The organism is Alphaproteobacteria bacterium, from assembly GCA_030740435.1.
Taxonomy (GTDB): domain Bacteria; phylum Pseudomonadota; class Alphaproteobacteria; order UBA2966; family UBA2966.
In genome coordinates this window covers 1-55,741 of the sequence record JASLXG010000031.1, presented here as the reverse complement: position 1 = coordinate 55,741, position 55,741 = coordinate 1, and the positions used below count along the sequence as shown (strand labels likewise).

Annotated in this window: 56 protein-coding genes and 2 pseudogenes (1 of these 58 cut by a window edge); 26 read left to right on the top strand and 32 right to left on the bottom strand. The window is 66.1% G+C overall.

Features of this window, described 5'->3' with window-relative positions; genetic code table 11:
- The 4 genes and pseudogenes from QGG75_03685 to QGG75_03670 form a co-directional block, all read right to left on the bottom strand.
- A protein-coding gene (locus QGG75_03685; protein MDP6066342.1) for an ABC transporter permease crosses the window boundary here: on the bottom strand, positions 1-200 show its start. It extends 493 nt beyond the left edge of the window; 200 of the gene's 693 nt are visible here — the first part of the coding sequence; it begins with the start codon at positions 198-200; its stop codon lies beyond the left edge, outside the window.
- 9 nt (positions 201-209) lie between these two features.
- Complete coding sequence (locus QGG75_03680) at positions 210-896, bottom strand: ABC transporter permease (GenBank protein MDP6066341.1); 687 nt, start codon at positions 894-896, stop codon at positions 210-212.
- Between the two features lie 109 nt (positions 897-1,005).
- Positions 1,006-1,779 (bottom strand): annotated as a pseudogene (locus QGG75_03675) (ABC transporter substrate-binding protein).
- Between the two features lie 78 nt (positions 1,780-1,857).
- The gene (locus QGG75_03670; protein MDP6066340.1) at positions 1,858-2,634 is read right to left on the bottom strand and encodes an ATP-binding cassette domain-containing protein; all 777 of its coding nucleotides are present in this window, start codon (positions 2,632-2,634) and stop codon (positions 1,858-1,860) included.
- Between the two features lie 183 nt (positions 2,635-2,817).
- Here QGG75_03670 and QGG75_03665 point away from each other — a divergent pair, with 183 nt between their 5' ends.
- The 3 genes from QGG75_03665 (at position 2,818) to QGG75_03655 (ending at position 6,037) form a co-directional block, all read left to right on the top strand.
- The gene (locus QGG75_03665; GenBank protein MDP6066339.1) at positions 2,818-3,873 is read left to right on the top strand and encodes a tetratricopeptide repeat protein; all 1,056 of its coding nucleotides are present in this window, start codon (positions 2,818-2,820) and stop codon (positions 3,871-3,873) included.
- 106 nt (positions 3,874-3,979) lie between these two features.
- Positions 3,980-4,822 (top strand): MoxR family ATPase, encoded by an 843-nt coding sequence (locus tag QGG75_03660; protein MDP6066338.1) that lies wholly within the window; start codon positions 3,980-3,982, stop codon positions 4,820-4,822.
- Between the two features lie 36 nt (positions 4,823-4,858).
- Positions 4,859-6,037: a VWA domain-containing protein gene (locus QGG75_03655; GenBank protein ID MDP6066337.1), complete on the top strand. Its 1,179-nt coding sequence runs from the start codon at positions 4,859-4,861 to the stop codon at positions 6,035-6,037.
- A 6-nt stretch (positions 6,038-6,043) separates the two neighbouring features.
- Here the strand turns inward: QGG75_03655 and QGG75_03650 are convergent, their stop codons facing one another.
- Complete coding sequence (locus tag QGG75_03650; protein MDP6066336.1) at positions 6,044-8,203, bottom strand: tetratricopeptide repeat protein; 2,160 nt, start codon at positions 8,201-8,203, stop codon at positions 6,044-6,046.
- Between the two features lie 60 nt (positions 8,204-8,263).
- Complete coding sequence (locus QGG75_03645; protein MDP6066335.1) at positions 8,264-11,458, bottom strand: error-prone DNA polymerase; 3,195 nt, start codon at positions 11,456-11,458, stop codon at positions 8,264-8,266.
- 128 nt (positions 11,459-11,586) lie between these two features.
- Here QGG75_03645 and QGG75_03640 point away from each other — a divergent pair, with 128 nt between their 5' ends.
- Positions 11,587-11,805, top strand: a complete 219-nt coding sequence (locus tag QGG75_03640) for a type II toxin-antitoxin system RelE/ParE family toxin (GenBank protein MDP6066334.1) — start codon at positions 11,587-11,589, stop codon at positions 11,803-11,805.
- 9 nt (positions 11,806-11,814) lie between these two features.
- A complete protein-coding gene (locus QGG75_03635) occupies positions 11,815-12,393 on the top strand; it encodes a helix-turn-helix transcriptional regulator (GenBank protein ID MDP6066333.1) in 579 nt (192 codons plus the stop codon).
- Positions 12,394-12,443: 50 nt separating this feature from the next.
- Here the strand turns inward: QGG75_03635 and QGG75_03630 are convergent, their stop codons facing one another.
- The 3 genes from QGG75_03630 to QGG75_03620 are packed head-to-tail and all read right to left on the bottom strand — an operon-like array spanning position 12,444 to position 15,083.
- Positions 12,444-12,677 (bottom strand): hypothetical protein, encoded by a 234-nt coding sequence (locus QGG75_03630; GenBank protein MDP6066332.1) that lies wholly within the window; start codon positions 12,675-12,677, stop codon positions 12,444-12,446.
- 26 nt (positions 12,678-12,703) lie between these two features.
- Positions 12,704-14,242, bottom strand: coding sequence for a DNA polymerase Y family protein (locus tag QGG75_03625; protein ID MDP6066331.1), 1,539 nt, complete (start codon positions 14,240-14,242; stop codon positions 12,704-12,706).
- A 16-nt stretch (positions 14,243-14,258) separates the two neighbouring features.
- Positions 14,259-15,083: a hypothetical protein gene (locus QGG75_03620; GenBank protein MDP6066330.1), complete on the bottom strand. Its 825-nt coding sequence runs from the start codon at positions 15,081-15,083 to the stop codon at positions 14,259-14,261.
- Between the two features lie 171 nt (positions 15,084-15,254).
- Here QGG75_03620 and QGG75_03615 point away from each other — a divergent pair, with 171 nt between their 5' ends.
- The 3 genes from QGG75_03615 to QGG75_03605 all read left to right on the top strand — a co-directional run bounded on the left by QGG75_03615 (position 15,255) and on the right by QGG75_03605 (position 17,561).
- On the top strand, positions 15,255-16,841 hold the full coding sequence (locus QGG75_03615; protein MDP6066329.1) for an AMP-binding protein: 1,587 nt from the start codon (positions 15,255-15,257) through the stop codon (positions 16,839-16,841).
- Positions 16,842-16,944: 103 nt separating this feature from the next.
- Positions 16,945-17,181: a type II toxin-antitoxin system prevent-host-death family antitoxin gene (locus tag QGG75_03610; GenBank protein ID MDP6066328.1), complete on the top strand. Its 237-nt coding sequence runs from the start codon at positions 16,945-16,947 to the stop codon at positions 17,179-17,181.
- Entirely contained in the window at positions 17,181-17,561 is a 381-nt protein-coding gene (locus tag QGG75_03605) for a type II toxin-antitoxin system VapC family toxin (GenBank protein ID MDP6066327.1), read from the top strand. The genes QGG75_03610 and QGG75_03605 overlap by 1 nt, the downstream gene beginning before the upstream one ends.
- Positions 17,562-17,567: 6 nt before the next feature.
- Here QGG75_03605 and QGG75_03600 read toward each other — a convergent pair whose 3' ends face one another.
- The 6 genes from QGG75_03600 to QGG75_03575 all read right to left on the bottom strand — a co-directional run bounded on the left by QGG75_03600 (position 17,568) and on the right by QGG75_03575 (position 21,388).
- Positions 17,568-18,569 carry a tetratricopeptide repeat protein gene (locus QGG75_03600; GenBank protein ID MDP6066326.1) on the bottom strand — a complete coding sequence of 334 codons (1,002 nt, stop codon included), beginning with the start codon at positions 18,567-18,569 and terminating at the stop codon, positions 17,568-17,570.
- A gap of 17 nt (positions 18,570-18,586) precedes the next feature.
- Positions 18,587-19,483 carry a tetratricopeptide repeat protein gene (locus QGG75_03595; protein ID MDP6066325.1) on the bottom strand — a complete coding sequence of 299 codons (897 nt, stop codon included), beginning with the start codon at positions 19,481-19,483 and terminating at the stop codon, positions 18,587-18,589.
- A 106-nt stretch (positions 19,484-19,589) separates the two neighbouring features.
- Positions 19,590-19,973 (bottom strand): HEPN domain-containing protein, encoded by a 384-nt coding sequence (locus tag QGG75_03590; GenBank protein ID MDP6066324.1) that lies wholly within the window; start codon positions 19,971-19,973, stop codon positions 19,590-19,592.
- Positions 19,970-20,752, bottom strand: a complete 783-nt coding sequence (locus tag QGG75_03585) for a hypothetical protein (GenBank protein MDP6066323.1) — start codon at positions 20,750-20,752, stop codon at positions 19,970-19,972. The genes QGG75_03590 and QGG75_03585 overlap by 4 nt, the downstream gene beginning before the upstream one ends.
- A gap of 198 nt (positions 20,753-20,950) precedes the next feature.
- A complete protein-coding gene (locus tag QGG75_03580; protein ID MDP6066322.1) occupies positions 20,951-21,151 on the bottom strand; it encodes a type II toxin-antitoxin system HicA family toxin in 201 nt (66 codons plus the stop codon).
- A gap of 3 nt (positions 21,152-21,154) precedes the next feature.
- Positions 21,155-21,388, bottom strand: a complete 234-nt coding sequence (locus QGG75_03575) for a DUF1902 domain-containing protein (GenBank protein MDP6066321.1) — start codon at positions 21,386-21,388, stop codon at positions 21,155-21,157.
- Positions 21,389-21,624: 236 nt separating this feature from the next.
- On the opposite strand from QGG75_03575, the gene boxC reads away from it, so the two are divergent.
- The 3 genes from boxC to QGG75_03560 are packed head-to-tail and all read left to right on the top strand — an operon-like array spanning position 21,625 to position 25,687.
- Entirely contained in the window at positions 21,625-23,274 is a 1,650-nt protein-coding gene (boxC, locus tag QGG75_03570) for a 2,3-epoxybenzoyl-CoA dihydrolase (protein MDP6066320.1), read from the top strand.
- 3 nt (positions 23,275-23,277) lie between these two features.
- A complete protein-coding gene (gene boxB, locus QGG75_03565) occupies positions 23,278-24,693 on the top strand; it encodes a benzoyl-CoA 2,3-epoxidase subunit BoxB (GenBank protein ID MDP6066319.1) in 1,416 nt (471 codons plus the stop codon).
- A gap of 31 nt (positions 24,694-24,724) precedes the next feature.
- Positions 24,725-25,687, top strand: a complete 963-nt coding sequence (locus QGG75_03560) for a PDR/VanB family oxidoreductase (GenBank protein ID MDP6066318.1) — start codon at positions 24,725-24,727, stop codon at positions 25,685-25,687.
- Here the strand turns inward: QGG75_03560 and QGG75_03555 are convergent.
- Genes QGG75_03555 through QGG75_03530 form a run of 6 tightly spaced genes read right to left on the bottom strand, consistent with a single transcriptional unit; the run spans position 25,684 to position 30,796 of the window.
- Positions 25,684-26,499, bottom strand: coding sequence for a class I SAM-dependent methyltransferase (locus tag QGG75_03555; GenBank protein ID MDP6066317.1), 816 nt, complete (start codon positions 26,497-26,499; stop codon positions 25,684-25,686). The genes QGG75_03560 and QGG75_03555 overlap by 4 nt on opposite strands.
- Positions 26,475-27,089, bottom strand: a complete 615-nt coding sequence (locus QGG75_03550) for an ABC-type transport auxiliary lipoprotein family protein (GenBank protein MDP6066316.1) — start codon at positions 27,087-27,089, stop codon at positions 26,475-26,477. The genes QGG75_03555 and QGG75_03550 overlap by 25 nt, the downstream gene beginning before the upstream one ends.
- Before the next feature lie 14 nt (positions 27,090-27,103).
- Positions 27,104-28,123: an MlaD family protein gene (locus QGG75_03545; GenBank protein MDP6066315.1), complete on the bottom strand. Its 1,020-nt coding sequence runs from the start codon at positions 28,121-28,123 to the stop codon at positions 27,104-27,106.
- Positions 28,124-28,137: 14 nt separating this feature from the next.
- Entirely contained in the window at positions 28,138-28,923 is a 786-nt protein-coding gene (locus tag QGG75_03540; protein MDP6066314.1) for an ABC transporter ATP-binding protein, read from the bottom strand.
- 4 nt (positions 28,924-28,927) lie between these two features.
- The gene (locus tag QGG75_03535; GenBank protein MDP6066313.1) at positions 28,928-30,094 is read right to left on the bottom strand and encodes an MlaE family lipid ABC transporter permease subunit; all 1,167 of its coding nucleotides are present in this window, start codon (positions 30,092-30,094) and stop codon (positions 28,928-28,930) included.
- A gap of 3 nt (positions 30,095-30,097) precedes the next feature.
- Positions 30,098-30,796, bottom strand: coding sequence for a hypothetical protein (locus tag QGG75_03530; GenBank protein ID MDP6066312.1), 699 nt, complete (start codon positions 30,794-30,796; stop codon positions 30,098-30,100).
- A gap of 294 nt (positions 30,797-31,090) precedes the next feature.
- Between QGG75_03530 and QGG75_03525 the strand changes: the two genes are divergently transcribed.
- The 4 genes from QGG75_03525 to QGG75_03510 all read left to right on the top strand — a co-directional run bounded on the left by QGG75_03525 (position 31,091) and on the right by QGG75_03510 (position 34,972).
- The gene (locus QGG75_03525; GenBank protein MDP6066311.1) at positions 31,091-32,152 is read left to right on the top strand and encodes a TRAP transporter substrate-binding protein; all 1,062 of its coding nucleotides are present in this window, start codon (positions 31,091-31,093) and stop codon (positions 32,150-32,152) included.
- 190 nt (positions 32,153-32,342) lie between these two features.
- On the top strand, positions 32,343-33,773 hold the full coding sequence (locus QGG75_03520) for a TRAP transporter large permease subunit (GenBank protein MDP6066310.1): 1,431 nt from the start codon (positions 32,343-32,345) through the stop codon (positions 33,771-33,773).
- A gap of 28 nt (positions 33,774-33,801) precedes the next feature.
- Entirely contained in the window at positions 33,802-34,461 is a 660-nt protein-coding gene (locus QGG75_03515) for a TRAP transporter small permease subunit (GenBank protein MDP6066309.1), read from the top strand.
- A 28-nt stretch (positions 34,462-34,489) separates the two neighbouring features.
- On the top strand, positions 34,490-34,972 hold the full coding sequence (locus QGG75_03510; GenBank protein MDP6066308.1) for a hypothetical protein: 483 nt from the start codon (positions 34,490-34,492) through the stop codon (positions 34,970-34,972).
- Between the two features lie 91 nt (positions 34,973-35,063).
- Here the strand turns inward: QGG75_03510 and QGG75_03505 are convergent, their stop codons facing one another.
- From QGG75_03505 to QGG75_03495, 3 genes are all read right to left on the bottom strand, one after another.
- On the bottom strand, positions 35,064-35,387 hold the full coding sequence (locus tag QGG75_03505; protein ID MDP6066307.1) for a hypothetical protein: 324 nt from the start codon (positions 35,385-35,387) through the stop codon (positions 35,064-35,066).
- A 50-nt stretch (positions 35,388-35,437) separates the two neighbouring features.
- Positions 35,438-36,298 (bottom strand): SUMF1/EgtB/PvdO family nonheme iron enzyme, encoded by an 861-nt coding sequence (locus tag QGG75_03500; protein MDP6066306.1) that lies wholly within the window; start codon positions 36,296-36,298, stop codon positions 35,438-35,440.
- A gap of 177 nt (positions 36,299-36,475) precedes the next feature.
- Positions 36,476-36,763, bottom strand: coding sequence for a hypothetical protein (locus QGG75_03495; protein MDP6066305.1), 288 nt, complete (start codon positions 36,761-36,763; stop codon positions 36,476-36,478).
- Between QGG75_03495 and QGG75_03490 the strand changes: the two genes are divergently transcribed.
- Both QGG75_03490 and QGG75_03485 read left to right on the top strand, forming a co-directional pair.
- The gene (locus tag QGG75_03490; protein ID MDP6066304.1) at positions 36,747-37,349 is read left to right on the top strand and encodes a cytochrome P460 family protein; all 603 of its coding nucleotides are present in this window, start codon (positions 36,747-36,749) and stop codon (positions 37,347-37,349) included. The genes QGG75_03495 and QGG75_03490 overlap by 17 nt on opposite strands.
- 214 nt (positions 37,350-37,563) lie before the next feature.
- Entirely contained in the window at positions 37,564-37,950 is a 387-nt protein-coding gene (locus QGG75_03485; GenBank protein ID MDP6066303.1) for a cytochrome c family protein, read from the top strand.
- A gap of 73 nt (positions 37,951-38,023) precedes the next feature.
- On the opposite strand, the gene QGG75_03480 is transcribed toward QGG75_03485, so the two are convergent.
- The 6 genes and pseudogenes from QGG75_03480 to QGG75_03455 form a co-directional block, all read right to left on the bottom strand.
- Positions 38,024-38,452, bottom strand: a complete 429-nt coding sequence (locus QGG75_03480) for a universal stress protein (protein ID MDP6066302.1) — start codon at positions 38,450-38,452, stop codon at positions 38,024-38,026.
- 14 nt (positions 38,453-38,466) lie between these two features.
- Entirely contained in the window at positions 38,467-39,060 is a 594-nt protein-coding gene (locus QGG75_03475; GenBank protein ID MDP6066301.1) for a DUF3394 domain-containing protein, read from the bottom strand.
- A 66-nt stretch (positions 39,061-39,126) separates the two neighbouring features.
- A pseudogene (locus tag QGG75_03470) lies at positions 39,127-39,930 on the bottom strand (TAXI family TRAP transporter solute-binding subunit).
- On the bottom strand, positions 39,927-40,088 hold the full coding sequence (locus QGG75_03465) for a hypothetical protein (protein ID MDP6066300.1): 162 nt from the start codon (positions 40,086-40,088) through the stop codon (positions 39,927-39,929). Before QGG75_03465 ends, QGG75_03470 begins: the two are co-directional and overlap by 4 nt.
- On the bottom strand, positions 40,088-41,437 hold the full coding sequence (locus QGG75_03460; protein MDP6066299.1) for an aspartate aminotransferase family protein: 1,350 nt from the start codon (positions 41,435-41,437) through the stop codon (positions 40,088-40,090). Before QGG75_03460 ends, QGG75_03465 begins: the two co-directional genes overlap by 1 nt.
- Positions 41,437-42,339 (bottom strand): MurR/RpiR family transcriptional regulator, encoded by a 903-nt coding sequence (locus tag QGG75_03455; protein MDP6066298.1) that lies wholly within the window; start codon positions 42,337-42,339, stop codon positions 41,437-41,439. Before QGG75_03455 ends, QGG75_03460 begins: the two co-directional genes overlap by 1 nt.
- Before the next feature lie 304 nt (positions 42,340-42,643).
- Between QGG75_03455 and QGG75_03450 the strand changes: the two genes are divergently transcribed.
- The 4 genes from QGG75_03450 (at position 42,644) to QGG75_03435 (ending at position 49,978) form a co-directional block, all read left to right on the top strand.
- Positions 42,644-44,872, top strand: a complete 2,229-nt coding sequence (locus tag QGG75_03450) for an adenylate/guanylate cyclase domain-containing protein (GenBank protein ID MDP6066297.1) — start codon at positions 42,644-42,646, stop codon at positions 44,870-44,872.
- 293 nt (positions 44,873-45,165) lie between these two features.
- Entirely contained in the window at positions 45,166-46,899 is a 1,734-nt protein-coding gene (locus QGG75_03445) for an EAL domain-containing protein (protein ID MDP6066296.1), read from the top strand.
- Positions 46,900-47,025: 126 nt separating this feature from the next.
- A complete protein-coding gene (locus QGG75_03440; protein ID MDP6066295.1) occupies positions 47,026-48,540 on the top strand; it encodes a long-chain fatty acid--CoA ligase in 1,515 nt (504 codons plus the stop codon).
- A gap of 49 nt (positions 48,541-48,589) precedes the next feature.
- Positions 48,590-49,978, top strand: coding sequence for an FAD-binding oxidoreductase (locus QGG75_03435; GenBank protein ID MDP6066294.1), 1,389 nt, complete (start codon positions 48,590-48,592; stop codon positions 49,976-49,978).
- A 142-nt stretch (positions 49,979-50,120) separates the two neighbouring features.
- Here QGG75_03435 and QGG75_03430 read toward each other — a convergent pair whose 3' ends face one another.
- Complete coding sequence (locus QGG75_03430) at positions 50,121-51,467, bottom strand: MFS transporter (protein MDP6066293.1); 1,347 nt, start codon at positions 51,465-51,467, stop codon at positions 50,121-50,123.
- Between QGG75_03430 and QGG75_03425 the strand changes: the two genes are divergently transcribed.
- The 5 genes from QGG75_03425 (at position 51,466) to QGG75_03405 (ending at position 55,580) form a co-directional block, all read left to right on the top strand.
- Complete coding sequence (locus tag QGG75_03425; GenBank protein ID MDP6066292.1) at positions 51,466-51,894, top strand: DUF2267 domain-containing protein; 429 nt, start codon at positions 51,466-51,468, stop codon at positions 51,892-51,894. The two genes, QGG75_03430 and QGG75_03425, sit on opposite strands and share 2 nt — an antisense overlap.
- A gap of 1,050 nt (positions 51,895-52,944) precedes the next feature.
- Entirely contained in the window at positions 52,945-53,610 is a 666-nt protein-coding gene (locus QGG75_03420) for an ABC transporter substrate-binding protein (GenBank protein ID MDP6066291.1), read from the top strand.
- Between the two features lie 16 nt (positions 53,611-53,626).
- A complete protein-coding gene (locus QGG75_03415; protein ID MDP6066290.1) occupies positions 53,627-54,460 on the top strand; it encodes a tetratricopeptide repeat protein in 834 nt (277 codons plus the stop codon).
- Positions 54,460-55,245, top strand: a complete 786-nt coding sequence (locus QGG75_03410) for an MlaA family lipoprotein (GenBank protein ID MDP6066289.1) — start codon at positions 54,460-54,462, stop codon at positions 55,243-55,245. The genes QGG75_03415 and QGG75_03410 overlap by 1 nt, the downstream gene beginning before the upstream one ends.
- Positions 55,224-55,580, top strand: coding sequence for an MlaA family lipoprotein (locus QGG75_03405; GenBank protein MDP6066288.1), 357 nt, complete (start codon positions 55,224-55,226; stop codon positions 55,578-55,580). The genes QGG75_03410 and QGG75_03405 overlap by 22 nt, the downstream gene beginning before the upstream one ends.
- Here QGG75_03405 and QGG75_03400 read toward each other — a convergent pair.
- A partial coding sequence (locus QGG75_03400; GenBank protein MDP6066287.1) for an IS5/IS1182 family transposase occupies positions 55,577-55,741 on the bottom strand: 165 nt, incomplete at its 5' end. The genes QGG75_03405 and QGG75_03400 overlap by 4 nt on opposite strands.

The window sequence follows — 55,741 nt, the reverse complement described above, 5'->3', positions numbered from 1 at the left end:
ACCAACAGCGGCGTGCCGCGAAAATAAAAGATATAGCCGTAGACCGGCATCCACAGCGCAGGATGGCGCGACACCCGACAGAGCGCCAGGGGCAAAGCCAGCATGATGCCCAGGATCAACGACAGTGACACCAGTTGCAGCGTCAGCACGGCGCCTTCCAGCAGCCTGGGAATGCTTGTCACCATGAGCTCGAAATCCACCGCCACCCCCTAAAGCTTGCCGAAGCCGCGGCCGGCGCGGTTCTCGGAGTATTGCAGGGCGGCCATCGAGACCACGGTCAGGCCGAGAAAGATCAGCGCCGCCGCGGCGTAAAAGGTAAACGGCTCGCGCGTCGCCCCGGCGGCGATGCTGGCCTTGCGCATGATCTCGTCGAGCCCGACTACCGAGATCAGGGCCGTGTCCTTGAGCAGCACCATCCACAGGTTGCCCAGCCCCGGCAGCGCGTAGCGCCAGACCTGGGGCAAGAGGATGCGCCGAAACTGCAGCACCCGCCCCATGCCGACGGCCCGGGCGGCGTCGATCTGGCCCGGCGGCACGGCCAGGATGGCACCGCGGAAGACCTCGGTGGCATAAGCGCCGAAGACGAAGCCCAGCGTCGCCACCCCGGCCCCGAAGGCGCTGACCTCGACATATTCGTCATGGCCCAGGAGCTCGAAGATCCTCTGCAAGGCCATGGTGCCGCCAAAGAACAAGATCAGCAGCAGCAAAAGCTCGGGCACGCCGCGGATGATGGTGGTGTAGCCGCCGGCCACGGCCCGCGCCGTGCGCGAGCCCGATAGCTTCATGGCGGCACCAATGAGGCCCAGCACCAGGCCCACCGCGACCGAGGCCAGCGCCACCCGGATGGTCATCCAAAGCCCGACGCCGAGCATCCAGCCGAAGCCGTGAAGATCCATCACCCGGGACCGGCGGGGTTCATACCAAGGCGCGGGCCAAGGCGCGGGCCAAGGCGCGGGCGCCACCGACCGCGAAAACGATCAGTGGCGCCCAACAACGAACCTAGGTTCACTTACCGTAAACGTCGAACTTGAAGTACTTGCCGTTGATCTTCTGGTAGGTGCCGTTGGCGCGGATGGCGGCGATGGCCTTGGTGAAGGCGGCGGCCAGGTCGCCGTCACCCTTGCGCACGGCGATGCCGGCACCGTCGCCGAACCACTTGGGATCGGTGAAGTCGGGCCCTATGTACTCTGCGTTCTTGCCGGCTGGGGTATTCAACAGCCCCTCCAGCAGGGCCACGCTGTCGGCCAGCAGCAGGTCGACGCGACCGGCGCTGAAGTCCAGGTTGGCGTTCTCCTGGGTGTCGTAGGACTTGATCTCGACGATCTTGCCGTAGTTGTCGCGCAGGAAGTTCTCGTGGATGGTGGCGCGCTGCACACCGACCGTCTTGCCCTTGAGGCTGGCGGCGTTGATCTCGATGCCCGAGCCCTACTTGCGCACGAACTTGGCCGGCGTGGTGTAGTACTTCTTGCTGAAGGAGACCTTCTTCTTGCGTTCCTCGGTGATCGACATGGAGGCGATGATGGCGTCGTACTTCTTGGCCATCAGGGCGGGAATGATGCCATCCCAGTCTTGCGCCACGAAGGTGCATTGGGCCTTCATCTGGGCGCACAGCGCCTTGGCGATATCGACGTCGAAGCCCTGCAGCTTGCCGCTCTTGTCGATGAAGTTGAACGGCGGGTAGGCGCCTTCGGTGCCGATGCGGATTTTCGACCAGTCCTTGGCGGCGGTCGGCCCGGCGGCGATGGCCAGGACGGCGGCAGCGGCGATGGCGACGAGCAGTTTCTTCACGGGGGTTCCTCCCTTGGCTTGAGGCGTGCCGGATATTTCCCGCTACGTTCCTCCCTCCGCCCCCGGGCGTCAACTGATATGTGCGGCCAGGAACTGGCGGCAGCGTTCGGAGCGTGGCTGGCCGAAGACCTGGGCCGGCGGGCCCTGCTCCTCGACCCGGCCCTGGTGCAGGAAAATCACCTCGCTGGAGACCTCGCGGGCAAAGCCCATCTCGTGGGTCACCAGGATCATGGTACGGCCCTCGTCGGCCAGGTCGCGGATGACCTTCAGCACCTCGCCCACCAGCTCCGGATCGAGGGCCGAGGTGGCCTCGTCGAACAACATGACGTCGGGTTCCATGGCCAGGGCCCGGGCGATGGCGGCGCGCTGCTGCTGGCCGCCCGAAAGATGCGCCGGGTAGTGGCCCTGCTTGTCGCTGATGCCTACCTTGTCGAGCAGCGCCAGCGCCCGCTCTTCGGCCTCCGCCTTGGCCACCTTGAGCACGTGGACGGGCGCCTCGACGACGTTTTCCAGCACCGTCATGTGGGACCAGAGATTAAAGCTCTGGAAGACCATGCCCAGCTTGGTGCGCAGGCGGTCGACCTGGCGCGGATCGGCGGGCTCGGCCATGCCGTCCCGGCGTTCTTTCATGGCGATCAACTCGCCGGCCACCCAGACGCGGCCGGAATCCGGGATTTCGAGAAGATTGATGCAACGCAGCAGCGTGCTCTTGCCCGAACCCGAGGCGCCGATGATGGAGAGCACGCCACCTTCCCGGGCCGCCAGCGAGACGCCCTTCAGCACCTCCAGCGCGGCGAAACTCTTGTGCAGGTCCTCGACCACCAGGGCGGCATTTTGTTCGGCCACGATGTCCTCCCGTCCGCCGAAGCGGCATCCGCGGGCGACGTTAGAAGGCTTTCCCCAGCGCTGCAAGCCGCCGCGCCGCTGGCCGCCCGATATGCCGCCGCGATTGACAGGCCGCCACTTTCCGTCTAGGGCACCGCAAGTCGTTTCGTGCCGATCCGCCATGGGGGCTTTGTCGACACGGCCATGGGGTTGCGTGTTTTCCTGTTCGTCGCCTTTTGCGTGCTGCTGTTGCAGCCGTCGGGCACGCACGCCCAATCGCCCGAGCTCGGCCAAGCCTATCAGCGCTTCAGCGGGCATTTCGCCGCCCACCGCATCGCCGCCGCCACGCCCTTCGCCGAAAGGGCGCTGGAGTTGGCGCAAAGCGAGTTCGGCGCCGATCACGACAGTACCGTCAACATGCTCTTCAACCTGAGCGCCGTTTACGGCCTCCTGGGCCGGCTCGAAGAAGGCATTGGCTTGGGCCGGCGCGCCCTGGCGGCGCTGGAAAAGAAGCATGGCAAAGGTCCCGAGTTGATGCCGGTTCTCGACAGCCTGGCCGATATGCAGCGCTCGGCCGGCAGGGCCGATCAGGCGGAACTCCTGTTGCACCGCCTGCAAACCATCGCCCAGGCTGCGAAGCTCGATCAGGCCGAGGCGGCGGCCCTGGAGAAACTGGCCGAGATCGATCTCGAGGCCGGCCGCCACGAAGAAGCCAAGACACGTTTTCACCAGGCCTTGACGCTTTATGAGCGTGACCAAGCCAGCACCGGCCCGGCCGCTGCCCGGGCCCTGGCCGGCATCGCCACCGCGCTTTCGCGCCTGGGCCGGCGGCGCCAGGCCGCCGATCATTTCCGCATCGCCCTCAAGCGGGCCGGCGACGATGCAGTGTTGCGGGCCGAGATCCTGGACCGTAGCGCCGAGGCCGAGGCCCGGGCCGGGCGCTATGTCGCGGCCGCCAGGCAGTTGAGGGAATCCCTGGCGCTGGTGGAATATGCCTTGGGGGCCGAGCATCCCTCGCTGATCGAGCCGCTCGGCCGACTGGGCCAGGTCGAGCGCGCGGCCGGCCGTCTGAGCCACGCCGAGCCGCCCTTGCGGCGGGCGCTGGCGCTTATCGAGCAGGCCTACGGCGGTGCCAACGGCCGCCTGGCCAGCGCGCTTTTCCAGCTCGCCGAGGTGCTCAGGGCCCAGGAGCGCTACGACCAAGCCAAGCCGCTGTTGGTCCGGGCCCGGGCCATCATGGCGGCCGGCGGCAGGAGCTGATTCCGCCATCAAGGCTTGATCGCGGTCGGGGTCCACCTTATTGTCCGCTGGCCCCCCTGGGGGCACTCCCCGACACCCTTCCCAAGAACTCCTTTGGTGTGAAGTAATGAAATTCGAAGGTACCGATACCTATGTCGCCACCGACGACCTGATGGTCGCCGTGAATGCCTCGATCACCCTGGAAAGGCCGCTGCTGATCAAGGGCGAGCCCGGCACCGGCAAGACCATGTTGGCCATCGAGGTGGCCAGGGCGCTGGACCGGCCGCTGATTGAATGGCACATCAAGTCGACCACCAAGGCCCAGCAGGGGCTCTATGAATACGACGCCGTCTCCAGGCTCAGGGATTCCCAGCTCGGCGACGAGCGCGTGCACCATATCCAGAACTACATCGTCCGCGGCAAGCTCTGGGATGCCTTCGAATCGGATCAGCGCCCGGTGCTGCTGATCGACGAGGTCGACAAGGCCGACATCGAATTTCCCAACGACCTGCTGCTCGAGCTCGATCGCATGGAGTTCTTCGTCTACGAGACCAAGAAGGTGATCAAGGCGGCCCACCGGCCCATCGTCATGATCACGTCGAACAACGAAAAGGAGCTGCCCGACGCCTTCCTCCGGCGCTGCTTCTTCCATTACATCCGCTTCCCCGACCGCGAGACCATGGAGCAGATCGTCGACGTCCACCACCCCGACCTCAAGCGCGATCTGCTGACCGAGGCGCTGAATGTCTTCTTCGAGATCCGCGAAGTGCCGGGCCTGAAGAAAAAGCCCTCGACGTCCGAGCTCATCGACTGGCTCAGGCTGCTGATGGTGGAAGACGTCGAGCCCGACCTGCTGCGCACCCGCGACATGAAAAAGTTGATCCCGCCGCTGCATGGTGCTTTGCTCAAGAACGAGCAGGACGTTCACCTTTTCGAGCGCCTGGCCTTCATGACCAAGCGCGGCCAGTAGGCGCGGAGCAGAGAGCCGGCCCGCCCGGAGCACGCCATGTTCACGGAATTCTTCTACGAACTTCGCAAGGCCAAGGTGCCCGTCAGCTTCAAGGAATACATGACGCTGATGGACGCCATGCGGGCCGGCTGCGCGGCCTACAACATCGACCATTTCTACTACCTCTCGCGCTCGACGCTGGTCAAGGACGAGCGCAATCTCGATAAGTTCGACGTCGTCTTCGGCCATTGCTTCAAGGGCCTGGAGCCGCCCGAGGACGGCATCGTCGCCGAGATCCCCGAGGAGTGGCTGCGCAAGCTGGCCGAGCTCACCATGACCGAGGAGGAGAGGGCCGAGATCGAGGCCATGGGCGGCTGGGAAAAGCTCATGGAGGAGTTCAAGAAACGCCTCGAGGAACAGGAAAGCCGCCACCAGGGCGGCAGCAAGTGGATCGGCACCGCCGGCACGTCTCCATTTGGTGCCTACGGCTACAACCCGGAAGGCATCCGCATCGGCCAGGACGGCTCGCGCCACCGCCGCGCCGTCAAGGTCTGGGACAAGCGCGAATACCGCAACCTCGACGATTCGGTAATACTGGGCACGCGCAACATAAAAATTGCGCTACGGCGCCTGCGCCGCTTCGCCCGCGAGGGCGCCGAACTCGAGCTCGACATGCCCGACACCATCCGCTCGACGGCCAACAACGGCGGCTACCTCGACATCAAGATGGTGCCCGAGCGCCACAACAAGATCAAAGTGCTGCTGTTCCTCGACAACGGCGGCTCGATGGACGACTTCACGCGCACCGTCACCGAGCTCTTCTCGGCCGCCCGGGCCGAGTTCAAGCACATGGAATACTTCTACTTCCACAACTTCCTCTACGAGAGCGTCTGGAAGGACAATTTCCGCCGCCATTCCGAGCGCTTCCCGACCTACGACGTGCTGCACACCTACGGCCCCGACTACAAAGTCGTCTTCGTCGGCGACGCCACCATGAGCCCCTACGAGATCGTCTACCCCGGCGGCTCCGTCGAGCACTGGAACGAAGAACCCGGCCAGCTCTGGCTGCAGCGCGTGCTCGACCACTTCCCCAACGTGGTCTGGTTCAACCCGGTGCCCGAGCGCCACTGGGAATACACGCCATCGCTACAGATGACCCAGCAGTTGATGGCCGAGCGCATGTTCCCGCTGACCCTCGAGGGGTTGGACCGCGGCATGCGCGAACTCAATCGCTGACGGGGGCTACTCGGTCGGCGTTTCCCGTTTCTGACACCACAGCCTGAGAACGGGGCCGAAGAGTTCCGGCTGTTCGGCTTCCAGGGCGGCCCAGTTGGCCAGATTGTCGAGCCGCTCGTCGTCGGCGAAACGCTCCTGGTAGGTGGCTGCCAGGTGGGGATCGTCGATGTCCGGGCCCAGCGCTTGCAGGCCGGCGGCCCCCGCGGCGGCGGCCAATTGGGCCAGATCAAACGCGCTGCCGCCCGAGCCGTACAGGAGTTCCGTGGCCCCGGCCTGGGCGTAAAACGCCGGCCAGGCGGCCAGCGGCGATGGTGCCTCGCCGGCGAGCAGGCTGTGCCGCGCCTTGCGCAAGCGCTCAAGCGGCGGCTCCGCAACAATATTCGCGGCCGCCTCGCGGCCCGCCGCCAGGGCCGCCCGGGCCGGCCCGCTGTAGACGCCGGCCAGCAACACGCCCTCGGGCTCCAGCAATCCGGCCAGCAGCGCCAGAGTCTCGGCATCCGTGCCTGCCCCTGGGCCCAAGAGCAACTCGCCGCTGTCGATCAGATGAAACCGTTTGCCCAGCGCCGCCAGGTCGGCAGCGCCAGCCTGCACGAAGGAGAGGTTTTCCAGCCCGTAGCGTTCCGCCTTGCGGGCCGCATAAGCCAAATTGTCGATTCTCGCATCGGCCGCCACGACCTCGCTCTCGGGCAGGCCGGCCGCCAGCTCGATGGCGCCCTGGCCGCTGCCCGCCCCGGCCAGCAGCACGCGCATGGGCTGGAATGCGAATTCCGGCGGCGCCCGCTCGGGAAAGCGGCCGGCCAGGCGCAGCCCCAGCGGCACCGCCTCGGGCAGACTGCAGGAGGCCCAGCGTGGTACGGGGCCGGACATGGCCGTGTCCCCGACCTCGCCGTCGCCAGCGCGGCCGATGGTGTCCGCCAGCGTGGCCTCGCGGGCCGGCTCGAATAGCTGCTGCACCAGCAGCCGGCGCAGGTAGGGCGGCTGGCTGGCGACGTCGATGCCGAGCAGGCGGTCGGCGTTCTCGATCTCGCTGAGCGGCCGATAGCAGGCGGCGATGATGAGCTGGTGCCAGAGCGAGGGGTCGGGCATGGCGGCAACGCCTCCCTGGCCCAACTCGCCCAGGCGGCGGGCGACGCCCTTGGTCACCACGCCGGCCATGGCGCCCTCGTCACCGCTTTCCGGCCACAGGTAGTCGGCGCGGTGGGCCTGCATGGCCAGAGCCGAGACGAAATGGGCCTTGCGTTCGGCCACGAAGTCCTCGCTGGGGAGCTGCGACCGGCCCTCCTCGAGGACGACCTGGCGCAGCCGGGTGTGCAGGCCCTCGAGCTCGGGATCCATGATCAGGCTGTGGCGCAGGAGGCCGGCCCACAGCGGGCTCTCGAACTCCTCGTCGAAGCTGGCGCCGGCCACGGCGGCGGGCAGCATCTCGATGTGCTCGCTGGCGGCCAGGGCCAGCAGGCCCTGGAAGCTGGGCGAGAGCTTGAGCAGCGCGGCGGCGGCCGGGGCCAGGGCCTGGTGATCGACGTCCTCGCGGGCAAAAGCGGCCTCCAACTCGCGCCGCGCGCTCGGCGGTGCCGTCACGAATCCGCCTTCCTCGAGCATGGCCTTGAGGTAGGCGCCGTAGGCCGGGTGGGCCGGCGCCAGGCGGTGGGCGCGGGCCAGCGCGGCAACCGCGTCCTCGGGCTCGAAGGTCTCGCGCAGCGCAATGCCCAGATTGGCCTGATTGCCGGCGTCCTCGGGCTCCAGCGCCGCAGCGTGGCGCAGAGATTCCACCGCCTCGCCCAGAAAACCCTGGGCCAGGCAGGTGAGGCCCAGGTTGGTGTGGGCGTCGACCAGGCGGGGCTCGATGGTGACGGCGCGGCGGTAGGCGGCAATGGCGGCGAGAGCGGAGTCGGGACCCTTGGCGCGCAGCGCCTCGCCCAATTGGAACTGGTTGATGGGATTGGCGGGATCGGCCCGGGCGGCGCGGCGAAAGAGCTCCACGGCCTGGTCGATTTGGCCCGACTGGCGCGCCACCATGCCCAGCAGGTTGAGCACGTCGGGGCGTTCGGGCCGGGCCGCCAGCAGGCCCTGGTAAAGTTCGCGCGCGCCGTCGAGGTCGCCGGCGCGGTGGCGCGCCATGGCGGCTTCGAGTTCGGGATCTGTTGCTTCGGGCGCGGCGTTGCTCAACTGAGTCACCCAGGGCTGGCTCGACGGTGCCGCGGTTATAGCAGGCGATTCGACTTCGGGTCAGCGGAAATCGCGGGACCTGAATCCGCCGCCGGCCTGCGCCCTGGACGGCGCCGGCGCACCTTCGCCCTGGCCCGCCGCCAACTCGCCCAGGCGCTGGGAAATGTCCTCGATGCGCTGGGCGATGAGGTGGATGACCAGGCCCTCGCGCTGCACCGTGCCGCGTACCTGCATCAGGCGCGAGCGCAGCACGGCCTTGCGGTAGCGCTCGAAGACCTTGGGCCAGACCACCAGGTTGGCGACACCGGTCTCGTCCTCAATGGTGACGAAGACGACGCCGCTGGCGGTACCGGGGCGCTGGCGGCAGATCACCAGGCCGGCCACCGTGACCCAGCTCTCGGGTGCGACGTTGGCGAGGTCAGCCGTCGGCAGCACGCCGGCCGCCTCGAGGCCGGGCCGCAAGAGCGCCAGGGGATGGCGCTTGAGGCTGAGGCGCAGCGCCGCATAGTCGTCGATCACCTGCTCGCCCAGCGCTGCCTCGGGCAGCTTTACGTTGGCCTCGCTGGCCTCGGGCTGGAAGCGTGCCTGAGCGGCGCGGCGTTCGGCCGCGGCGAACAGCGGCAGCGGCGCATCGGCCAGGCCCCGCACGGCCCAGAAGGCGGCCCGGCGGCTGAGCCCCAGCGAGCGGTAGGCATCGCCCCGGGCCAGGATCTCGAGCGCCGCCGCCGGCAGGCCCGTCCGCCGCCAGAGGTCAAAGACGTCCTCGTAGGGGCGGTCGCGCGCCGCCACCAGTTGCTCGGCGTGGTCCTGCTTGCAGCCCTTGATCTGGCGCAGGCCGAGCCTCAGCGCCACGCCGCTCTCGTGACGCTCGAGGGTGCAGTCCCAGTCGCTGTGGTTGACATCCACCGGCCGCACCTTGACGCCGTGATCGCGGGCGTCGCGGACGATCTGGGCCGGCGCATAGAAGCCCATGGGCTGGCTGTTCAGAAGCGCCGCCGCGAAGGCCGAGGGATAATGGCACTTAAGCCAGGCCGAGACGTAGACCAGCAGCGCGAAGCTGGCGGCGTGGGATTCGGGGAAGCCGTATTCGCCGAAGCCCTCGATCTGCTTGAAGCAGCGTTCGGCGAAGTCTTGCTGGTAGCCGCGCTCGACCATGCCGTCGATGAATTTTTGGCGGAAATTCTGGATCTGGCCGCTGCGCCGGAAGGTCGCCATGGCGCGCCGCAGGCCGTCGGCCTCGCTGGCCGAGAAGCCGGCACCGACCATGGCGATGCGCATGGCCTGTTCCTGGAAGAGCGGCACGCCCAGCGTCTTCCCTAGCACCTCCTCGAGCTCGGGCGAGGGATAGTCGACCGCCTCCTCGCCCGAACGGCGGCGCAGATAAGGATGCACCATGTCGCCCTGGATGGGACCGGGCCGCACGATCGCCACCTCGATCACCAGGTCGTAGAAATCGCGCGGCTTGAGGCGCGGCAGCATCGACATCTGGGCCCGGCTTTCGACCTGGAAGACGCCCACCGAATCGGCCCTACACAGCATGTCGTAGACCCGGCTGTCCTCGGCCGGCACGCTGGCCAGGTCGAGCCGGCGGCCGTAATGCCGGGCAATCAGCTCGAAGCCCTTGCGCACGCAGCTCAGCATGCCCAAGCCCAGCACGTCGATCTTGAGGATGCCCAGCGCATCGAGGTCGTCCTTGTCCCATTCGATGACGGTGCGGTCGGCCATGGCCGCGTTGGCGATGGGCGAGAGCTCGCTCAAGGGCCCGCGGGTGATGACGAAGCCGCCGACGTGCTGCGAGAGATGCCGGGGAAAGCGCCTGAGCTCGTGGGCCAGCTCCAGCGCCATGGCCAGCCGCCGGTCGGCGGGATCGAGGCCGGCCTGGCGCACCCGCTCCTCGGCCAGCCGCTCGCGGCTGCGGCCGCCACCCCAGACGGTACCGACCAGCGCCCCGGCCACATCCTGCGACAGGCCCAGCGCCTTACAGACCTCGCGCACCGCGCTGCACGTGCGGTAGCTGATGACGGTGGCCGTCAGGCCGGCGCGGTCACGGCCGTATTTCTCGTAAATGTACTGGATCACCTCCTCGCGGCGCTCGTGCTCGAAGTCGACGTCGATGTCGGGCGGCTCGTTGCGCTCGGCCGAGACGAAGCGCTCGAACAACAAATCGATGCGGTCGGGATCGACGGCGGTGATGCCGAGGCAATAGCAGACCGCCGAATTGGCGGCCGAGCCGCGGCCCTGGCAGAGGATGCCGCGCGCCCGCGCGAAGCGGACGATGTCGTGGACGGTAAGAAAGTAGGGCGCGTAGCCGAGCTCGGCGATCAATTCGAGCTCGCGCGCCACCAGCCCGCGCACGCGTTCGGGGAGGCCATTGGGGTAGCGCCCGGCGGCGCCCTGCCAGCTCAGGCGTTCGAGCTCGGCCTGTGGCGTGCGCCCACCGGGCACCACTTCGTCGGGGTAGTCGTAGCGCAATTCCTCGAGGCTGAAGGCGGCCTGGGCGGCGATCTCGCGGCCCCGTTCCAGGGCCTCGGGGTAGTCGGCAAAGAGCCGCGCCATCTCGGCCGCCGGCTTGAGGTGGCGCTCGGCGTTGGCCTGCAAGCGCCAGCCCGCCTCGTCGATGGTGCAGTGCTCGCGGATACAGGTCAGCACATCTTGTAATGGCCGGCGCCAGGCGGCGTGGGCCAGCACGTCGTTGGTCGCCACCAGTGGCGTCGCGCACATGGCGGCCAGGCCGGCCAGGCGCCTGAGCCGGCGGCGGTCGTCACCGCGGTAGAGATAATGCGCCGCCAAGTAGACCGATCCGGCGGCCCGGCGCTCGAGGTCGCGCAGGCTCTGAGTGAATTCGGCGCCAGGGTCGAGCTGGGGCGGTGGCAGGACGATCAGGATCTGCCCGGCCGCAGCCCCGTTGACCTCGCCCAGCAGGTCTTCCAGGCCGATCTCGCATTCGCCCTTGGGGGCGCGCCGCTTGCCCAGTGTCAAGAGCCGCGAGAGCCGGCCATAAGCCTCCCGGTCGCGGGGAAAGGCGAGCAGGCTGGGAGCGTCGTGCAAATCCAGGCGCACGCCGACCAGCAACCGAATCCCGGCATCGCGCGCCGCCACGTGGGCCCGCACCACACCGGCGAAGGTGTTGCGGTCGGTAATAGCCACCGCCTCATGCCCCAAGGCCGCCGCCTCGGCCACCAGTTCCTCCGGGTGCGAGGCGCCGCAGAGGAAGGAGAAATTGCTGGTCACTTGAAGTTCGGCGTAGCCGGTCATGGGGTTGATTCCAGCATTTTAAGTATAGCTAATTGCTTCATTGATTTGACATTACTACAGCGAATAGCTATATTTTTGTCGTGCTGGAGGTAACGCTCAAACGGACCCCTGCCCGGGTTTTGCGTCGTATGCAGCCGAAAGCGGCCGGGCAAATCCGCCAGGCCATCGTTGCCATCGCCGCCGATCCTGCCGGCCACGGTCTCGACGTAAGGCCCCTGACGAACCGGCCGGGCCAGCGGCTCCGCATCGGTGGCTGGCGGGTGATTTTCGAGATCGACGACGGCATATTGGACGTCCTGGCGATCGAGCCGCGCGGCGACGTCTACAAACCGCGCAAGAGAAGATGAGGACGAAACATGGTGAAGCCCAGCAGCAAGGATCGGACTGACACTGAGATCCCGATACAGTTGATCGCCGGGCGCGACGGCAAAGCGGCCTTTGCAGTTTTGCCGGTTGAGGCTTTTGCAGCGTTGCTGGAGTACGCGCGAAAGGGGGCGGCGGAGGAAGGCCGAAAGCGCTCCGACTCCCCTCATGCGTCCATACCTATGGCCGCGTACTGGAAGAAACTTTTTGAAACTGTATCTGCCGATAAGCTGCAAAAAGAAATCGCCTCTTGGCAAACCATGCGTAATTCCTTGGTGCACGGCATTAACGAAGATACCGAAGAGGCCGAAGACACCGCCGCATACGACGCCGCCAAGGAGCGCGCCGAAGAAAGCCTGCCGCTGGCCATCGTCGATCGCCTGATCGACGGCGCCAACCCGATCAAGGTCTTTCGCGAATACCGCGGTTTGACGCAACGGAAACTGGCGGCGGAGATCGCCACCACGCCGGCCTATCTCTCGCAGATCGAGACCGGCCGGCGCCAGGGCTCGCTCAAGCTGTTGCACCGCCTGGCAGCAGCGCTCGAGGTGGATCTCGACGACTTGGTTTAGCCCGCCCGGAAAAGGGACGTTGCCGGGAACCTCGAATGCGGTAGTACCGCTCATCGTTCGCGGTCCTGGCGCAAAAGCTCGGCGCTGTCGGTCTGGGGCACGTCGGGGGTCATGGCGGCGATGCGGTCGGCCACGGCGCGCGGGTTGTCGGCGCGCGGCGGCCCCACTGCCTGGGCCAGAATCTGCCGGACTTCGTCCTGCAACGAATGACCGTGGGCCTTTGCCCGTTCTCGCAGGACCTCGATGACGGCCTCATCCAGGCCTGTGATCGTCAATTTTGCCATGCCTGCCTCCTTTGCCGGTCCCTGGCTTACCCGAACACGCCGTGCAGATACCAGCGCGGCGGCTGCCAGCCCGGGCCGTCGGGCTGGGGGCCGTAGAGGCCCTCGCGGTAGAGCCAGAAACGGCCGCCCTGGCTGTCCTCGACGCGGAAGTAGTCGCGCGTTGCCCGGTCCCAAGGGGTCTCCAGCACGGCGTTTTCGATCACTGCCTGCTCGTGCCACCATTCCGGGGCGATGCGTTCGGGGCCCTCGGCACGCAAGACGCGGTGCACTTGGCGGCGCCAGCGGAACTGCACCGGCGGCCCGTCCGGCACCATGGCCGTGGCGCTGATGGCCTGGGGCCGGGGGAAGAGGCGCAACGGCCGGGGCGGCAGCGGTCGAGCCCGGCCCTGGCTGCGGGCTTCGTCCTCCTCGGCGCTGGCCGGCGCGAGAGCCGGCCGGGCCGCCCAGGCGCGCTCCGGCAGATGGCTCTGGCAGGGCGCCAGGCGGATCACGCGGCGGCGGCCCAGGCGGTTGCCCAGGCGATCGACCAGGGGGCCGAGCTCAGCCGCCGTTTCGTCTTGATCGCGGCCGGTTCGCCCGGCCGTCCCCCGTTCCAGGCCGAGCTGGGCCGGTGCCAGGGGCTGCGTGGCGGCCGCCGCCAGGATCATGACGTCGATGCCGAAGCCGGCTTCCAGGCCCTCCAGGCGTTCGTCGAAGAGATGCTCGAAGTGGGCGCCATCGCGGCTTGGCCGGCTGCTGCCAACGGCCGCCCGGCTGAGCTTGCCGTCGACGTGAAAGAGGTTGAGCTCGAGCCGCCGGGCGCCGAGTTGCTGGCGCTCCAGGCGCCGCATCAGCGGCTGCAACAAAAGTCCCAGGCCGGCGGCGATATCCTCGGCCCGGCCGATGGGCTCGGCAAAAGCCAGGCGCTCGCGCAGCGGCGCCACCGGCAAGCGCGGCGAGATGGGCTCGGCGGCCTGGCCCAGGGCCCGGTCGAGGCGCCCCACCAGGCTCTCGCCGAAACGCGCCGCCAGCGGCCCCCGGGGCAGGCCGTAGAGATCGCCGATACGCCGCAAGCCAAGCCGGTAGAGCGCCTCGGCCACCTCGGGCGCCAGCCTGAGGCCGCTCAGCGGCAGGCCGGCCAGGACCTGGCGGGTGCGGCCCGGCGGTACCAGCGGCCCGCTTTCCGCGGTGCCGAAGCGGGCCACCGCCCAGGCCGCGCCCGGCGTGTCGGCCAGCGCCGCCCGGGCGGCAAAACCCAGGCCCCGGATGCGCGCGCCGAGATCGTCGAGCAGCGCCGCCTCGCCGCCGAACAGGTGGGCGCAGCCGCTGATGTCGAGCCAGAGCCCGGCGCCGCTGGGCTGGACCGCCGCATCGACCGCCGCCCAGGGCGAATAGCGGCCGCACCAGTCGGCCAGGGCAGCCAGTTCCGCCGCCTCGGCCGCCGGCTCGGCCGCCAGCACCTCGAGGCCGGGCACCAGCGCCCGGGCATCGGCCAGCGTCAGGCCAGGCCCGACGCCGCCGGCCCGGGCCGCGGCATTGACCGCCGCCAGCCGCAAGGCGCCATGATCCTCGACTACGACAGCCAACGCCGCCGCAGCGGATTCAGCTGGCGACGGCGAGGGCCGGCGCTGGCGCTTGTTCGTTGGCGAGCGCCTCCTCCGGCGCTCGATTGTTGACGAGCGCCTCCTCCGGCGCTCGATCCGGTCGCTGCTGAAGCTCGGCAGCCACAGCGAGATCACCCGTTTCATCGTGCCACTCCACCTGCCAGTCCGCCGGCGCTCCGCCCCGGCAGCGCAAAAGTTCGAGATGCCAGCGCGAGCGCCGCGAAACCTCGTCCCCGATTGAATTCTTCAGCGCAGCCCCGGCCAGCGGCGCCAGCCGCCAGCGCGTGGCCGCCGCCGTGGACCCCAGCTCGCCGTCCTGGCGCAGCACCAGGGCGGTGACGCCACTGGCTCCGGCGGCCAGTTGCAGGCGCCGGCTGGAAGTAAAATCAAGGGCCTCGACCTCGCCCAGCACGGCCGCCAGGGCGGGCACGCGCAAGCCCTCCTCCATGGCCCACAGGACCTCGGCATCGCGGCGCCCGCGGGCCACGATCAATTGCCCCGGATCGAGGCCGAAGGCGGCCAGCCCGGGACCATAAAGCGCCCCCCGCTCATGGACGTCGTCAAGGCGTTGGCACCACAGCACGGGCGCCGCCTGCCCCTCCGGAGCGGCCAGGCGGGCCAGCAGCAGGCTGGCGAAAGCCAGGGCCGCGCCAGCACCGGCCGGCCCCGCCACCACCTCGTGCAAACAGCCCCCCGCCACCATTTCCGCCCCCGGCAACCCTGTTGTGACCCCGCCGGCACTGCCGGGGGCGGAATTGGTGGCGGGGCCGGCGATGCGGCGGCGCAGATCGGCGAGCACGGCGGCCTTGCCGGGATGGGGCACTGCTCTCCTCCCATAACCTGGTCTGGTTTTCTTGTTGTTAAATGTTCTTATTTTGTTCTAATCCCTCTCCGACCCCGAGTCAAGGCCCGAAAGCTCTTGAACAGAGCGCCAAAAACCTCCAAACATCAGAACCACGGGGGGAGAAACAGTCGTACCGGGGAACGTACCGAGATGCTGATCGGCGAAATGCTGCGCCTTAACGCCAACCGCTTTCCGCAGAAGCCGGCCCTGATCTCGGGCGGCATCGAACTTGACTACGCCACCCTCGACGCCCAGGCCAACCGCTGCGCCAACGCCCTCATGGCACTGGGACTCGGACCCCAGGCCAAGCTCTGCCTGATGGCGCGCAACGTCGCCGCCTACCCCATCATCCACTTCGGCGCCGCCCGCACCAACCTGGTGCTGGCCCATGCCTCGTTCCGCTACACGGCCGACGAGCTGGCCTACGTGCTCGACAAGATGGACGTCGAGGTTTTGCTCGTCGAGCGGCCCTTCGCCCCTGTGGCGGCCCAGGCACTGGAGAAGATCGGCGGTCTGGAACACGTTGTGCTGATCAACGGCGAGGACGACTTCGGGGCCGACGACGCCGAGGGCTCGGGGCCGCAAGAAGCCCTGGCGGGCGCCACGCGCTTTGCCGATTTCCTGGCCCCGGCCTCGAGCGATCATCCCGGCATCGCGCTCCGTTCCACCGACCCCTCGGCCATCTGTTTCACCGGCGGCACCACCGGTTTCCCCAAGGGCGCCGTTTCGCACCACCGCTGCCGCTGGCACGCCGGGCTGGCCACGGTGCTCGACCACCGCATCAGCGAGCACGACGTCAACGCCGTCATCACGCCCATGTTCCACGCCGCCGCGTTGGCGGTCTGGTACCACGGTACGGTACTGGCCGGGGCCACGGCGGTGCTGCTGCCGCAGTGGAGCACCGAGGCCTTCCAGGACATCATCAGGCGCCACCACGTGATCGCCACCTTCTTCGTGCCCACCATGCTGACCATGCTGCTCGACGATCCCGCCTTCGATGCCGAGCTCTTCGGCCGCCTCGGCAAAATCGGCTACGGCGGCTCGCCGATGCCGCTGGCCTTGCTCGAGGAACTGCGCCAGCGCTTTCCCCAGCTCGCCATCACCGCCAATTACGGCCAGACCGAGGGCTGCCCGCTGACCATGATGCCGCCGGAATACCTGCCCGAAAAGCTGGGCTCCATCGGGCGCCCGCCGAGCACCATGGAGGTGGCCGTGGTCGACCCAGAAGGCCGGCCCATCGCGCCCGGCGAGGTGGGCGAGATCGTCAGCCGCGGCGACCACATGATGACGGAGTACTACAAAGACCCCGAACGCACCGCCGAATACTTTCGCCGGGGTGACGACTGGGGCTGGACCGGCGATCTGGCGACGGTCGACGAGGACGGCTTCGTTACGCTGATGGACCGGCGCTCGGACATGTTCATCTCGGGCGGCGAGAACATCCACCCCAAGGAGATCGAGAACATCCTCTACCAGCACCCCGAGGTGGTCGAGTGCGCCGTCTTCGGCATTCCCGACCGGCGCTGGGGCGAAGTGGCGGCGGCACACGTACAACTGAAGGAGGGCGCCCGGTTGCCCGAGCAGGAACTAATCGATTTTTGCGCCCAGCACCTGGCCAACTTCAAGCGGCCGCGCCTGATCCGCTTCGTCGACGAGTTGCCCAAGACGGCGGTGGGCAAGATCCAGAAGAACGTTCTCAGGGCAGAATACCAGGAGGCCGACGGCGAGGCGGGATAGGGGGCGGCATCAGGCCGGACCTGACTTGCATCTGTTTCGAACCTTAGCTTAGCTAATGTTAGCTAAGCTAAGACCAACTGGTTATCAAACCCGGAGCCGTCGGATGCGTACCGTAAATATGCACAAAGCCAAGTCCTGCCTCTCGGAGCTGGTCCGGGCCGCCGAAGCCGGCGAGGAGGTAATCGTCGCGCGCAACGGCAAACCGGCGGTTCGCCTGGTGCCGGTGGAGGAGAAACCACCTCGCCGGTTGGGGATCTGGGCGGCGCATCTCTCCGAACAACCCCCTGGGTGGGACGAGAAAATACCGCCGGAGGAGATCTTCGGCGACTTGATTAAGTGATGCGCCTGCTGCTCGACACGCATGCCGCGCTGTGGGCGCTGTTTGATCCCGCCCGGCTATCGACAGCAGCCAACGAGGCCATGGCGGAGAGCGCCAACAATATCTGGGTGAGCGTCGCAAGCGCCTGGGAGATCGCCATCAAGCAGGGATCGGGAAAGCTCGTCCTGCCTGCCCCATTGATCGAGGGAATGAACGGATCGAACTTCAGCTTCCTCGACATCACACCCGGGCATTGTGCGGCATACGCCGACCTGCCGTTCGACAAAAAGCACCGCGATCCCTTCGACCGCGTGCTGGCGGTTCAAGCGCGTATGGAGGACTGCCGCCTGGTCAGCAAGAACGCCAAGCTGGACCGCTACGGCGTCTCGCGGCTCTGGTAGCTGCCTTTACTTGCAGTCCAACGTCTCCCCGCGGTGGTAGGCGTCGAAGTGACGGGCGCCGGGGCCGCCGGCCAGGCAGTACCAGTGGCTGCCGCGGGCGGTGTCGCGGTGCACGTAGTAGCCCTCGAAGAAAAGGTGGCCGAGTTCGAGGCGAGCCTTGAGGTCGCCGGCCCGGGCCAGCGGCTCGAGCAGCGCCAGCCCCTTGGCGGCGTCGCGCTTGACGCCGCCGCCCTTCAAATAAAGCCGGGCCAGGGTGATGCTGGCGGTGGCATTGCCCTCGGCCGCCAGGCTTTCGAGCAGCGCCAGCCCCTCGGCCCGCCGGGCGGCATCCCCGCCCGGCCGCAGGTAGATCAGCGCCAGGGCCTGGATGGCCCGGGGCAGCTCGGCTGCCAGGGCCTGTTTGAGCAGCTCGAAGGCAAGCTCGGCGTCAGCCGCCACGCCGTGGCCGCGCTGGTGCCTGAGGCTGAGCTCGAGGAGCGCCGGGGGATGCCCCTGGGCGGCCGCCTTTTGCACCCACGCGAGCGCCGCCCCGGGATCGGCGGCGCCGCCCTCGCCGGCCGCCAAAAGCTCAGCCAGGCCAAACTGCGAAATCGCGTCGCCCAGCGCCGCGGCTTGGCTCAGCCACTGCCGGGTCCGGCCCCAATCCACCGGCGCCAGCCCCGAACGGTGCGCCACCCCCAGCAGGCGCAGCGCCGGCAAGTAATCCGCCCGGGCCGCCACCTCGAGGTCGGCCAGCCCCTGCGGCCGACCGGCCAGCAGCAGCGCCCGACCACGCCGGAAGCGGAGATCCCGATCGTCAGACTTGGCCGCCAGGGCCTCGGCGCAAGCCACCGCCAGGGCCCTGTAGTGCAGCCGCCCGAAAGCCCGCGAGGCGGCATCGAGAGCGGCCGGCGGCGCGGCCTGGGAATCGGCGCCCAGGCACCCCTGCGCCGGCCCGGCACGGGATTCGCCGCCGGCCAGCAACAGGGCGGCAACGAAAAACAAGGCAAGGCGGGTGGTATTCAGCATGGCGTTCACTGGGTGCCCTAGGGACAACCGCCGCCGATGTACTCGCGCCGCGCCCGGCGGCCCTGGAGGCCGGCCCGGCAGAGCCAGTCCCGCGCCGCCTCGCGGTCCGCTTCCGTGGGCTTGCCCTGATTGCCCGAGAAGACGCCCGACTGATGGTAGATACCGAGGTTGAGGGCGGCCCCCAGATGGCCCTCGCCGGCCGCCGCCTCGAGCAGCTCGCGGCCCTTGGCGGGATCGGCGGCAACGCCCTCGCCCAAGACATAAAGACTGGCCGCCAGGGTGCGGGCACGGTTGTCGCCGGCCGCCAGCGGCAGCGCCAGGTAGGCGAAAGCCCGGGCCGCATCCTTGGCCACGCCCTCGCCGGCCAGGTGGGCCTCGGCCAGGGCCAGGGCGGCTTCCGGACTGCCTTGGTCGGCCGCCGCCCGGTACCAGCGTAGCGCCGTGGCAAGATCGCGTTTCACCCCGCTGCCTTCCAAATAAAGCCGCCCAAAATGAACCTGGGAAGCAGTGTGCCCGGCCGCCGCCGCCTGGCCGATCAGGGCGCGCGAGCGTTTGCCATCGGCGGCACCCAGATAGTCCGAGCCGAGAATCAAGCCCAAAAGATGCTGGGCCGCGCGGTAGTCCTTGGCTGCCGCCTGTTCGAGGTGCCCAAGACCGGCCGGATCACGGGCAGCAGCCAGCAACCGGCCCAACTGATAATCCAAGCGAGCATTGCCGGGAGCACCGGCCAGGGCCTGGCGGCAAGCCGCGACGGCGGCACCGAAGTCGAGCTCAGCCGCCGCCACGCCCGGCGCCAGCCGATCGGGATCGCCAGGGGCGGCGGCCCACCGGTCGCAGTCGGTGACGGTTTCCGCCCGGGCCAAGCCGGGCGACAGCAGCGAGGCCGCCAGAAGAAAAAATAACCACGATTTCATGACGGCGGCATGCTGCCGTCATATGCCGCCGCTGCCAAGTCACAATTGGCTGAACTCGAAAGAAGAATCGGATCGCCCTCACGGTGCCTGCGATCCCAAACAGGGGTTACCTGATCTTCTTCTTAGCCTCGATTTCGACCAACTTCTCTTCGATGATGTCGGCAGCATCCTCGATGGCACCCTGCGCGTCGGTCTTGGTGATCCCTCCCGGTTCGTCATAGTCGGAAATCTCACGCAGAGTCCGAAGGTTGAACAGAAGGTCGGCGCACTGGTTCAAAGTGGCGTCATCCGACGCGTGAAGAAATTGAATGAGGTGCCGGTGCACGGAACGATTTCTATCAACAACAAAGCCCACAGTTCTCGCGTATCCGCGCATGGTGCGAAAGGCACCGTAGTAGCAGCGATTGATGACAGTGCGCCACTCGGCCTCCGTGTGCGCGTCCCTCATGAGGCGCCGCGCGATGGCGACAAAATTGGCGCCTATTCTCACGCCGCAACGCCATCCTGCTCCGTTATGGCTACCGGGTGAGGCAAGATCGCAGTCGAGAAATGTGAGAGACATATGCTCGGGTCGAGGCCCACCGACTTGTAGTAGGCGGAAAGGGCTAGCCGAATTTCGGTTTGAAGTTCTGTTCGCTTCGCCCGAGAACTCGGTACATATCGGATTACCGAAAGAGCCTCATCTCCCTTTTCGCGCAAACACCTCGCGATCTTGGAGCCACATTGATGCGACCGCATGATCTGGTTGACAATGTTCTGGTGAGGGGCGAAGTGATCTACAAGCTCAGCCACATTCAGAACTTCCAGGATCTCCGAGGCAGATGAATTACTTTCGTCGGAGGTCATTTCTGCAAGTTCGGCCATCCAATCAGCGTCTCCCTCAAGGGCGGCGCAGTGGGTGGCGGCACCGATCAAATAGGGCATGACACGACGTCCGGACGACTCGAAAAGCCGTCTAATGACCAAGTGTGCTTCGTCTAGGCGGAGCAAACCCGCGAGGGATCCAGCAAACATCGCAATATCGATGGGGTTCTGCTTTGGACAGAGACCCAACAACGACTCCGTCAGGGAATCGGCCTCCTCGCGTTCCCCAATCGCCATAAGCCCAATCTGAAGCGACATGCGGGTACTGAAGTCGTTTCCGAGCTTGCGGTCCAGCTTTCTCAGTTTCCAAACGATGTCCCTCAACGTGGCGAGATCGGACTCGTCGGCATTGATCATCTGATTGTGCAGAACGTTTTGTTCCGTCAAAGGCTCGGGAGTGTTCATTGATCGTCCCCGTTGGGCGCTTTCCCACTATTCACCATTTCAGCGCGCCCCGGTACGTTCCGTCACGACACAACCTCCATTATCCCCTGCCATCAAGTCAACCCCAGAGCACGGTCATGTCGGTGCGGTATCATAGAAATGAGAGACCGACTTTGGCGCAAAATTGTTTGAAATCGGGACTCGAGGAAGGTTTGGTTCCTAAAACGCTTTCGCCAATCCCGCCTGCCTCAGGATCTCGTTGGCCGTATGCCGCGACTTGATCTTTTGTGGGACGGCGAACCTCTTGCCGCTGTTCGGTTCGTGCCAGAACTCGTGGCTGCCCTTGCCGCGCCCCCTGCCGACCGCAGAACATCCGGCGTCGCGCAACATCTTCCTGAGTTTGGGGGCGAAATCCGCCATGCGTTAGCGGAGGGAGATACGCTCCTGCCAGGTCGCCAGCAGTTCGATGGGAACGCCCGGCACGGCGCCCTCCTCCCAGACATCGTTTGCCTCCAACAACTCGGGAACCAGCACGCGGAGGATTTCGATCAGTTCCTCCCGGCTTTCAGCTTCGGTGACCAGCCCCGGCACGTCGTCGCTGGTGGCCACCCAGACTTTAGCCTCGTCATCCCACTTGGCGAGCACATGAACGCGCATGCTTGATCTCCTGCACCGCAGGTTTCATCCCAAAATTTAGCGAACAAGGTGTTGCTAGATCACAAATATGGCACCGCCAAGGTTGCGGAACAAGACTTCACCAGGTTTCGGCCGCCTTCCTCCAGGGCCAAAACCCGGCCAATCTTGAAACGCAAAATAGTGCTTGCACCGGCTGAAATATGCATTATAATACCTTTTGCGAATCGTTATTAATCTAATACCCGTCGAGGCCCGCCATGATCGACTTCCGCACCGAGCCCAGCCGCTACCGCCACTGGCGGCTTAGCGTCGAAGGCCCCGTCGCCACCCTGGCCTGGGACGTGGACGAAGCGGGCGGCCTGGCGCCGGGCTATGAGCTAAAACTCAATTCCTACGACTTGGGCGTCGACATCGAGCTCTACGACGCCGTTCAGCGCCTGCGCTTCGAGCACCCCGAAGTGGGCGCCGTGGTCATCACCTCGGGCAAGGAGCGGGTGTTTTCGGCCGGTGCCAACATCCGCATGCTGGCGAGCTCGAGCCACGGCCATAAGGTCAACTTCTGCAAGTTCACCAACGAGACCCGGCTGAGTATCGAGGACGCTACGGAAAATTCGGGCCAGACATACCTTACCGCCATCAACGGCCCTTGTGCCGGCGGCGGCTACGAGCTCGCCTTGGCCACCGACTACATCATCATGGCCGACGACGGCAATACCAACGTGGCGCTACCGGAAGTGCCTCTGCTGGCGGTGCTGCCGGGCACCGGCGGCCTGACCCGGCTGGTCGACAAGCGCCGGGTGCGGCGCGACCGGGCGGATTTCTTCTGCACCGTCGAGGAGGGTCTGAAGGGCGCCCGTGCCGTCGACTGGCGGCTGGTCGACGAGGTCGTGCCGACCTCGCGGATGGCCGCACGGGTGGCGGAACTGGGAGCCGAACTTGCGGCCCGCAGCGACCGCCCGGCCGAGGCCGCCGGGGTTGAGCTGAAGCCGCTGGAGCGGCGTATCGACGGCGACCGTTTGGAATATTCGACCGTTGCCGTGGCCATCGACCGGGCCGCCGGCATGGCCACCATCGTGGTCCGTGGGCCCGAACAGGCGTCACCCACCGAGGCCGCCGCCATGCTCGCCCAGGGCGCCGGTTTCTGGCCGCTGGCGCTGGCCCGCGAACTCGACGATGCCATGCTGCACCTGCGCTTCAACGAGCCCGAGATCGGCACCTGGGTGCTGCGCACGGAAGGCCAGGCTGAACTCGTGGCGGCGGCCGACACCGCCCTGGCGGCCCAGGCCGACAACTGGTTCGTGCGCGAGGTGACGCTTTACCTCAAACGCACATTGAAACGCCTCGATCTCAGCTCGCGCTCGCTGATCGCGCTGATCGAGCCCGGCAGCTGCTTCGTCGGCACACTCCTGGAACTCGTCCTGGCGGCCGACCGCAGTTACATGCTGGAAGGCCGGGTGGAGGGCGACAACCGGCCGCCGGCGGCGCTCGGGCTGACCGAGCTCAACTTCGAAAGCTACCCCATGGGACACGGCTTGAGCCGCCTGGAGGCGCGTTTCCTCGATGATCCGCAGCACCTCGAGACGCTACGGAGCGCCATCGGCCGCGACCTGGAGGCCGAGGAGGCCGACCAGCTCGGGCTCGTCACTTTCATCCCCGACGACATCGACTGGGAAGACGAGGTTCGCCTGGCCTTGGAGGAACGCTCCAGCTTCTCGCCCGACGCCCTGGTGGGCCTGGAAGCCAATCTGCGCTTTGGCGGTCCGGAAACCATGGAAACCAAGATATTCGCCCGCCTCACGGCCTGGCAGAACTGGATCTTCCAGCGCCCCAACGCGGTGGGTGCCGAGGGTGCCCTGCAACGCTACGGCAGCGGCGATCGCGCCAAATTCGACAAGGGAAGGATCTGAACCATGGCCATCGACTACAACCAACAAATTCCCAACAACGTCTCGCTGGCCGACAACCGGCGCCTGCTGCGTGCCCTCGAAGCCTGGCAACCCAAGTTTCGAGACTGGTGGGCCGAGATGGGCCCCGAGGGCTACCAGGCCAGCGAGGTATACTTACGCACCGCGGTGGCCGTCGACGCCAAGGGCTGGGCGCACTTCGACTACGTCAAGATGCCCGATTATCGCTGGGGCATCTTCCTGGCCGAGCCCGAAGAAGGCCGCCAGGTCAACTTCGGCCAGCACAAGGGCGAGCCGGCCTGGCAGGAAGTGCCCGGCGAATATCGCAGCACGCTCCGGCGCATCATCGTCACCCAGGGCGACACCGAACCGGCCTCGGTCGAGCAGCAGCGCCTGCTCAGCCAAAGCTGTCCCTCGCTTTACGACATGCGCAACCTCTTCCAGGTCAACGTCGAGGAAGGCCGCCACCTGTGGGCCATGGTTTACCTGCTGGACGCGCACTTCGGCCGCGACGGCCGCGAAGAAGCCGAGGCCTTGCTGGAACGCCGTTCGGGCGATGCCGACAAGCCGCGAATCCTTGGTGCCTTCAACGAGCCGACGCCGGACTGGCTGGCGTTCTATATGTTCACCTATTTCACCGACCGCGACGGCAAGTACCAGCTCGCCTCGTTGGCCGAATCGGGCTTCGATCCGCTGTCGCGCTCATGCCGCTTCATGCTGACGGAAGAAGCGCGCCACATGTTCGTCGGCGAATCCGGCGTCGGCCGCGTGGTGCAGCGGGCCTGCGAAATGATGCAAGAGCACGACACGGCCGATCTCAGGCCGCAGGGCGGCATCTCGCTCGATCTCATCCAGCGTTACATCAATTTTCACTTTTCGGTCTCGCTCGATCTCTTCGGCTCGGAAGTTTCCACCAACGCCGCCAATTACTTCTCCGGCGGCCTCAAGGGCCGCTTCGGCGAGGCCAAGCTCGATGACGACCACGTGTTGCGCCAGGCCCAATACCCGGTGCTGGAAGCCGACGGCAGCGGCTTTCGCAGCGTCGAGCACCCCGCCCTCAACGCCGTCAACGAGCGGCTCCGCGACAACTACGCCGAGGACTGCCAGCGCGGCCTCGAGCGCTGGAACAAGACCATCGCCGATCATGGCATCGATTTCGAATTGCGCCTCCCCCACCGCGCCTTTCACCGCCGCATCGGCAGCTTCGAAGCCCTCCATGTGACACCCCAGGGCGCCATCCTTCCGGCCGCCGAATGGCAGGCCGGGCGCGACCAGTGGCTGCCCAGCGCCGCCGACCGGGCCTACGTCGCCTCGCTCATGGCCCCGGTGGTCGAGCGCGGCCGCATGGCCAACTGGATTGCGCCACCGGCTCGCGGTATAAACCGCCAGCCGATCGATTTCGAATACGTCAAGCTGAACTGACCGCCAAGACGGTCGCGGCGGAGAGAAACCCGTGAACGATCTAACATTGAAGGTCGAGAAGATCGTCGAGGCGACCCCGGCCATCAAGGTTTTCGACCTGGTGGCGGCGGACGGCGCAACGCTGCCCCCGTTCACGGCCGGGGCCCACGTCGACGTAGCCGTCACCCTGCCCGACGGCAGCCGTGACAAACGCTCCTATTCGCTGGTCAATTCGCCGGCCGAGGCGGGGCGTTATCGGCTGGGTATCCTGAGGGATGCGAACAGCACCGGCGGCTCGGCCTTCATGCACGAGGGCATCCGCGAGGGCGATGAGCTCGCGGTCTCGGAGCCCAAGAACCATTTTCCGCTGAGCGAAAGCGGCGGGCCCAGCTTGCTTATCGCCGGCGGCATCGGCATCACGCCGATCCTCAGCATGGCCCGCGTATTGGCGCTGCAGGAGCGAGAATTCGAGCTCCACTACGTCACCCGCTCGCCGGCCGACATGGCCTTTCGCGCCGACATCGAGGCGCTGCTCGGAGCTCGCGCGCACCTTGCCTTCGACGGCGGCGACCCGGCCCAGGGCATCGATCTCGAAGGCCTGCTGGAAAAGCGTCCCGAGGGCTGCCAGCTTTACGTCTGCGGCCCCGCCGGCCTGATCGGGGCGGTACGCGAGAAGGCCCACGAATGGGGCTGGCCCGAGGCCGCAGTCCATTACGAGCTCTTCAAGGCCGGCCAATCCAAGCCCGAAGATGTAGCCATCGAAGTCACCCTGGCCAAGTCCGGCATCAGCTACACGGTGCCAGCGGGCGAGAGCATCCTCGAGGTGCTGCTCGAGGCCAAGGTCGAGGCCGACTTCGACTGCAAGATGGGCATCTGCGGCCTCTGCGCCACCAAGGTGCTGAAAGGCGAGCCCGACCACCGCGACCACACGCTGAGCGCCGACGAACAGGCCGAAGGCCAGATGTGCATCTGCATTTCGCGGGCCAAAACCCCGGAGCTTACGCTCGATCTTTAGGCCTTGCCGGCAATCATGAAACTGTAGTCGCCCACGGTACTGCCATAGCCGGCCGCGATGGTCTCGAAACGCCCGTTGTCGAGGTCGGCGCGCAATCGCGCCAGGCCGTCTTCGACCTCGGCCGCGTCGGCCAGATTGGCGAAGGTCGAGATGCCACGGCGCACGGCGGTGTCGAAATAGAGCTCGGGCCGGTGCTTGCCGGCATACATGAAGAGATCGACGAGATCGGGCTTGACCTGCCAGGGCAGCACCCTGGGCGGCCCGAATCCGGCCGCCGCCAGGGCCTGGGCGATCTCGGTCTCTAACGGCACCAGCAGGGCGGCACGTTCGAGGGCGACGGGGAAATAGGCGTTCAGCCAATAACTGCGCACCTGTTCGGGAAAGCCGGTGAAGATCACCAGCCGGGCGGCGGGGGCCAGCACCCGGCCGACCTCGGCCAGGGCCGCCCTCAGATCGGCGAAGTGGTGCACGGCGTGAACGCAGATGGCGCCGCTGAAAGCGGCCTCGGCAAAGGGCAGCCGGGCGGCGTCGGCCAGCACCCGGGGCTCGGCCCCCTTGAGCCGGGCCTGCGCCAGCATTTGCGGCGAGCGGTCGAGGCCGATCATGCGGCGGCCCCGGGCGGCCAGGGCGGAGGTGTAGTTGCCGGTGCCGCAGGCGAGGTCGAGGACGGCGCCGGGGGCCGGCCCAAGATGATCGTGCAACTCGCCTGCCAAACCCGGATCGGCCCGGCGCGTGCCGTCGTAGCCGACGCCGATGCGGTCGTAGAGCGCGCCCCCGGATCCCGGCCTTATTTGGCCGTCATCAGGGTCCACTCGACGATCCGCTTGAGCACCTTGCCGAGCGCCTTGTCGAAAGCCCTGACCACGGCATCCATGCTGGCGTCCTCGGCTTCGATCAGCCTCTCGAAGGTGCGCGACGCAATGATTTTGCGCTTGGGCATCTTGATGACCTTGGAGTTGATCCTGACCCGCACCTTGGGCTTGGCGCCGCCCAGTTCGGCCTGGAACTCGCGCAGCTCGCTTTTCAGGTTGAAGTCGGACCTGAGAGTCACGGCCTGGCGGCCGACGGCGACGATCTTGTTGGTGTTTTCGAAGGATTCGACCAGCAGTGTCTGGACCATGCGCGGCGCCGCTTCGGTCCAGCGCGCGCCGGCGTAGTATTGGATGCGCATGTCCTGGCGCGTCAGCGCGATGCGCTGGGTGGCCAGCACGCCCGAGGCCTGCGGCTCCTCGACCACCAATTGCCAGTTGATCACGGGGATCTTGTCGCTGAAGGTGCTCTTGGGCGAGAGCATGTAGTAATCGGCCGGTGGCCCGCTGCCCGGCACCAGGCCGGTGCAGCCGGCCAGGGCACTCAGCAGCAGCACCGCCATGAGGCCCGTGATCGATGTTCTGCCTGTCATCGCGCCTGTGCCTCCTATTTGGCCTTGTAGCCATGCTGCGAATCGCCGAACAGGAATTGCGCCGGGTCGCTTTCGATGCGCGATGTGAGCCGCGAGAAGTTCGTCACCATCAGGCGCATCTCGGTGATCATGCGGGTGAATTCGTATAGGCCCTCGCCCATGAAGCCGGTGATGGTCTCGCTGTTGTCCTGCAACAGCGAATCAAGCTCAGTGCCGACCTGCGCGAAGGAATGCGCCGTGGCCCGGGCATCGGCCAGGAACAGCTTGATATCCTGGTCCAACACCTGGTCGACACCGGACATGGTGCCCCGCGCCACCGCCATGGTGGTGTCGGCGCCCTCGACCAGGATGTCGATCTGCTCGGTCAGACCCTCGAGCACGCTGTTGGCCCGGGCCGCCGCCTGGCGCACCTCGAGGCTGGTTCTTTCGACGTCGTCGATAATGCTCTCGATCTTGGCCGAGCGGTCGGCGAAGGAGGCGCTGAGGATCTGCAGGTTCTCCAGGATGTCGCCGACGGCCACGCGGTTCTCCGGGCTGAAGATCTTGGTGGCCTCGCCGACCAGCAGGATGACGCGGTTGATGAGTTCGGGCGCGCCGGCGAACAACTCCTCGAACTGCGACGGCCGCGAGGCGATGATGGGCAGGGCCTCACCCTTTTTGCGCTTCAGTTTGGGGCTCTTGGGATCGCCGCCCGAGAGCTGCACGTAGGAAACGCCGGTGATGCCCTGAAGCTCCAGCGTGGCTTCCGAATCCTCCCTGACCGGCGTGTTGGCCGCCACCTCGATGCGCACCCGTACCCGGTTGGGGTTCTGGGGATCGATGACGATCTCCTTGACGCTGCCCACCGGGATGCCCTTGTAGCGCACCTCGCCGGCCTTGTTCAGGCCCGACACCGAGCCCTCGAAATAGATGTGGTAGTAGGAGAATTCGCGATCGATCTCGATCTTGGCCAGCCAGATCACGAAACCGAAGATGCCGGCCACGACGAGCAGCACGAAGGCCCCGATCAGCATATGGTTGGCGCGGGTTTCCATGCCTCCCCCTCAGCCTAGTTTCCGCCCTGTGCGGCCCGGGCCCGAGGGCCGTGGAAATATTCGTGGATCCAGGGATGGTCGTTGACCAGCATTTCCGACATGGGCCCGCAAACCATAACACGCTTCTCGGCCAGCACGGCAATGCGGTCGCAGATGGCGTGCAGTGAATCGAGGTCGTGGGTGACCATGAAAACGGTCAGCCCCAGCGCCGCCCGCAGCCGGGCAATCAGCTCGTCGAAGGCGGCGGCGCCGATGGGGTCGAGGCCGGCCGTGGGCTCGTCGAGAAAGACGATGGCGGGATCGAGCGCCAGCGCCCGGGCCAGCCCGGCCCGCTTGCGCATGCCGCCGGAAAGCTCGGAGGGATACTTGTCGGCAGCCTCGGGCGGCAGGCCGACGAGACCGATCTTGAGGTCGGTGATCTCGCACATCAGCCGCATATCCAGATCGGTGTGTTCCTTGAGCGGCACCAGGATGTTCTGAAAGACGGTCAGCGAGCTGAACAGCGCGCCGTCCTGAAACAGCACGCCCCAGCGTTCCTCGATGCGGCGGCGCTGGGCCGCCGTGGACCGGGTCAGATTTTGCTCCAGCACCTCGATTTCGCCCGCCGCCGGCCGGTTGAGGCCGATGATGGTGCGCAGCAGCACCGACTTGCCGGTGCCCGAACCGCCGACCACGCCCAGCACCTCGCCGCGGCGCACGTCGAGATCGAGATCGTCGTGGATGACCTGGCTGCCGAACTGGGTGCGCAGGCCGCGCACTCGGATGGCGATGTCATGAGCATGAGCGTCGGCGTCGGTCATCGCTTCAGACCCCGATGTAGGCGAAGAAGATGGAAAAGACGGCATCGACGACCATCACCAGGAAGATCCCCTCGACCACCGATCGTGTCGTGCGCCAGCCCACGCTTTCGGCCGAGCCCGAGACCTGGAAACCTTCGTAACAGCCGATCATGGCAATCAAAAAGGCAAAGACCGGCGCCTTGATGATGCCGATGGCGAAGGTCCACAGACTGACCGAGGCGCTGAGGCGTTCGAGGAACATGCTGGGCGTTATGTCGAGCACCACCCAGGCCATCAGGCCGCCGCCCAACAATCCCATCAGGTCGGAGAGGAAAGCCAGCAAGGGCAGCGAAATGACCAAGGCCAGCAAGCGCGGCAGCACCAAGAGCTCCATCGGGTCGAGGCCCATGGTCTGCATGGCGTCGATCTCCTCGTGCACGCGCATGGAGCCGATCTGGGCCGTAAAGGCGCTGCCCGAGCGGCCGGCCACGACGATGGCGGTGAGCAGGATACCGACCTCGCGCAGGATCGAGACGGCGATCAGGTCGACGACGAAGACCTCGGCCCCGAAACGCTGCAACTGGGTCGCCCCCTGGTAGGCCAGCACCACACCGATGAGGAACGAGATCAGCCCGACGATGGGCAGCGCATTCAGCCCGGCGTATTCCATGTGGTAGATCAGCGGCTTGAGGCGCAGCCTGCGGGGCTGCACCAGGACGGTCCCGATGGTGGCGAAAATGAGCCCGAAAAAGCCCAGCAGGTCGATGGTTTCGCGGGCTACTTCGGCGGTGTTGGCGCCCAGCTTGCTGAGCATGTGGACGATGGCATTGACCCGGGGCGGCGCCGGCAAGGGCGGCCGGTCGTTGGCCTCGACCTGGGCCAGCATGTCGGCCACCACCGGCGCCAGGGCGGCCAGATCGAGGCCGCCGTCACTGCCGCGCCAGCGCTTGATGGCGCTGTAGAGCACCCAGGCGCCTGCCGTGTCGATGGCCTCGATGGCACCGGCATCGAGCTGCAGCGGCCGGCCGGGGTCGGCAGCCAAGCGGCCGAGCTCCTGCTTGAGGCGGCCGGCGCTGGCGATGTCCCAGCGCCCACCGGCCGCAACCACGGTCCGTCCCTGGCGCTCCTCGACCTGCAGCCAGCCGGCGGCCCGGCTGTCGCCGGCGAATGTGGCGCCGTCACTCATGACCATGAATCAAGCCTCGCCAAGGGCTTGCTCTACCGCCGTCACTTGATCTTCGACCGAGATATCCAGCACCGAGGTGATGTCGAGCTGGCGATCTTCGAGGACGTCGCTCTCGGGGTGGCCGTCGCGCCAGCGCTTGATGGTGGCATCGCGCTCGATCACCAACTCGGCGATTTGGGGCTGGAAGAGGCGGATCATGCCGCTGACCCAGCGGTTGACCGGCCACGAAGGCGCGGCGTGGTCGATGACGAAAAGGTCGAGCATGGCGACGACGTCGTCGGCCCGGTACCAGCACTCGCCGGTAACCCAGCGGTTGGTGGTGAAAAGCCGGATGGGAAAGCCGTAGCCGTCCATCGAGATGGCGATCAGGTGGCTCAGTGCATCCTTGCCGCGGGGCCACTTCTCCTTGCTTTTGTTGGCCATGGGGCGGCTGCCCTTGGGCATGCCGGGCTGGCGTAGGAAGGTGTGAAAGTGGCCGTGCTCCTCGGCCCGGTGGGCGTGGTAGTAGTGCTGGCTGTGGCTCTCGGGATCGAAGATGTCACCGTCCGGGTAGTGGTTCCATTCGTAGAAAGTGCCACCCTCCCTGAGCACCTCGCCGACGATGTTGAGGCCGCCGCGCTCCAACACGCGGTAGCATTCCAGGATATCCCGGCCAGCCGCCAGCATTGAGCGCAGGCGCCCGCCGGAAAGCTCGTTCAGGACCACCATACCTCGGCCTCCCTGTCCATCCCGCAATAACCAGTTCGCCCGAGTGTAGGTTAACCCCGGCCGTCGAGGCTAATCATGGCATGCGGTTTCTCGGCAAGATCAATCATACTGCCCGGCAGCCAATTACAAATCATCGCCCTCTTCCGTTGCCAAGTAAGGCGAGTTGTGTAATATGGCTTCTCGTTAATGGAGGAGTGCCAGCCGACCCAAACCTTTTGGGCTGGAAACAGCGGTGCCAGGCCATCCGGCAAGGAACATCGCGGGGGGCATTCAAGTCAACGAGGGAGAGGCAATATGAAGATGAAGTCGCTATTGAAGACCGTTGCCGTTGCCGGCCTCGCAGGCACGTTTGCGCTTGCCCTGGCCAGCACCGCCGACGCGCAAGGCAAGCGGGTCAAATGGAAAATGCAGAGCACCTTCGGCTCGAAGCTGACGGTGATCGGCGAGTCCGGCCCGTGGTTCTCAAACAACATCAAGCGCATCTCCGGCGGCTCGCTGGAGATCAAGTTCTTCGAGCCTGGCGCCCTGGTGCCGTCGCTCGAGGGCTTCGACGCCGTCAAGGCCGGCGCCGTCGACGCGGTCTGGGGCACGGCCGGCTATCACGTTGGCAAAATTCCCGCCCTGGCTTGGTACACGGCGGTGCCGTTCGGCCCCGGCCCCGGCGAGATGCTGGCTTGGCTCTACGAGGCCGGCGCTGACGATATCTACGACCGTATTTACGCCCAGCATGGCCTCAAGGCCTTCCATTGCGGCATCATTCCTCCGGAAGCCTCGGGCTGGTTCCGCAAGGAAATCAAAAGTGCTGCCGACCTTCGTGGTCTGAAGATGCGCTTCTTCGGCCTGGGTGCCCAGGTTATGCAAAAGCTGGGCGTGAGCACGCAATTGCTGGCGGCCGCCGACATCTATCCGGCGCTCGAGCGCGGTGTCATCGACGCCACCGAATTCTCGTCGCCCTCGATCGATCTCAACCTCGGATTCTATCAAATCGCCAAGCACTACTACTTCCCGGGTTGGCATCAGCAATCCTCGGTGCTCGAGTTGCTGATGAACAAGGCCAAATTCGAGGGCCTTTCCAAACAGCATCAGGCGATGATCGAGATCACCTGCGGCAACAGCGTCAAGGACATCCTGGCCCGCGGCGAGTTCCTGCAGGCCGGTGCGCTCAAGGCCCTGAAGGCCAAGGGTGTCACCATCCATCGCTGGTCGCCCGAGTTCCTGGCCACCGTCAAGAAGGCCTGGGAAGCGGTGCAAGCGGAGCAGGCGGCCAAGGATCCGCTGTTCAAGGAGATCCTCGCCCATATCTCGGCCTTCCGCGCCGAGTACGCGGTCTGGAAGGATCACGGCTACTTGCAGTAAACGCACTAAACTCTGCGGTCGGATAATCATCCTTCCGCTTTCTTGAGACTGGGCTGGAGTTTGCCATGGCAAACTCCAGCCTATGTCTGTGATCCATAAGCTTCGGGAGCCCGGCATGCAGGAGCCGATTTCCACAACCGAACAGCCCGAGGGCAAGTCGCTTCTCGTTCTTTTGATCCCCATGGTCGTGATGGTCACGGTGGTCGTGCTGTTGGTCTTCATGGGCAAGGACGACGAGGCGCCGCTGCTCTACGTGTTGCAGGACTTCCTGCCCGTCTTCATGTTCGGCACCCTGGGTATCCTGCTCTTTTCCGGCTATCCGGTAGCCTTCATCCTGGGCGGCCTGGCCTTTCTCTACGGCATGGTTGGCTACGCGCTGGACGTCTTTGCCCTGGCCCAATACTTCGCCTTCCTGCCCCGCATCTGGGGTCAGGCGGCCGAGAACCTGGTGCTGGTGGCGGTGCCCACCTTCGTCTTCATGGGCGTGATGATGGAGCGCTCGGGCGTCGCCAACGACATGCTTTATTCCTGCCAGGTGCTGCTGCGCCGGGTACCGGGCGCGCTGGCCCTGGCCGTTACCATCATGGGCACCATCCTGGCCGCCATGACCGGCATCATCGGCGCCTCGGTAACCATGATGACGGCGCTGGCGCTACCCACCATGTTGAAGCAAAAATACAGTCAGCAACTGGCCACAGGCGTGATCTGCGCCTCGGGCACGCTGGGTATTTTGATCCCGCCCAGCATCATGCTGATCATCATGGCCGACCTGATGTCGGTCTCGGTCGGCACCGTGTTCATGTCGGCGCTGGGCCCGGGCCTCTTTCTGGCCGCCCTCTATCTCGCCTATATCGTCATCGCCGCAAGCATCAGGCCCAGTATCGCGCCGCCGCTGCCGAAGGAGCTCTTGTACGTGCCGCGGGGTGAGATGGCGCCGCTGCTGTTGAAGAGTTTTCTGCCGCCGGTCTTTCTGATTGGTCTGATCAAGGGCTCGATCCTGATGGGTTGGGCGACGCCCAGCGAGGCCGGCGCGGTGGGCGCCTTCGGTGCCGTGATATTGGCCGTGGCCAATCGGCGCTGCAGCTGGGAAATCCTCAGGGGTGTGAGCCACACCTCGGCGCTCACCATCGGCATGATCTTCTTCATCGTCGTCAGCGCCACCTGCTTCGCCTACGTCTTCCGGGCGCTGGGCGGTGACGACATCGTCGAGCACTTGATCCTGCAGGCCGGCCTGGGCGCCTGGGGCCTCCTCATCCTGATCATGGGCATCGTCTTCATACTCGGCTTCTTCCTCGACTGGATCGAGATCACGCTGATCATCCTGCCGGTCTTCGCACCGCTGGTGGTGGGTCTCGATTTCGGCACCCACGTCTCGCAGGAAGGCATGATTTTCTGGTTCCTGATCCTGGTGGCGGTGAATCTCCAGACCTCGTTCCTGACGCCGCCTTTCGGCTTCGCGCTCTTTTACCTCAAGGGCATCGCCCCGGAAGAGGTCAAGATCGCCAACATCTACAAGGGCATCATCCCCTTCGTGACCCTGCAACTGGTAGCCCTGATCGGCGTCCTGACACTGCCCAAGGTCGCGCTTTGGCTGCCCCGCGTCGTCTATGGTGGATTGTAATTCCGGTCGCCAGCAGAAGGTGAGCTCTATGCCCGTTGAAAAAATGATCCGCCTCAGCGCCGGCCTCAGCCGTTTCGTCGATTTCGTCGGCCGCTGGGGGGCACTGTTCATCCTGCCGCTGGTCTTCTTCACCATCTGGGACGTGCTGTTTCGCAAGATCGGCAAGATGCAGGTCTGGCTCATGGAGGCCTTTGGGCCGGTCGGCTTCCTCTTCGATTCGACCATCATCCAGGAGCTCGAGTGGCACTTCCACACGGCGCTTTTCGCCCTGGTGCTGGGCTATGGCTACGTCAACAACCGCCACGTCCGCGTCGATCTGCTGCGCGAAAAACTGACCTTCCTCAACCAGGCCTTGGTCGAGTTCATCGGCTGCACCTTCTTCTTGGTTCCCTACACCCTATTGGTGGTCTACTTCGCCGGCATCTATGCCTACGAGGCCTTCATCACCAACGAGATCTCGGCCTCGCTGGTCGGCCTGCCGATGCGCTGGATCATCAAGTCGGTGCTGCTGTTCGGCTTGGTCATGGCCGCCGTGGCCGCCTTTGCGGTGTGGCTCGAAACGGTGCTGGTGATCTTTGGGCCGCGCGATCTGCGCTTCCACCTGATGACGCTGGAATGGCCGGAGGACCAGGCCAAGCGAGCCGAAAAGGCGAGAAAGGCGCAGGAGGAAGCTGCCGTCGAGGCCTGACTTTGCGACAGCGCTGGGCGGCGTCGCGATGACGTCGAACTGGTACACCTTTATCCGGAAGTACGTCTGGAACGACGACAAAACGCCCTATCTGATCAAGGTCGCCAAGCTCAACCGCCGCCAGGCCAAGAGCGAGCTTTTCATCTACACCTGGTTCCTGGCCTCGCTGTTTGGCATCTGGACGCTGGTGGCCATAGCCAAGCTCGATCCGGCCGGCGACCTGATAGCCACGGCGCTGACCTTCTACTGTCTGTCGATGTTTCTGACGGCGCTATTCCTAGGCCTGACCAAGAACCCCTATGCTGCGTTCTACGCCGTCAGTGCGCCGCCCATGGCCTGCTTGATCCTGGCCAGCGATGCCCTGGCCACCCAACTCGGCACGCTCGACAAATGGGTGGTGGCCGCGGTCTGCCTGCTCTGGCTGCGCTACACCTTCCGCGTCACGGCCATCATCCGGGCCTTCGACACCATGCCCGAGGGTCCGCCCGACGACAAACCCAAGCGGTTTTAGTTTTTGCTAGGGCCCCTCGCCGGGCGGGCGCATCCGCGCCCTTGGCCTCCGCCCCCCGGTAGCATCACTGCACCGCCCATTTCACGCGATATCAACGATCGAGTTCGGGGCCCCGTTTTCCCGGCCATTTGCCTTCGGCGGCGCTTCGTTCGATCTCTTGGATGTGGCGCACGTCGTAGCTTTTGACCTTGAGGTCGAGGGCCCGGTCGCGGGCCCAGGCATCGCTGCTGCCCAGCGCCCGGACGAAAAAGTAATGCCCGGCAAAGGCCGCCAACCAGAGCATCGTCAACCAGAACGAGGACCAGCCCCCCGGCAGGAAGAAGTCGATCACCCAGACCGGCACCAGCACCAGCGAGAACGCATAGGCATGGCGCACCAGCCAGATCCTGGATCGGTCGTGCGTATCATCGCTCATCGGCCGCAGCCTCTCAAGGCTCGGTGTCGGGGAATTTCCAAGGCTACCACCTATTCCCGCACCAAACGAAATCCGATGAGGATGTGTTTGAGGCCGGCGGGGCGGGCGTGGCGCGCCGCCGGCCGGCAAACGCCGCAGCCCTTGTCGTCCCACGAGCCGCCCTTGACGATGAATTTCTTTGGACCGCTGGCGGTCGCCGTCCACTCGAAAACCTGGCCGGCGCCATCGAGCAGGCCGAAGGGACTGGCACCGCGGAGAAAACTGCCTACCGCCACGGTGTCGAAGGGGCCGCGGTCGGCGCTATTGAGGCGCGTGGGATCGAAATGGTTGCCCCAGGGAAAGCGCGCGCCGTCGCTGCCCCGGGCCGCCTTCAGCCATTGCTTCTCGCTGGGCAGGCGCCAGTTGCGGCCGGTGGTGCGGCCCAGCCAGGCGGCATAGGCCAGGGCATCGAAGTGCGAGACCAGAACCACCGGGTGCCGCTCGCGTCCCGGCGGCGGCCGGCGCTGGCGCCAGGCGTGGCGGCGGCTGCGGCTGAAGGGATGGATAAGGCCGTAGGAGGCCCAAGTGCCGGCGTCGACCTCGGGTGCGGCGTGTTCGGTGGCGGCGATGAAATCGGCGTACTGGGCGTTGGTGATGAGGTTGCGCGTGATGGTGAAGGCGGCGGTGGTGGCCAGCCGGCGTTCGCCTTCGGCCTCGTACCAGCCGCGCCGGCGGGTAATGGAATGGCCGTAGGCGGCTTCGTCCAGGCGGTAGGCGCTCTCGCGCTCGGCCCGGTCGGAGCCGATGATAAAGGGGCCGCCGGGGATGGCGATGACCTCGGGTAGCGGGGCCGTCCTGCCGACAGGAGCCAGCGCCATGGCGGCAGCCACCAGGGCGGCCGCCAGGCCGCGGCGTGAAACCCCGCTCGTCATGGCCAACTCCCCTGCTGCCTCCGCCAGTCATGGTCGGGCGCCGGAGCGCAGCCTGTCAACTCACGCACACGTGAATAGGCGTGAATCGGCAAGGGCCGATGGCCGACATAAGTTAGGGCCAGGCAATTCAAGTTGGAAACATTCAAAACGGGAAGGGCGCCTTGCCATGAAATCCATTCACAACCGGCTGCTAACGACGACGGTCATCCCCATCATGCTGGGTATCGGTACGGTGGCAACCACGGCCGTGGTGGCGCCGATGGCGTCGCGGGCGGCCTGCGCGGCGAAGAACCCCTGCGCCGGAAAAAACCCTTGCGCCGCGAAAAATCCCTGCGCGGCCAAGAATCCCTGTAATCCCTGTAATCTCTGTAATCCCTGTGCCGCCAAGGCTTGCAATCCCTGTAATCCTTGTGCCGCCAAAAGCGCCGCCTGCGTGGTACCGCGTTTGATGAAGGTGGCGGCCAAGAACCCCTGCGCCGCCAAAGGCTGCAATCCGTGTGCTGCCAAGAACCCCTGCGCCACTCAGGCCTGCAACCCCTGCGCCGCCGCCGAGGTTCCCGAACTGACCCAGGCCGAGGCCGTGGCGGCCTACGATTGCGCCCGCCAGGCGCTCAGGGCGGCCTACGCCAAGTCGGGCCTGAGCTATGTCGGCGATTATGCCGATTGGAGCCGTTTTTCGCTGCGGCCCTACGTCTCGGACACCCACGGCGGGCGCTACGTCAACAACTTCGGCAACGCCCTGGCCCAAGGTTACGGCAAATACGAAAAGGCCGGCCCGCTGCCGGTCGGCGCCATGCTGGCCAAGGACAGTTTCGTCGCCAACGCCAGCGGCCGAGTGGTTGCCGGGCCGCTCTTTACCATGGAAAAGATGGCGGCCGGCTTCAACAAGCCGAGCGGCAACTGGCGCTATTCCATGGTCCTGCCCAACGGCAGCGTCTTCGGCACCACGGGCGGCAAGAATTCGGGCACGGTCGCTTTCTGCATCGAGTGCCACGCCTCGGTGGAGGACCAGGACCATCTCTTCTTCCTGCCCGAGGAGCACCGCCTGTAGGCGGCAGAGCCTTCGTTCCCTGGGGGAGACCCGCCCTTCCCTCCAGTGGACCGGCGGTGGCGGCAACCGCAAGGAAGCCGCCACCGCCGGGCTTATTTCGGCCGCAAAGTCCGCTTACATTTCGCCACCGCCTGTGCTACACACGCCGCTCGGTCGCGAGGGGGTGGCGACTATGGTGTGAACCCGCGGACAGCGGTAGATAGGAGAGCTTTCAATGACCACGAACAAGCTGATTGGCATCGGCGCGGCCTGCCTTATTGCGCTTTCCAGCACCTCGGCACTGGCGGCCGGCGACGCGGCCAAGGGCAAGAAGGTGTTCAACAAGTGCAAGGCCTGCCACACCGTCAAAAAGGGCGGCAAGCACAAGGTCGGCCCCAATTTGCACGGCGTTTTCGGGCGCAAGGCGGGCACCGCCGCCGGCTACAAGAAGTTTTCCAAGGCTATCAAGGCGTCGGGCATCGTCTGGGACGACGCCATCATGGACAAATACATCAAAAAGCCCAAAGCCGTGATCAAGAAGGGCAAGATGACCTTCCCCGGCCTCAAAAAGACCAAACAGCGGGCAGACGTCATCGCCTACCTCAAAAAGGCAACCAAGTAGACACGCCGCAGAACCTCTCGGCAGCGAACAGCCACCGCCGGATCGGCGGTGGCTTTTTCTGTGCTGTCTCGGGTCAGTCTCGAACCACCAATACCGAGCTTTCGGCCTGGCGCACGACTTGGGCGGCGTTGGGTCCCAGCAGGTAGTCCTGCAAGCCCGGTTTGGAGGACGAAATGACGATGAGATCGGCCCCCACCAGCTTGGCGGCCACCACGATCTCCTTGTGGACCGAACCCTGCTCGACCACCAGCCGCACGTTGCCCAGGTCGTCCAGGTTCTCGCCGACCAGGGCTTCCAGCCTGGCCTTGGCTTCGGCCAGCGCCTTTTTCTCGAAGTCGGCGGGGAAGTGCTGGGCGACGATGCTCATGCCGAAATCGGGCACCACGGTGAGCACATGCAGATTGGCCGCGAAGTTGCGCCGCAGCTCGTCGGCTACCGGCAGTGCCTTGTGCCAGGTCGCCTCGTCGTTGATGTCGAGCGCCAGCAGTATGTCCTTGTACATGACGTCCCCTCCGGTTAGGCCGCGGCGCCGGCATCGCCGCCCTGGCGCCGCCGCCGCTGCAGCACGAACACCGCCCCAAAGAGCAGCAGCGCCGGCAGGTACATGAGCTGCCTGGGCGGACGATCGGCCTTGCGCTCGACGCTGGCGATCTGCCAATCGAAATCGATCTTCTGGCGCTCGGCGGAGCTACCGAAGACGACGTTGTCGACGATCATCTTGCCCTCCTCCTGGCGCAGTTCGAGGCCGGCTCCGGCCAGGCGGGCGGCGCCGTCGGCGCCGGCGTCGATCTGCAGCATCACGGTCTTGTCCACGGCGTCGCCGTCGAGGTTCTCGCCGGTCACCCGGATGCGAATGTGGCCGCCCGGCGGCACCGCCTCGACGATCTTGTAGATGCCCTTGGCCGGCGCCGATTCCAGCGCCGGATAGACCATGTCCCACCAAAAGCCGGGCCGGAACAGGGTGAAGGCGACCAGCAGCAGGGCGGCAATCTCCCACAACCGGCACTTGACCAGAAAAAAACCCTGGGTGGCCGCCGCGAAAGTCAGCATGGCCCCCACCGCCACGACGATAGTCAGCACCAGATGGAAAGCGTTTTCGATGCCGATCATCAGAAGTTCGGTGTTGAAGATGAAGAGGAACGGCAAAATCGCCGTGCGGATGGCCGCCGGGGCATTGGTCGAGCTGACGAAGGTGGCGCCGACGCCGAAGGTCTTGGTGTCGTTGGCGTTGCCGCGATACATGCCGCCCGGAACCACGGCGTGGCGGTAGTAGTCGTTGTCGTTGACCAGCTTTTCGATGGCCGGCCCCGAGACCTCGACGATGACGCTGTCACAGGTCGTGGTGGCCTCCTTGATCGAGCCGCTGGGATGACCCACGGTGAACACCATGGCGTCGATCTTGTTGTCGCAAAGCGCCTGCGACTGTTCCGCCGACTTGAGCTCGGAAGCCAGGGCAAAGGACTTTTTGGTCCAGCCCAGGGCCGCCATCACCACTTCCATGGTGCCGCGTTGGCCGGATCCGGGATTGCCGATGTTGACCCGCTTGCCCTTGAGGTCGTTGAAGGTCTTGATGCCGGCATCGGCCCGGGCCACCACGGTGAAGGGCTCGGGATGCACGGAAAAGACCGCCCGCAGGCCCTTGAACGGCCCCTTCGCCTTGAATCTGCTGGTGCCGTTGTAGGCGTGGTACTACCAGTCCGACTGCGCCACGCCCATGTCGAGCTCGCCGGCCCGGATGGTGTTGAGGTTGTAGACCGAGCCGCCGGTGCTCTCGACCGAGCAGCGGATGCCGTGCTCTTTGCGTTTCTTGTTGACCAGGCGGCAGATGGCGCCGCCGGTAGGATAGTAGACGCCGGTGACACCGCCGGTGCCGATGGTGATGAAGTTGCCCTGGGCGGCGACGGGGCCGGACGCCAGGGCGCCGAGACCGAGCGCCGCGGCGAACGCCACGGCACCGGTTGTGAGAGCCAATTTCTTCATAACGTGCAGTCCTCCATTTGCTGATGGTCGGGGTTGAAACGTTCGCTTTCTGCGGCTGTCGCGTTGTGGCCGCTGGAGATCGCCGCGAAACCGATGTGGTCGTGGGCCAGGACCGTCGCGGCGGTCGGTCTGCGGCCAAACATGTGGGGTATTTTCATCAGGCTGCCCTCCCTGTAGCGCCGATGTCGACCAAGCAGGCGTCGACGGCAACTCCCAGGCGTTCGACGATATCGTCGATCTCGGCCGCCTGGATGATATAGGGCGGGGCCAGCAGCACGTGATCGCCGGCCTCGCCGGTCGCCGAGCCGGCGGCCGGATAGCAGATCAGGCCACCCGCCATGGCCTCGGCCTTGATGCGGGCGTGCAGTTTGTCGGCCACATCGAAGGGCCGCTTGGTCTCGCGGTCGGCGACCAACTCTATGGCCCGAAAGAGGCCGCGGCCGCGAATGTCGCCGACATGGGGGTGGTTGCCGAAACGCTCGTATAGCGCCGCCTCGAGACGCTCGCCCTGGGCCACCACGTTGGCCAGCAGATCGCGCTCGACGATGGCGCGTTGCACGGCCAGGGCGGCGGCACAGGCCACGGGGTGGCCGATGTAGGTGTGGCCGTGCTGCAGGGCGCCCGAGCCCTGGCGCAAGGCGTCGTATATGTGCCGGCTGGCGATCACCGCGCCGATCGGCTGGTAGCCCGCCCCCAGTCCCTTGGCGACGCACACCAGGTCGGGCACCACGCCCTCTTGCTCGCAGGCAAAGAGGGTTCCCGTGCGGCCCATGCCGCACATCACCTCGTCGAGGATCAGCAGCACGCCGTAGCGCTCGCAGACCTCGCGGATGCGACGGAAATAGCCGGCCACCGGCGGCACCGCGCCAAGCGCCGAGCCGACCACCGTCTCGGCCACGAAGGCGGTGACGCTGTCGGGCCCCAGGCTTTGGATGGCGGCCTCCAGCTCGTCGGCCAGGCGCCGGCCGTATTGTTCCTCGCTTTCATCCGGGTCCTGGCCACGGTAGGCGTAGCAAGGCGAGATGTGGGTGGTTTCGATCAGCAAGGGCGCATAGATGGCACGCCGCGCCGGGTGGCCGCCGACGGCCAGGGCGCCGAGCGTATTGCCGTGATAGCTCTGGCGCCTGGCGATGAAGTGGCGGCGCTGGGGCTGGCCCTGTTCGACGAAGTACTGGCGGGCGAGCTTGAGCGCCGCCTCGATGGCCTCGGAACCGCCGCTGATGAAAAACACCTGCTCCAGCCCCGTCGGCGCGGCTTGGGCCAAATGCTCGGCCAGTTCCTCGGCCACCCGGGTGGTGAAGAACGAGGTGTGGGCGAAGGCCAGGCTTTCGACCTGCTCGACGATGGCCCGGCGCACTTGCGCGTCGGAATGGCCCAGCGCCGAGACCGCGGCCCCGGCCGAGGCGTCGAGGTAGCGCTTGCCACTCTCGTCGATCAGGTAGACTCCATCGCCGGCCACCGCCACCGGCAGCTCGGCATCGAGTTGGCGTTGCAGGATGTGGCCCATCAGCGGCTCCGCCGCCCGGCCGCCTGGCGCTCGGGCCGCTGCTGGTAGGTGCCGAAGCCGTCGAGCTGGGCCTCGGTCTGGGTCAGCGTCGCGATGGCCTGATCACCGCCCCGCGCCAGCAGAAAAGCGACGATAGCCTCGGCCAGTGCCATGGCTGCCACCAGCGAGCGAAAGAACGAGGGGCTGGCGTTGGCCACCACCAGGGTCTCCGCCGCAACTTCGGCCAGGGGCGACAGCGGGCTGTCGGTGATGGCCACCACGGTGGCGCCGAGCGCCGCCGCGTGGCGGGCGGTGCGCACCGTCTCGCGGGTGTAGGGGTCGAAGCTGATGGCCAGTAGCATATCGTCGGGCCCCAGTTCGCGAAGCTCGTCGGCCAGGGTTCCGGCAAAGCCGCCCAGCAGGGTGACGCCGGGGTGGAACATGCGGCAGGCATAGTGGATGTAGAAGGCCACGGGCAGGCACTTGCGCATGCCCACGACGTAGATGTGGCCGGCCGCCTCCATGGTGGCCGCCAGCCTGGCCAGGCGTTGGGGCGAGCAATCGGCGAAGGTGCCGGCAATATTGTCGTTGCCGGCCACGATCAGTTCGCGATAGAGCTCGCCCAACTCTCCGCCGCCCCGGGCCTGCAGGTTGCGCGCCCGTTCGGCATAGCGTTCCGGGCGCCGGCGCAGCGTCTCGCGGAAGGGCTCGCGCAGCGCCACGTATCCTTTGAAGCCCAGTTCCTTGGCCAGCCTGACCAGGGCCGAGGGGTGGACGTCGGCCCGTTTGGCCACGGCGCGCATGGAATTGAGGGCGACCTCGTCGGGGCTGTCGAGAACATATCGGGCGGCGCGCTTGAGCTGCGGCGAGAGGCGCGGAAACTCGGCTTGGATACGCTCGGTCACGTGGACCAACTCAACCATTCCTATGCCCCCCGGGCAGCATCTGGTTTCGGTTTTTTTCGGCAACCGGATCGCTAAGCGTTGTTTTCCGGGCGTGCGGGCCGCGGATCCGGGTGTTGCGCCGGATCCGTGGCCCACGCTCCCGACCCCCCGGGCTGCGTCGCCTCGCTTCCCCCGGGCAGAAACTCGCGTCAACCCTCCAAAGAAGGATCACGATAGCCGCCCCAGGGCATCGATGCAACAAATGATTCAAATCACGGTCATTTTGAAATTTTTGATTCAGGCGCGGTTGACATCCCCCCCCGATGACACGTAGGCAAAGCCGATGCACCGGCTGCGGCCCTGGCTTCATATCCTGATACCGCTGGCCATTTTGGGCCTGGCACTCCTGGTGCGCGGCACTTTTCCCGGCCCGGTGGAAGAGGTCCAGCTCAAGGTCTCCGACATCTACCAGCGCATCAAGCCGCGACCCTATGAGCCGGCACCGGTGAAATTCATCGACCTCGACGACGAAAGCCTGAGCCGCCTCGGCCAATGGCCCTGGCCGCGCACTCAAGTGGCCGAATTGCTGGTCCGCTTGGCCAACGCCGGCGCCGTCGCCATTGCCTTCGACATCGTCTTCGCGGAGGCTGACCGCACCTCGCCCGCCAACGTGCTGCCGATCTGGCCCGAGACACCGGAAATCATGGCGCTGCGTGAGCGGGCCGAAAGCTTACCCGACCACGACGCGATGCTGGCCCAGGTCATGGCCCAGATCAACGTCGTTACGGGCTTCGTGCTGACCACCGAAGAGGGCGGCGGCGAGCCCCTGGCCAAGGGCAGCTTCGCCCTGGCCGGCGACGATCCCAAGCCCTTCCTGCCGGCCTACCAGGGCGCCGTGACCAACCTGGCGGCGATCGAGAAGGCGGCGGCGGGCAACGGCAGCTTCACGTTGGTGCCGGAGCCCGACGGCATCGTGCGGCGGGTGCCGCTGCTGTTCCGCAAGGGCGATCGGATCTACCCCTCGCTGCCGGCCGAATTGCTGCGGGTGGCGCAGGGCGCGCGCACCACCATCATCAAGTCCTCGGGCGCCAGCGGCGAAACCGCCTATGGCGAAAAGACCGGCCTCAACCACGTCAAGATCGGCGACCTGGTGGTGCCCACCGACGCCAACGGCCGCATCTGGCTGCACTACACCAAGGACGTGCCCGACCGGGTGGTGCCGGTCTGGACCGTGTTCGCCGACGATTTCGACAAGAGCCGGGTCGAGGGGCAATTGGTGCTGATCGGCACCAGCGCCGCCGGCCTCAAGGATCTGCGGGCGACACCGCTCAATCCGGCCCAGGCCGGGGCCCTGGTCCACATCGCGGCGCTGGAGCAGATCGTGCTCAGCTACTTCCTCGAACGGCCGGACTGGGCCAATGGCCTGGAGATCGTCTTTCTGATCGTGCTGGGCGGCGCCTTGATCGCCCTGTTGCCCTGGCTGGGAGCGTTGTCGTGCGCCCTGATCGCCGTTATGGGCATCGTCATCGCCATCACGGCCTCGTGGCTCATGTTCGCCAACTACCAACTGCTTCTCGATCCTGTCTCACCCTCGCTGGTGGTGCTGCTGATCTATCTCTCGGGCTCGCTCATCAACTATCTGCGCAGCGAGGCCGAGCGCCAGCAGGTTAGGGGCGCCTTCAGCCGCTATCTCTCGCCGGCCCTAGTCGAGCAGTTGGCCGCCGACCCCGATCGCCTGATGCTGGGCGGCGAGATGCGCGACATGACGCTGCTGTTCGCCGACATCCGCGGCTTCACCACGATTTCCGAGCAGTTCAAGACCGACCCCCAAGGCCTGACCAACCTGATCAACCGCTTTCTCACGCCCATGACCGACATGATTCTTTCGCGCCGCGGCACCATCGACAAGTACATGGGCGACTGCATCATGGCCTTTTGGAATGCGCCACTGGACGACGGCGAACACGTCGCCAACGCCTGCGCCTCGGCGATCGCCATGTTCGAGCGGCTGGAAAGCCTCAACGCCGAGATCAAGGCCGAGCGCGAGGCCGAACAGAAACCCTTTTTTCCCATCAACATCGGCATCGGCCTCAACACCGGCGAATGCTGCGTCGGCAACATGGGGGCCGAACAGCGCTTCGACTATTCGGTGCTGGGCGATGCCGTCAATTTGGCGTCCAGGCTCGAGGGCCAGTCCAAGAACTACGGCGTCGGCATCGTCATCGGCGAGCAAACCCAGATCGAGGCCCGCGACTTCGCCACGCTGGAGCTCGATCTCATCGCCGTCAAAGGCAAGGAGGAGGCGGTGCGCATCTTCTCCCTGGTCGGCGACCGCGGCAAACTCGACGATCCGGCCTTCCGCACCCTGGTAGTGCGCCACGAAGAGATGCTGCACAGCTACCGCGCCCAGCAGTGGCAGCGCGCCCGGCAATCGCTGGCCGAATGCCGCCGCCTGGACGGCGCCGACGAATTCGAGGTGCTGCACGGTCTCTACGAAGAACGCATCGCGGCCTACGAGGCCGAGCCCCCTGACCCCAACTGGGACGGCGTCTTCGTCGCCACCTCGAAATAAGCGGGCGAACTGGCACCGGGCCGGCGCCTGGATTATGCTGAGGGCGGGCGATTCGGCAGCAAGGGCGGGTTAACCGCCACGGCGGCCGTTAAAGAGTTATTTACCATCCCCCCTATACATTGCATAAGATTGGCGGTCGGCGCGCAAGAGGACCGAATTTAGAGTTCCAGGATGCCCGCTGCCACGACGAGGACGATCCTTGGGAGGATTGAGGTGACGCCAGAATGGCCTCACGAACGCATATCCTGGCCTTTCACACCGAGCGGCCGAACGTCTAAGAATTGGCCGTGACCGTGGAACCGCTGAAGATTCTGATTGCCGCAGCGCGACCGAGCGAGCGCGATGCCTTGCAGCGCGCCCTGGCCGAATCGACGCTCGACCTCGACATCAACGATGCCGAGGCCAGGGAACTGGCGGTGGCGGCGCTCAGCGGCGGCACCTACGACTGCGCCTTTTTCGATACCGGGCTGACCCACGAGGCCGGCGTCGACACGCTGGGCGAGCTTTATCATGCCGGCGTCGACAGGCCGGTCATCATGATCAACGGCGAACACCCCGAAGCGATGATGATCGAGCTTTTGGAGGCCGGCGCCGCCGACTGCCTCAAACCCAGCGAAATCTCGGCCGACCGCCTGAGCCGCAGCCTGCTCGGCGCCATCCGCACCTCGCGGGCCGAGAAGCAGGCGGCCGAGGCCGAAGCCAAGCTCACACGTCTCTCGATCTACGACCCCCTCACGGCGCTGCCCAACCGGGCGTTGTTTCTCGATCGCCTGGATCAGGGTGTGGCGCTGAGCAAGCGGGAGAACCGCCAGGTGGCGGTGCTGATGATGGATCTCAATGGCTTTCGCGAGGTCAACGCCACGCTGGGCCACGCCGTGGGCGACGAATTGCTGGCCGAGGTGGCCAAACGGCTGCTGGTGGTGACGCGTGAATCCGATACCCTGGCCCGCATCGGCGGTGACGAATTTGCCGAATTGCTGCCCTCGGGCGCCACCGGGGAAGGCGCCATCAAGGCGGCCGAGAAGGCCATCGAGGCGCTCAAGGATCCCTTGACCATCCAGGGCCATCGCCTGGCCACCGGCATCAGCATCGGCATCGCCGTCTTCCCCACCCACGGCAACGACGCCTCGACACTGATGCGCCACGCCGACACCGCCATGTTCGCCGCCAAACGCAACGCCACCGGCTATGCCGTATATTACGGCCAAGTCGCCGACGACGACGAAACCCACGTGCGCCAGCTTTCGCTGTCGGGCGATTTGCGCCATGCCATCACCCAGAACGAACTGGTGCTGAATTACCAGCCCAAGGTCACCTTCAAGCCGCCGCGCATCGCCGGCGTCGAGGCCTTATTGCGCTGGAACCATCCCCAGCACGGCCTGGTCACCCCCGACGTCTTCATTCCCCTGGCCGAGCAGACCGGCATCATCGAGCCGCTGACCGCCTGGGTGCTCGAGGCCGCCCTCAAGCAGCACCGCGAATGGCTCGAGATCGGCCTCGACATTCCCGTCTCGGTCAATCTATCGCCGGTAACGCTGCATGACCGCAGCTTTTCCGAACAGATCGCGCGCTTGCTGGAAAAGTGGCGCGTGCCGGCCCGCGGACTGGTTCTGGAAATCACCGAAAGCGCCATTATCTCCGATGTCGCCCGGGCCACCGAAACCGTCGACAAGCTGCACGAGATGGGGGTGCGCATCTCGATCGACGACTTCGGCACCGGCTACTCCTCGCTGGCCTACATCCGCCGCTTGCGGGTCAGCGAGATCAAGGTCGACAAGTCCTTCGTGCTCAATATGCGTGAGATCAACGACGATGCCGTAATCGTGCGCTCGATCGTCGATCTGGGGCGCAACCTGGGGCTCTCGGTAGTGGCCGAGGGCATCGAGGACATCGAGACCTGGAAGCTTTTGGAAAACCTCCAGTGCACCGAGGCCCAGGGCTACTTCATCAGCCGCCCCATGGACGCCGCGGCGCTGCTGCGGTGGACCGAGGAAACGGATTACGGCGGCCGCCGGGGCGGCGCTTAGCGCGATCCAAATCCGACGAAACCGTCAGCGCAGCAGGGGCGCCGCCGACCCCTTCGGCCCAAGCCCTGGACGCCATAATCCAGGCCATGCATCAATAGGGTAAACCTTATTTGGGGAGAAATTTTTGTGAGCATCGCGTCCGAGGACTGGATCGCCCACCACGCCCGTTATTCGCCGGGTCGCGAGGCGGTGCACGACTTGGCCTCCAAGCGCCGCCTGAGCTATCTCGAATTTGACCGGCGCATCGATCGGGCGGCGCTTTACCTGCAGCACGGCCTGAAGATCGGTGTCGGCGACCGCATCGCGGTGCTCTGCCACAACGACATCGACGCCTTCGAGATCCAGTTCGCCTGCCGCCGCATCGGCGCCATCTTCCTGCCGCTGAATTGGCGCCTGGTGGTGCCCGAGTTGGAATTCATCTGTAACGACGCCACGCCCAAGGCGCTGATATACGGCCTCGAGTTCGCAGCGGAGGCGGCAGAAGTGCAAAAGCTCTGTGGCCTGCCGCGCATCGCCAGCCTGGCCAATGGCGGCGACAGCGACTACGAGGCCGGCCTGGCGGCGGCGGCCGGAGAATACCAGACGCCTGACCTGAATATCACCGACATCTGGACGGTGATGTACACCTCGGGCACCACCGGCCGGCCCAAGGGCGCCATGATCACCTACCAAATGGCGCTGTTCAACGCCATCCACTGCGCCATGACGGTGGAAATCACGGTGCATTCCAAGAACCTGGTGGTGCTGCCCACCTTCCACACCGGCGGCCTCAACGTCTATGCCAATCCGGCCTTCCACACCGGCGGCTGCAACGTCGTCATGCGCACCTTCGATCCCGGCCATTTCCTGGATCTCCTTTCGGACAAGGAGCTCCACCTGACCCATTTGCTGGGGGTGCCGACGAACTTCTTGATGATGGCCCAGGAGCCCGGCTTCGCCACCGCCGATCTCAGCCACGTGATCTGCCTGGGCGTCGGCGGCGCGGCGGCGCCGCTGGCCCTGATCGAGGAGTACGGCGCCAAGGGCATGACGCTGCAGCAGGGCTGGGGCATGACCGAGACGGGGCCCCTGGGCCTCATGCTGTCGGGCGACAAGGCGCTGGAGAAAGTCGGCTCTTCCGGCCTGCCGCCGCTGCACACGCGGCTCAAGATCTGCGACGAGGAGGTGCGCGAGGTCGCACCCGGCGAGACCGGCGAGCTTTTGATCAAGGGGCCGACGGTGACGCCGGGCTACTGGAACCGCGCCGAATCCAACCATGAGTTCTTCAGCGATGGCTGGTTCCATACCGGCGATGCGGCGCGCCAGGACGAGGACGGCTACTACTACATCGTCGACCGCACCAAGGACATGTTCATCTCGGGCGGCGAGAACGTCTATCCGGTCGAGGTGGAGAACGTCATCTACCAGCTCGACGGGGTCTTCGAGAACGCCGTCATCGGCGTGCCGGACGACAAGTGGGCCGAGGTCGGCCGCGCCTGCGTGGTACTGAAGGAGGGCGCCAACCTGGACGAAGGCGCCATCGTCGAGCACTGCCGCAGCCAGCTTGCCCGCTACAAGGTGCCCAAACAGGTACTTTTCATGGACGAGCTGCCGCACAACGCCACCGGCAAGGTGCTCAAACACCAATTGCCGCGGGATTGACCTGCGCCGGCCCGCCGACAAAGAACACAGTTACCGAGGAGACAACGACATGTTGGCGGAAGAATTGGCAGCCGTGGTCGACCCGGCGGGCCTGCTGACCGGCGAGGACATCGGCGAGCGCTACGTCCAGGACGTCATGGGCATCAGCATGGGCCGGCCGCTGGCCGTGGTTCGCCCGGCAAACACCGACGAGGTCAGCCGGGTGCTGGCGGCCTGCAACCGGGCCGGCGTCGGCGTCGTCACCCAGGGCGGCATGACCGGCCTGGTGCAGGGTGGCATCCCGCTGGACGGCGAAGTGGTGCTGTCGTTGGAACGCATGAACGCCATCGAAGAAGTCGACGGCCCCTCGGGCACCATGACGGTCGAGGCCGGCTGCGTGCTGCAAACCATCCAGGAGCGCGCCGAGGCCGAGGGCTACAGTTTCCCGCTCGACCTCGGCGGCCGCGGCTCCTGCACCATCGGCGGCAACATCTCGACCAACGCCGGCGGCAACCGGGTAATCCGCTACGGCATGACGCGCGATCTGGTGCTGGGGCTGGAGGCGGTGTTGGCTGACGGCACCGTGCTCTCGAACCTGAACAAGGTGATCAAGAACAATACCGGCTACGACCTCAAGCACCTGTTCATCGGCGCCGAAGGCACGCTGGGCGTGGTCACCCGCGCCGTGCTGCGGCTGCATCCGCAACAGTCGAGCCAATCGGTGGCGCTTTGCTCGTTGCCCAGTTTCGCCGCCGTTGTCGATTTCCTAAGGCTGATGCGCGAACAGTTGGGTGGGGCGCTCAGCGCCTATGAGTTGCTCTGGCGCAGCTACATGGAACTGGTGGCCGAGGCCAGCCCCGGCATCGAGTTCCCCTTTCCGCTCAGCCAGGACTATTTCGTTTTGCTGGAATCCCAAGGCAGCGACCCGGCGGCCGACCGCCAGGCCCTGGAGGACGCTTTGGCGCTGGCCCACGAGCGCGGTCTGCTGGTCGAGGCGGTGGTGGCCAAGTCGCAAGCCGAGGTGGCCAAGCTGTGGCAGATCCGCGACCTGGCGCTGGAGGCGGTTCAGCTCATGATGCCGGCCGCCATCTTCGACGTCAGCATACCCATCAGCCGCATGGAGGACTTCGTGGCGGCCACCGAGCAGCGGCTGGGCGAGATCTGGCCCGACCACCGGCTGGTCGTGCTGGGCCACATCGGCGACAGCAACCTGCATGTCCTGGTCAAGCCCGGCGAGGTGCAACGGGGCGGCCCCAACATCACGCCCTACGACGTCATCTACGAGCTGACCGGCGAGCGCCAGGGCTCGATCTCGGCCGAACACGGCATCGGCTTCCAGAAGCGCCCCTACCTCAAGCTCAGCCGCAGCCCGGCCGAGCTCGAGATGATGCGCAAGCTGAAGGCGCTCTTCGATCCCAACAACATCCTCAACCCGGGGCGGATATTTGGGGAGGACTAGAGCGGATCTCTTGAAATGAGATCCACTCTAGTTTTTGTCGCTCACGGCAGCGAACCAATTGGTCCGCGCCTGCGCGGGCGCGCCGGACGACCGGCGGGCCGCGGTCGCGGCCTTGAGCGATTCGCATAAAACGCTCACCGCTCTAAGCAGCCCGGCGCCGAGCCTGGCCCGCCACCAATCTCACCTTGCGCGGTGCCGCCATCCAGATGCAGGCGATGGAGACGCAACAGAGCCCGAGACAGAGCGTGAAAGCCGGCACGTAACTGCCGCTCATGTCGAAGCTCAGGCCCATCAGCCAGGGCCCCGAGGCGGCCCCCAGGTTGCCGCCCAGGCCCAGCACGGCAAAGACTGTGGCGAAACGCGAGCCGGCGAAAATGTCGCTGGCAATGACGCCGTAGAGCCCCGCCAGGCCGTAGCCCAAAAGCCCCTGCCCCGCCACCGAGACGAGGAGCAGCGGCAGCGACGGGGCGAAGCTGATGGCGATCAGCGCCAGATAGCAGACCATGAAGCCCGAGAGCGCGAGCGTCCAGCCCCACTCGCGGCCGATGCGGTCCGAGAGCGCGCCCAGGCCGATCAGGCCGACAACGCCGAAGAGGCCGACCAGGCCGAGCGCCTTTGCCGCCAGATCGGCACCGAACCCGACATCAATGAAGAATTTGGTTTGATGCACCTGAACCGCGTACCAGGCAAAAAGCGAGGTGAAATAGGCGGCGACGACCCACCAGAAGCGGGCCGTACGGACGGCCCGGCGCAGCGTCCAATCGGTCTCGGCCCAGGCCCGGTCGACGACCGCAGCGGCGGCGCTTGGCTCGGCCCCATGGTCGTCAACGGGCGTGCCACCGTCGGCCGCCAAGCCCAGGACCTCGGGCCGCAGGCGCGGCACCAGAAGATTGAGCGGGATCACCACCACCACGACGATCAGCGCCAGCGCCAAACAGGCCTGGCGCCAGCCCGACTGGTCGATGACACCCTGCAACCAGGGCAGCACCAGGATGGCGCCGACGCCGACGCCTGAGAAAGCAATACCGACGGCCAGGCCGCGCCGGCGCACGAACCAGTTGGCGAGAAACATCGAGTGGCCGAGGTAGCTGGCCGCCGCCGATCCGCCCACCACCATGAGGCCGAGGGTGGCATAGAATTCGACAGGCGAGGTGGCGTGGGTGGCCAAGATCAGGCCCAGCGCCACCGAGCAGGCCCCTAATGACACCACCAAACGCGGCCCAAAACGATCCATCAGGGCACCGAAGACCGGCCCCATGACCACCACCGAGAACGATCCGGCCGAGAACACGCCTGCCGTCACCCCCCGCGACCAGCCGAATTCATCGAGGATGGTGGGGAAAAAAAGCGAAAACGAGGTGCGGGAATTGACCGCCAGTGCCATGGTCACGAAGGCCACGGCGATGACCAGCCAGCCGTAGTAGAACGGCAGGCGGGCGGCCAGCGAGGCGGCTTTTGTGGGGCCTGAAGTCGGAGGAATCTCAGTCATGACCATGCCGCAGGAAATTGAACTGGCATCGCAGCAATTCGGGCAGCTCCTGGACGAACTCAAGCAACGCGCGCTGCTGGAGACCCAAAACCAATGTTACGCCATGCTGCGGGCCGTTTTGCATGAGTTTCGCGATCACTTGACGACGGCCCAGGCCATCGCCTTTGCCGACGGCCTGCCGCCCATCGTCTGCGCCATTTTCGTAGGCCACTGGCAACCCGGCGAGGGGTCGGCCGCCAGCACCTCGGGAGGCAACTTGCACGACGCCGTGGTGCGCCGGCTGACCCCGCACCATTTTCCACCCGACAGCATCGTCGAGGACGTTTTCGCCCTGCTGGCACCGCGCCTCGATTCGGCCCGCAGCACAGCCGTCATCGCGGCGCTTCCCCCCGGCCTCAAGGAACTATTCGCCGATGGCAAGAAGTGAGAGGATTCGGGGATCGAGCCCACAAGAGCACACCCGGTAGGGACTCTTCGAAGGTTGCCGCGGCCAAGCGCGCGGATGCGCGCGCGCGGTGAGGGTCCAAATAAGAAGTGAGGGTCCAATAAATGAAGGACGTCAGGGGGCATGAGAGTGGGACCCATGCTGTGTCCCGCGAGAGACACCCCTGACGTCCAGGAGCCGGTCTAGCCCCTCACACGCTTGGCGCCCGGGTGGCTTGGCACGAGTGCCGAATTCTCCAAGGGATTGTCTGCTTCCCGGCCGCAAACACCCGATCCCGAGGGACCAAGCATCCTTCCGGTCCGCACACTCTCCGGCCTGGGTTCCCGCCGCAACGCCCGGGCCGCGTTCCGCCGAAACGGAGTTTGGCTTCGTCGCTGCGGCCGTCCCCCCCGGTGGAAGCTCCCGCCTTCCTGGCCACGACACCTGGCGGAGCCGCAGCCATTTGGGCCAGGTGCCCCCGCTTCCGGGTCCGCGCCAAAGCCGGCGCCTCCCTCCGAAAAGGGTCTTGCCGTGCCCCGGCGGTCCCGGTCCGGTGATCTGATCCCCCTGCGAAATCGGTTGCCCCGTAAGACCCCCGTCTTCTGCCAGGCGATCCTGCCACCGGATGGAGAACCTGCCGTCCTGGCCGGAAGGCCCCGCCACCTGGCGGTGGCCGCGCCTTCCTGCGGAGTTCCAGTTCGCTCGATTGCCGCCAAGCCGAAACCCGGCGACACCCGAACCAACCTACGAACTCCCACGCTGTTGCGTGCGGGTAAAATATTGTCAAAACAATGATCATGTATCAATAAAAAAATTACGTATTTCTCAAGAAAACTGTGAATAACATTACAAACGAGGCACATATTCTCAACAAGTTATCCACATATTTATACACTATTGCCTTTCCATGACATCTATCTCCTTGCTTGGAAACCATATTCCGGCCAACCGCTACCATCATCACGAATTCGTTGCCGCCACCACAAAGGTTGCACCGGACCGTCGAAGATGGAAACATTGGGCCATGGTCAGAGACATGGCAAGGTGGGGCGGATGAGCCGCTGGCAGCGCCGGTTCCGGCATGGCTTGCCCGGCGCGGCGGCGCTGTTCCTGGGCCTGGCGCTGGCCCTGCAAACGGCGCTCCCCGGGCTGCCCGGCGGAGCCCTGGCGGCGACGGCCCCCGACCAGGCGGCCGAGTTTCTCAAAACCTTGGGGGGCAAGGCCATCGTCATCCTGCGCGGTGCCGACCAGCCTCTGGCCGAGCGCGAGGCCAAGCTGCGCGAGCTGCTGAGGCAAGGCTTCGATCTTGAATTCATCGGCCGCTTCACCTTGGGAAGGCACTGGCGCCGGGCCAGCGAGGCCCAGCGCGGCGAATACCAGACGCTGTTCGCCAATTTCGTCCTGCAGACCTATTCCTCACGGCTCGGCGGCTATGCCGGCGAGAGCTTCACCATAACCACCAGCCGCGCCGCCGGAAAAAAGGACGCGCTGGTGCGCACCCGCATCGGCCGGCCCAGCGGGCCGCCGCTGGAGTGCGACTGGCGGGTGCGCCAGCGCAACGGCCGCATGCGCATCATCGACGTCATGGTCGAGGACGTCAGCATGGCGGTCACCCAGCGCGCGGAATTTTCCACCGTCATCAAGTCGCGCGGCTTCGACGGCCTGCTCAGCGCGCTGAGGGCCCGCACCAACAAGCTCTCGGCGGTGGCCAGTAACTGACGGAGGTAGGACGGAGATGCCCACTCCCAGACGACCTCGAATTCTCCGGCCGTTCGGCGGCGCCATTCTCGCCCTGGCCCTCGTTCTCGGCACCTCCGGCAGCGCCCGGGCCGGCTTCGACGAGGGCTGGACAGCCTATCAGAAGGCCGATTTCGGCGCTGCCCTCAAGCACTGGCAGCCGCTGGCCGAAGAGGGCGACCGCCGCGCCCAATACAATCTCGGTGTGCTTTTCGACGAGGGCAAGGGGGTGCGCCAGGACCGCGACCAGGCCATCGATTGGTGGCGGAAGTCGGCCGCCCAGCGGTTCGGCCCGGCCCAGCACAACCTGGCCAACCTCCACATCGCCGGCGACGGCGTGGCCCGCGACTTCGAGCAGGCACTGGGGCTGCTGCGCCAGGCCGCCGGCCAGGGCCTGGCCCGTTCGCAGTACACGCTGGGCAAGATGTACGCCTACGGCCTGGGCGTGGCCAAGGATCTGGGCGAAGCCGTCGAGTGGATCCGGATGGCGGCCGAACAGGGCTTCGCCAAGGCGCAGTACAACCTGGGCAAGTTCTATCGCGACGGCAAGGGCGTCGCCCGCGACCTGGCGACCTCCGTGCAATGGTTCCAGCGCGCCGCCGAACAGGGCCACATGCGCGCCCAAAGCCGCCTGGGCACGCGCTATGCCCGCGGCGAAGGCGTCGTTCGCGACGACGTCGCGGCGCTGATGTGGACGTTACTGGCGGCCCGCGCGGGCGAGGCCGCGGCCGGCGAGAACGCCAAGGCGCTGCGCCAACGCATGACACCGGCCCAGGTCAGCGAAGCCGAAAGCCGCTCCGCCACCTGGACGGCCAAACGCCGCAGCAACTGATGCGGCTGGGGCCGGCCCTGCTGGCCGTCTTGGTCCTGATTGCCACGCCGCTCCGGGCCCAGGTACCGCCCGAGGTGGCAAGCGCCATTACCGTGACGGTCCAGAACGAGCACCAGACGGCGGCCCGCGAGATGGCACTGGCCCACCGGCTCGGCAACCCCAACCTGGCCCGCCAGCGGCTGCAGCAAAGCCATCGCCGCCTGCAGACCGACCTGGCCACCGTCGTCACCGCGGCGCTTAGCCGCCACCCCGGCCAGGCCGAGGCCATCATGGCCGCCGCCGGCCAGGCCGCTCCCGAGGTGGCCGGCGCACTCAGGCAAACCGCGACCGCGCGCTTTCCCGGCTTGCTGCGGAGCACAGCTCCTGTCGTGCGGGCAGCGCCGGCCCAACCAGTTCCCGTCGCCGAGCCGGTCGAACCGGTCGAGCCGGCCAATGAAAACGATCCCCTGGAAGGCCTCAACCGCACCGTCTTCGCCTTCAACGACGGCCTCGACATCATGGTGCTGCGGCCGCTGGCGGCGGTCTACGGCTTCGTCGTGCCGCGGCCGGCCAAAGCGGCCCTGGCCCGGGCTCTGGCCAACCTGGGGGCACCGGTGATCATCATCAACGACGTGCTGCAATTGGAACTGGCCGATGCCGGCACCACGGCCGGGCGCTTCGTGATCAACTCGACGATCGGCCTCTTGGGCCTCTTCGACATGGCCGAGCACCTGGGTCTGGGGCGCCACGGCGCCGACTTCGGCAGACGCTGCACGCCTGGGGCGTGGGCTCGGGGCCCTACCTGATGCTGCCGCTGCTGGGCCCCAGCACGGGCCGCGACGGCCTGGGCAGTGCCGTCGATGCGGTCATCGACCCCTTCGGTTACTGGTTCAGCCGGGGTGCCACCATCGCCCGCCAAGGCAGCCAGGCGACCAGCCAGCGCGAGGCCCTGCTGGTCTCGCTGCACGACCTGCGCGAGGGCTCGGTGGACTACTACGCCGCGTTGCGCGCCGCCTATTTCCAGAACCGCGCCTACGCCTTGCAGGACCGCCAGGTGCTGGCCGGCGAGGGCGGCGGGAGCGAGACTGACCTGCCCCCAAGGTTTGTACCATATCCTATGCTAGGGCCTGTTGACAATTAGCGCATGGCAATGATGGTGGCGGCGAGGTTCAAGTTTGCGGCGTAGCTGGTATCGGTCTTGTCGTAGCGGGTGGCGATGCCCCGGAATTCCTTGATCTTGGCAAAGTAGTTCTCAACCGATATTTCCCAGATAGCATTCGTATCGTAGCAAATCGTAGGCGA

Excerpts from the sequence above, each read along its gene's own strand:
- QGG75_03680 (MDP6066341.1), bottom strand. The coding sequence starts at position 896 with ATGGATCTTCACGGCTTCGGCTGGATGCTCGGCGTCGGGCTTTGGATG.
- QGG75_03665 (MDP6066339.1), top strand. The coding sequence starts at position 2,818 with ATGGGGTTGCGTGTTTTCCTGTTCGTCGCCTTTTGCGTGCTGCTGTTG.
- QGG75_03660 (MDP6066338.1), top strand. The coding sequence starts at position 3,980 with ATGAAATTCGAAGGTACCGATACCTATGTCGCCACCGACGACCTGATG.
- QGG75_03655 (MDP6066337.1), top strand. The coding sequence starts at position 4,859 with ATGTTCACGGAATTCTTCTACGAACTTCGCAAGGCCAAGGTGCCCGTC.
- QGG75_03645 (MDP6066335.1), bottom strand. The coding sequence starts at position 11,458 with ATGACCGGCTACGCCGAACTTCAAGTGACCAGCAATTTCTCCTTCCTC.
- QGG75_03640 (MDP6066334.1), top strand. The coding sequence starts at position 11,587 with ATGCAGCCGAAAGCGGCCGGGCAAATCCGCCAGGCCATCGTTGCCATC.
- QGG75_03635 (MDP6066333.1), top strand. The coding sequence starts at position 11,815 with ATGGTGAAGCCCAGCAGCAAGGATCGGACTGACACTGAGATCCCGATA.
- QGG75_03630 (MDP6066332.1), bottom strand. The coding sequence starts at position 12,677 with ATGGCAAAATTGACGATCACAGGCCTGGATGAGGCCGTCATCGAGGTC.
- QGG75_03615 (MDP6066329.1), top strand. The coding sequence starts at position 15,255 with ATGCTGATCGGCGAAATGCTGCGCCTTAACGCCAACCGCTTTCCGCAG.
- QGG75_03610 (MDP6066328.1), top strand. The coding sequence starts at position 16,945 with ATGCGTACCGTAAATATGCACAAAGCCAAGTCCTGCCTCTCGGAGCTG.
- QGG75_03605 (MDP6066327.1), top strand. The coding sequence starts at position 17,181 with ATGCGCCTGCTGCTCGACACGCATGCCGCGCTGTGGGCGCTGTTTGAT.
- QGG75_03600 (MDP6066326.1), bottom strand. The coding sequence starts at position 18,569 with ATGCTGAATACCACCCGCCTTGCCTTGTTTTTCGTTGCCGCCCTGTTG.
- QGG75_03595 (MDP6066325.1), bottom strand. The coding sequence starts at position 19,483 with ATGAAATCGTGGTTATTTTTTCTTCTGGCGGCCTCGCTGCTGTCGCCC.
- QGG75_03585 (MDP6066323.1), bottom strand. The coding sequence starts at position 20,752 with ATGAACACTCCCGAGCCTTTGACGGAACAAAACGTTCTGCACAATCAG.
- QGG75_03580 (MDP6066322.1), bottom strand. The coding sequence starts at position 21,151 with ATGGCGGATTTCGCCCCCAAACTCAGGAAGATGTTGCGCGACGCCGGA.
- QGG75_03575 (MDP6066321.1), bottom strand. The coding sequence starts at position 21,388 with ATGCGCGTTCATGTGCTCGCCAAGTGGGATGACGAGGCTAAAGTCTGG.
- boxC (MDP6066320.1), top strand. The coding sequence starts at position 21,625 with ATGATCGACTTCCGCACCGAGCCCAGCCGCTACCGCCACTGGCGGCTT.
- boxB (MDP6066319.1), top strand. The coding sequence starts at position 23,278 with ATGGCCATCGACTACAACCAACAAATTCCCAACAACGTCTCGCTGGCC.
- QGG75_03550 (MDP6066316.1), bottom strand. The coding sequence starts at position 27,089 with ATGACAGGCAGAACATCGATCACGGGCCTCATGGCGGTGCTGCTGCTG.
- QGG75_03545 (MDP6066315.1), bottom strand. The coding sequence starts at position 28,123 with ATGGAAACCCGCGCCAACCATATGCTGATCGGGGCCTTCGTGCTGCTC.
- QGG75_03540 (MDP6066314.1), bottom strand. The coding sequence starts at position 28,923 with ATGACCGACGCCGACGCTCATGCTCATGACATCGCCATCCGAGTGCGC.
- QGG75_03535 (MDP6066313.1), bottom strand. The coding sequence starts at position 30,094 with ATGGTCATGAGTGACGGCGCCACATTCGCCGGCGACAGCCGGGCCGCC.
- QGG75_03530 (MDP6066312.1), bottom strand. The coding sequence starts at position 30,796 with ATGGTGGTCCTGAACGAGCTTTCCGGCGGGCGCCTGCGCTCAATGCTG.
- QGG75_03525 (MDP6066311.1), top strand. The coding sequence starts at position 31,091 with ATGAAGATGAAGTCGCTATTGAAGACCGTTGCCGTTGCCGGCCTCGCA.
- QGG75_03520 (MDP6066310.1), top strand. The coding sequence starts at position 32,343 with ATGGTCACGGTGGTCGTGCTGTTGGTCTTCATGGGCAAGGACGACGAG.
- QGG75_03515 (MDP6066309.1), top strand. The coding sequence starts at position 33,802 with ATGCCCGTTGAAAAAATGATCCGCCTCAGCGCCGGCCTCAGCCGTTTC.
- QGG75_03510 (MDP6066308.1), top strand. The coding sequence starts at position 34,490 with ATGACGTCGAACTGGTACACCTTTATCCGGAAGTACGTCTGGAACGAC.
- QGG75_03505 (MDP6066307.1), bottom strand. The coding sequence starts at position 35,387 with ATGAGCGATGATACGCACGACCGATCCAGGATCTGGCTGGTGCGCCAT.
- QGG75_03500 (MDP6066306.1), bottom strand. The coding sequence starts at position 36,298 with ATGACGAGCGGGGTTTCACGCCGCGGCCTGGCGGCCGCCCTGGTGGCT.
- QGG75_03490 (MDP6066304.1), top strand. The coding sequence starts at position 36,747 with ATGAAGGTGGCGGCCAAGAACCCCTGCGCCGCCAAAGGCTGCAATCCG.
- QGG75_03485 (MDP6066303.1), top strand. The coding sequence starts at position 37,564 with ATGACCACGAACAAGCTGATTGGCATCGGCGCGGCCTGCCTTATTGCG.
- QGG75_03480 (MDP6066302.1), bottom strand. The coding sequence starts at position 38,452 with ATGTACAAGGACATACTGCTGGCGCTCGACATCAACGACGAGGCGACC.
- QGG75_03475 (MDP6066301.1), bottom strand. The coding sequence starts at position 39,060 with ATGATCGGCATCGAAAACGCTTTCCATCTGGTGCTGACTATCGTCGTG.
- QGG75_03465 (MDP6066300.1), bottom strand. The coding sequence starts at position 40,088 with ATGAAAATACCCCACATGTTTGGCCGCAGACCGACCGCCGCGACGGTC.
- QGG75_03460 (MDP6066299.1), bottom strand. The coding sequence starts at position 41,437 with ATGGGCCACATCCTGCAACGCCAACTCGATGCCGAGCTGCCGGTGGCG.
- QGG75_03455 (MDP6066298.1), bottom strand. The coding sequence starts at position 42,339 with ATGGTTGAGTTGGTCCACGTGACCGAGCGTATCCAAGCCGAGTTTCCG.
- QGG75_03450 (MDP6066297.1), top strand. The coding sequence starts at position 42,644 with ATGCACCGGCTGCGGCCCTGGCTTCATATCCTGATACCGCTGGCCATT.
- QGG75_03435 (MDP6066294.1), top strand. The coding sequence starts at position 48,590 with ATGTTGGCGGAAGAATTGGCAGCCGTGGTCGACCCGGCGGGCCTGCTG.
- QGG75_03425 (MDP6066292.1), top strand. The coding sequence starts at position 51,466 with ATGACCATGCCGCAGGAAATTGAACTGGCATCGCAGCAATTCGGGCAG.
- QGG75_03430 (MDP6066293.1), bottom strand. The coding sequence starts at position 51,467 with ATGACTGAGATTCCTCCGACTTCAGGCCCCACAAAAGCCGCCTCGCTG.
- QGG75_03420 (MDP6066291.1), top strand. The coding sequence starts at position 52,945 with ATGAGCCGCTGGCAGCGCCGGTTCCGGCATGGCTTGCCCGGCGCGGCG.
- QGG75_03415 (MDP6066290.1), top strand. The coding sequence starts at position 53,627 with ATGCCCACTCCCAGACGACCTCGAATTCTCCGGCCGTTCGGCGGCGCC.
- QGG75_03410 (MDP6066289.1), top strand. The coding sequence starts at position 54,460 with ATGCGGCTGGGGCCGGCCCTGCTGGCCGTCTTGGTCCTGATTGCCACG.